Origin of the sequence: uncultured Ruegeria sp., from assembly GCF_947504215.1 — a bacterium.
GTDB lineage: Bacteria > Pseudomonadota > Alphaproteobacteria > Rhodobacterales > Rhodobacteraceae > Ruegeria.
Genome location: NZ_CANNGO010000019.1, coordinates 1 through 57,671 on the forward strand (window position 1 = coordinate 1; position 57,671 = coordinate 57,671).

The 57,671-nt window shown below is 54.2% G+C and carries 52 protein-coding genes and 3 pseudogenes (1 of these 55 running past the window's edge); 30 read left to right on the plus strand and 25 right to left on the minus strand.

What is annotated here, in order from left to right:
• Positions 1-575: nuclear transport factor 2 family protein (locus Q1B21_RS21000; protein ID WP_299892856.1), on the plus strand; the 575-nt coding region annotated here is incomplete at its 5' end.
• Positions 576-804: 229 nt separating this feature from the next.
• Here the strand turns inward: Q1B21_RS21000 and Q1B21_RS21005 are convergent.
• Positions 805-1,167, minus strand: coding sequence for a hypothetical protein (locus Q1B21_RS21005; protein WP_299892858.1), 363 nt, complete (start codon positions 1,165-1,167; stop codon positions 805-807).
• Positions 1,168-1,343: 176 nt separating this feature from the next.
• On the opposite strand from Q1B21_RS21005, the gene Q1B21_RS21010 reads away from it, so the two are divergent.
• Complete coding sequence (locus Q1B21_RS21010) at positions 1,344-1,841, plus strand: DUF6714 family protein (protein WP_299892861.1); 498 nt, start codon at positions 1,344-1,346, stop codon at positions 1,839-1,841.
• A gap of 411 nt (positions 1,842-2,252) precedes the next feature.
• Here Q1B21_RS21010 and Q1B21_RS21015 read toward each other — a convergent pair whose 3' ends face one another.
• From Q1B21_RS21015 to Q1B21_RS21030, 4 genes are all read right to left on the minus strand, one after another.
• Positions 2,253-2,768: a hypothetical protein gene (locus tag Q1B21_RS21015; RefSeq protein WP_299892863.1), complete on the minus strand. Its 516-nt coding sequence runs from the start codon at positions 2,766-2,768 to the stop codon at positions 2,253-2,255.
• 199 nt (positions 2,769-2,967) lie between these two features.
• Positions 2,968-4,296, minus strand: coding sequence for a HAMP domain-containing sensor histidine kinase (locus Q1B21_RS21020; RefSeq protein WP_299892865.1), 1,329 nt, complete (start codon positions 4,294-4,296; stop codon positions 2,968-2,970).
• Positions 4,296-4,955, minus strand: coding sequence for a response regulator transcription factor (locus Q1B21_RS21025; protein WP_298938158.1), 660 nt, complete (start codon positions 4,953-4,955; stop codon positions 4,296-4,298). The genes Q1B21_RS21020 and Q1B21_RS21025 overlap by 1 nt, the downstream gene beginning before the upstream one ends.
• A gap of 37 nt (positions 4,956-4,992) precedes the next feature.
• Entirely contained in the window at positions 4,993-5,553 is a 561-nt protein-coding gene (locus Q1B21_RS21030; protein ID WP_298938159.1) for a hypothetical protein, read from the minus strand.
• Between the two features lie 199 nt (positions 5,554-5,752).
• Here Q1B21_RS21030 and Q1B21_RS21035 point away from each other — a divergent pair, with 199 nt between their 5' ends.
• Complete coding sequence (locus Q1B21_RS21035; RefSeq protein ID WP_299892868.1) at positions 5,753-6,796, plus strand: hypothetical protein; 1,044 nt, start codon at positions 5,753-5,755, stop codon at positions 6,794-6,796.
• Between the two features lie 241 nt (positions 6,797-7,037).
• Here the strand turns inward: Q1B21_RS21035 and Q1B21_RS21040 are convergent, their stop codons facing one another.
• The gene (locus Q1B21_RS21040; protein ID WP_298938161.1) at positions 7,038-7,226 is read right to left on the minus strand and encodes a hypothetical protein; all 189 of its coding nucleotides are present in this window, start codon (positions 7,224-7,226) and stop codon (positions 7,038-7,040) included.
• A gap of 332 nt (positions 7,227-7,558) precedes the next feature.
• Between Q1B21_RS21040 and Q1B21_RS21045 the strand changes: the two genes are divergently transcribed.
• Entirely contained in the window at positions 7,559-7,948 is a 390-nt protein-coding gene (locus Q1B21_RS21045) for a hypothetical protein (protein WP_298938162.1), read from the plus strand.
• A 232-nt stretch (positions 7,949-8,180) separates the two neighbouring features.
• Here Q1B21_RS21045 and Q1B21_RS21050 read toward each other — a convergent pair.
• Positions 8,181-8,730 (minus strand): annotated as a pseudogene (locus Q1B21_RS21050) (IS6 family transposase).
• Between the two features lie 614 nt (positions 8,731-9,344).
• Between Q1B21_RS21050 and Q1B21_RS22395 the strand changes: the two are divergent.
• Entirely contained in the window at positions 9,345-9,893 is a 549-nt protein-coding gene (locus tag Q1B21_RS22395) for a cold shock domain-containing protein (protein ID WP_366525427.1), read from the plus strand.
• A gap of 403 nt (positions 9,894-10,296) precedes the next feature.
• Positions 10,297-12,168, plus strand: coding sequence for an adenylate/guanylate cyclase domain-containing protein (locus tag Q1B21_RS21055; RefSeq protein WP_299892870.1), 1,872 nt, complete (start codon positions 10,297-10,299; stop codon positions 12,166-12,168).
• Positions 12,169-12,441: 273 nt separating this feature from the next.
• Here Q1B21_RS21055 and Q1B21_RS21060 read toward each other — a convergent pair whose 3' ends face one another.
• Together Q1B21_RS21060 and Q1B21_RS21065 are read right to left on the minus strand one after the other, a co-directional pair.
• Positions 12,442-12,660, minus strand: a complete 219-nt coding sequence (locus Q1B21_RS21060; protein ID WP_299892871.1) for a GDCCVxC domain-containing (seleno)protein — start codon at positions 12,658-12,660, stop codon at positions 12,442-12,444.
• Between the two features lie 4 nt (positions 12,661-12,664).
• On the minus strand, positions 12,665-12,988 hold the full coding sequence (locus Q1B21_RS21065; protein ID WP_299892873.1) for a hypothetical protein: 324 nt from the start codon (positions 12,986-12,988) through the stop codon (positions 12,665-12,667).
• Between the two features lie 89 nt (positions 12,989-13,077).
• Here Q1B21_RS21065 and Q1B21_RS21070 point away from each other — a divergent pair, with 89 nt between their 5' ends.
• Positions 13,078-13,467: a MerR family transcriptional regulator gene (locus Q1B21_RS21070; protein ID WP_299892875.1), complete on the plus strand. Its 390-nt coding sequence runs from the start codon at positions 13,078-13,080 to the stop codon at positions 13,465-13,467.
• A 111-nt stretch (positions 13,468-13,578) separates the two neighbouring features.
• On the opposite strand, the gene Q1B21_RS21075 is transcribed toward Q1B21_RS21070, so the two are convergent.
• Positions 13,579-14,811, minus strand: a complete 1,233-nt coding sequence (locus tag Q1B21_RS21075) for a dienelactone hydrolase family protein (RefSeq protein WP_299892876.1) — start codon at positions 14,809-14,811, stop codon at positions 13,579-13,581.
• A gap of 326 nt (positions 14,812-15,137) precedes the next feature.
• The gene (locus Q1B21_RS22400; RefSeq protein ID WP_366525428.1) at positions 15,138-15,359 is read right to left on the minus strand and encodes an isochorismatase family protein; all 222 of its coding nucleotides are present in this window, start codon (positions 15,357-15,359) and stop codon (positions 15,138-15,140) included.
• A 167-nt stretch (positions 15,360-15,526) separates the two neighbouring features.
• On the opposite strand from Q1B21_RS22400, the gene Q1B21_RS21080 reads away from it, so the two are divergent.
• Entirely contained in the window at positions 15,527-16,714 is a 1,188-nt protein-coding gene (locus Q1B21_RS21080; protein WP_299892878.1) for a YbfB/YjiJ family MFS transporter, read from the plus strand.
• Positions 16,715-16,813: 99 nt separating this feature from the next.
• Here Q1B21_RS21080 and Q1B21_RS21085 read toward each other — a convergent pair whose 3' ends face one another.
• The 7 genes from Q1B21_RS21085 to Q1B21_RS21115 all read right to left on the minus strand — a co-directional run bounded on the left by Q1B21_RS21085 (position 16,814) and on the right by Q1B21_RS21115 (position 26,912).
• A complete protein-coding gene (locus Q1B21_RS21085) occupies positions 16,814-18,526 on the minus strand; it encodes an NAD-dependent malic enzyme (protein ID WP_366525429.1) in 1,713 nt (570 codons plus the stop codon).
• Positions 18,527-18,590: 64 nt separating this feature from the next.
• Positions 18,591-19,385, minus strand: coding sequence for an acetolactate decarboxylase (gene budA / locus Q1B21_RS21090; protein WP_299892880.1), 795 nt, complete (start codon positions 19,383-19,385; stop codon positions 18,591-18,593).
• 339 nt (positions 19,386-19,724) lie between these two features.
• On the minus strand, positions 19,725-21,500 hold the full coding sequence (locus Q1B21_RS21095; RefSeq protein WP_299892882.1) for a hypothetical protein: 1,776 nt from the start codon (positions 21,498-21,500) through the stop codon (positions 19,725-19,727).
• A 128-nt stretch (positions 21,501-21,628) separates the two neighbouring features.
• Positions 21,629-22,438, minus strand: a complete 810-nt coding sequence (locus tag Q1B21_RS21100) for a hypothetical protein (RefSeq protein ID WP_299892884.1) — start codon at positions 22,436-22,438, stop codon at positions 21,629-21,631.
• 392 nt (positions 22,439-22,830) lie between these two features.
• Positions 22,831-25,263 carry an FAD-dependent oxidoreductase gene (locus Q1B21_RS21105; protein ID WP_299892885.1) on the minus strand — a complete coding sequence of 811 codons (2,433 nt, stop codon included), beginning with the start codon at positions 25,261-25,263 and terminating at the stop codon, positions 22,831-22,833.
• 12 nt (positions 25,264-25,275) lie between these two features.
• Entirely contained in the window at positions 25,276-26,046 is a 771-nt protein-coding gene (locus tag Q1B21_RS21110; protein WP_299892886.1) for an Asp/Glu racemase, read from the minus strand.
• A complete protein-coding gene (locus tag Q1B21_RS21115) occupies positions 26,043-26,912 on the minus strand; it encodes a phytanoyl-CoA dioxygenase family protein (RefSeq protein ID WP_299892887.1) in 870 nt (289 codons plus the stop codon). Before Q1B21_RS21115 ends, Q1B21_RS21110 begins: the two co-directional genes overlap by 4 nt.
• A 213-nt stretch (positions 26,913-27,125) precedes the next feature.
• Here Q1B21_RS21115 and Q1B21_RS21120 point away from each other — a divergent pair, with 213 nt between their 5' ends.
• Together Q1B21_RS21120 and Q1B21_RS21125 are read left to right on the plus strand one after the other, a co-directional pair.
• Entirely contained in the window at positions 27,126-27,839 is a 714-nt protein-coding gene (locus tag Q1B21_RS21120) for a GntR family transcriptional regulator (RefSeq protein WP_299892933.1), read from the plus strand.
• 13 nt (positions 27,840-27,852) lie between these two features.
• Positions 27,853-29,031 carry a Xaa-Pro peptidase family protein gene (locus tag Q1B21_RS21125; protein ID WP_299892889.1) on the plus strand — a complete coding sequence of 393 codons (1,179 nt, stop codon included), beginning with the start codon at positions 27,853-27,855 and terminating at the stop codon, positions 29,029-29,031.
• A gap of 15 nt (positions 29,032-29,046) precedes the next feature.
• On the opposite strand, the gene Q1B21_RS21130 is transcribed toward Q1B21_RS21125, so the two are convergent.
• The gene (locus Q1B21_RS21130) at positions 29,047-29,496 is read right to left on the minus strand and encodes an Lrp/AsnC family transcriptional regulator (RefSeq protein ID WP_299892891.1); all 450 of its coding nucleotides are present in this window, start codon (positions 29,494-29,496) and stop codon (positions 29,047-29,049) included.
• A 252-nt stretch (positions 29,497-29,748) separates the two neighbouring features.
• Between Q1B21_RS21130 and Q1B21_RS21135 the strand changes: the two genes are divergently transcribed.
• From Q1B21_RS21135 to Q1B21_RS21155, 5 genes are all read left to right on the plus strand, one after another.
• A complete protein-coding gene (locus tag Q1B21_RS21135) occupies positions 29,749-30,585 on the plus strand; it encodes a transporter substrate-binding domain-containing protein (protein ID WP_299085425.1) in 837 nt (278 codons plus the stop codon).
• A gap of 81 nt (positions 30,586-30,666) precedes the next feature.
• The gene (gene ehuC, locus Q1B21_RS21140) at positions 30,667-31,332 is read left to right on the plus strand and encodes an ectoine/hydroxyectoine ABC transporter permease subunit EhuC (protein WP_120632256.1); all 666 of its coding nucleotides are present in this window, start codon (positions 30,667-30,669) and stop codon (positions 31,330-31,332) included.
• Between the two features lie 3 nt (positions 31,333-31,335).
• Positions 31,336-32,037: an ectoine/hydroxyectoine ABC transporter permease subunit EhuD gene (ehuD, locus tag Q1B21_RS21145; RefSeq protein ID WP_299892893.1), complete on the plus strand. Its 702-nt coding sequence runs from the start codon at positions 31,336-31,338 to the stop codon at positions 32,035-32,037.
• A gap of 3 nt (positions 32,038-32,040) precedes the next feature.
• Complete coding sequence (gene ehuA / locus Q1B21_RS21150; protein ID WP_299892894.1) at positions 32,041-32,856, plus strand: ectoine/hydroxyectoine ABC transporter ATP-binding protein EhuA; 816 nt, start codon at positions 32,041-32,043, stop codon at positions 32,854-32,856.
• Positions 32,857-32,887: 31 nt separating this feature from the next.
• Positions 32,888-33,676: an arylmalonate decarboxylase gene (locus Q1B21_RS21155; protein WP_299892896.1), complete on the plus strand. Its 789-nt coding sequence runs from the start codon at positions 32,888-32,890 to the stop codon at positions 33,674-33,676.
• Here Q1B21_RS21155 and Q1B21_RS21160 read toward each other — a convergent pair.
• Genes Q1B21_RS21160 through Q1B21_RS21170 form a run of 3 tightly spaced genes read right to left on the minus strand, consistent with a single transcriptional unit; the run spans position 33,673 to position 36,418 of the window.
• Positions 33,673-34,044 (minus strand): cupin domain-containing protein, encoded by a 372-nt coding sequence (locus Q1B21_RS21160; protein WP_299892897.1) that lies wholly within the window; start codon positions 34,042-34,044, stop codon positions 33,673-33,675. The two genes, Q1B21_RS21155 and Q1B21_RS21160, sit on opposite strands and share 4 nt — an antisense overlap.
• Before the next feature lie 32 nt (positions 34,045-34,076).
• Positions 34,077-35,270 carry a diaminopropionate ammonia-lyase gene (locus tag Q1B21_RS21165; RefSeq protein WP_299892899.1) on the minus strand — a complete coding sequence of 398 codons (1,194 nt, stop codon included), beginning with the start codon at positions 35,268-35,270 and terminating at the stop codon, positions 34,077-34,079.
• Positions 35,270-36,418, minus strand: coding sequence for an amidohydrolase (locus Q1B21_RS21170; RefSeq protein ID WP_299892901.1), 1,149 nt, complete (start codon positions 36,416-36,418; stop codon positions 35,270-35,272). Before Q1B21_RS21170 ends, Q1B21_RS21165 begins: the two co-directional genes overlap by 1 nt.
• Positions 36,419-36,715: 297 nt before the next feature.
• On the opposite strand from Q1B21_RS21170, the gene Q1B21_RS21175 reads away from it, so the two are divergent.
• From Q1B21_RS21175 to Q1B21_RS21185, 3 genes and pseudogenes are all read left to right on the plus strand, one after another.
• Complete coding sequence (locus tag Q1B21_RS21175) at positions 36,716-38,257, plus strand: pyridoxal-phosphate dependent enzyme (protein ID WP_299892903.1); 1,542 nt, start codon at positions 36,716-36,718, stop codon at positions 38,255-38,257.
• Entirely contained in the window at positions 38,247-40,586 is a 2,340-nt protein-coding gene (locus Q1B21_RS21180) for a molybdopterin-dependent oxidoreductase (RefSeq protein WP_299892905.1), read from the plus strand. Before Q1B21_RS21175 ends, Q1B21_RS21180 begins: the two co-directional genes overlap by 11 nt.
• Positions 40,587-41,049: 463 nt before the next feature.
• Positions 41,050-41,300: pseudogene (locus tag Q1B21_RS21185) on the plus strand (integrase); the annotation flags it as partial.
• Between the two features lie 242 nt (positions 41,301-41,542).
• On the opposite strand, the gene Q1B21_RS21195 reads toward Q1B21_RS21185, so the two are convergent.
• Positions 41,543-41,965 carry a hypothetical protein gene (locus tag Q1B21_RS21195; RefSeq protein ID WP_299892909.1) on the minus strand — a complete coding sequence of 141 codons (423 nt, stop codon included), beginning with the start codon at positions 41,963-41,965 and terminating at the stop codon, positions 41,543-41,545.
• Positions 41,966-42,338: 373 nt separating this feature from the next.
• On the opposite strand from Q1B21_RS21195, the pseudogene Q1B21_RS21200 reads away from it, so the two are divergent.
• A pseudogene (locus Q1B21_RS21200) lies at positions 42,339-42,706 on the plus strand (DDE-type integrase/transposase/recombinase); the annotation flags it as partial.
• A 672-nt stretch (positions 42,707-43,378) separates the two neighbouring features.
• Here the strand turns inward: Q1B21_RS21200 and Q1B21_RS21205 are convergent.
• Positions 43,379-44,266 (minus strand): phytanoyl-CoA dioxygenase family protein, encoded by an 888-nt coding sequence (locus Q1B21_RS21205; RefSeq protein ID WP_299892911.1) that lies wholly within the window; start codon positions 44,264-44,266, stop codon positions 43,379-43,381.
• A 489-nt stretch (positions 44,267-44,755) separates the two neighbouring features.
• On the opposite strand from Q1B21_RS21205, the gene Q1B21_RS21210 reads away from it, so the two are divergent.
• From Q1B21_RS21210 to Q1B21_RS21255, 10 genes are all read left to right on the plus strand, one after another.
• Positions 44,756-45,436 carry an IS6 family transposase gene (locus Q1B21_RS21210; protein ID WP_299892912.1) on the plus strand — a complete coding sequence of 227 codons (681 nt, stop codon included), beginning with the start codon at positions 44,756-44,758 and terminating at the stop codon, positions 45,434-45,436.
• Positions 45,437-45,566: 130 nt separating this feature from the next.
• Positions 45,567-46,043, plus strand: coding sequence for a zinc-binding dehydrogenase (locus Q1B21_RS21215; protein WP_299892934.1), 477 nt, complete (start codon positions 45,567-45,569; stop codon positions 46,041-46,043).
• Between the two features lie 819 nt (positions 46,044-46,862).
• Complete coding sequence (locus Q1B21_RS21220) at positions 46,863-48,437, plus strand: ABC transporter substrate-binding protein (protein ID WP_299892914.1); 1,575 nt, start codon at positions 46,863-46,865, stop codon at positions 48,435-48,437.
• Between the two features lie 55 nt (positions 48,438-48,492).
• Positions 48,493-50,046 (plus strand): ABC transporter substrate-binding protein, encoded by a 1,554-nt coding sequence (locus Q1B21_RS21225; RefSeq protein ID WP_299892916.1) that lies wholly within the window; start codon positions 48,493-48,495, stop codon positions 50,044-50,046.
• On the plus strand, positions 50,047-51,015 hold the full coding sequence (locus tag Q1B21_RS21230) for an ABC transporter permease (RefSeq protein WP_299082895.1): 969 nt from the start codon (positions 50,047-50,049) through the stop codon (positions 51,013-51,015).
• Positions 51,012-51,926, plus strand: a complete 915-nt coding sequence (locus Q1B21_RS21235) for an ABC transporter permease (RefSeq protein ID WP_299892918.1) — start codon at positions 51,012-51,014, stop codon at positions 51,924-51,926. The genes Q1B21_RS21230 and Q1B21_RS21235 overlap by 4 nt, the downstream gene beginning before the upstream one ends.
• Positions 51,923-53,611, plus strand: a complete 1,689-nt coding sequence (locus Q1B21_RS21240; RefSeq protein WP_299892919.1) for an ABC transporter ATP-binding protein — start codon at positions 51,923-51,925, stop codon at positions 53,609-53,611. Before Q1B21_RS21235 ends, Q1B21_RS21240 begins: the two co-directional genes overlap by 4 nt.
• A gap of 721 nt (positions 53,612-54,332) precedes the next feature.
• Positions 54,333-54,560 (plus strand): DDE-type integrase/transposase/recombinase, encoded by a 228-nt coding sequence (locus Q1B21_RS21245; RefSeq protein ID WP_299892936.1) that lies wholly within the window; start codon positions 54,333-54,335, stop codon positions 54,558-54,560.
• Between the two features lie 63 nt (positions 54,561-54,623).
• Complete coding sequence (locus Q1B21_RS21250) at positions 54,624-55,676, plus strand: TRAP transporter substrate-binding protein (RefSeq protein ID WP_299892921.1); 1,053 nt, start codon at positions 54,624-54,626, stop codon at positions 55,674-55,676.
• A gap of 137 nt (positions 55,677-55,813) precedes the next feature.
• Positions 55,814-56,356: a hypothetical protein gene (locus Q1B21_RS21255; RefSeq protein ID WP_299892923.1), complete on the plus strand. Its 543-nt coding sequence runs from the start codon at positions 55,814-55,816 to the stop codon at positions 56,354-56,356.
• 148 nt (positions 56,357-56,504) lie between these two features.
• Here Q1B21_RS21255 and Q1B21_RS21260 read toward each other — a convergent pair whose 3' ends face one another.
• Positions 56,505-57,362, minus strand: coding sequence for a LysR substrate-binding domain-containing protein (locus tag Q1B21_RS21260; protein ID WP_299892925.1), 858 nt, complete (start codon positions 57,360-57,362; stop codon positions 56,505-56,507).
• Positions 57,363-57,447: 85 nt separating this feature from the next.
• Here Q1B21_RS21260 and Q1B21_RS21265 point away from each other — a divergent pair, with 85 nt between their 5' ends.
• Positions 57,448-57,671, plus strand: the 5' portion of a protein-coding gene (locus Q1B21_RS21265; protein WP_299892927.1) for a permease. The gene runs 799 nt beyond the window's last position; the window shows 224 of its 1,023 coding nt (coding positions 1-224); its start codon is at positions 57,448-57,450; the stop codon falls past the right edge of the window.

Sequence of the window (57,671 nt, forward strand, 5' to 3'; positions counted from 1 at the left end):
GCCGCAATGCGGCTTCACCAAACCGGCCTTTCGCTGCGCTCGCAAGATCGTTCGCCATGCTAATTCACAGATTGCGGACACAGCTGACTTATTGCACTTACGCGACTATGATATTTCCATGGGCTCATCTTGAGAACCAATGGGTGAGCATGTTCGAACAAGAGACAACCGAAATGTTGTTTTCTGGTGCGCTGGAGAAAGCTTCTTCTTATGCCGTAGCGTGGAGTTCCAACGATCCGGCGCAAGTGGCCGCACATTTCGCGGAGAATGGGGCCGCACTGCTCGATTCCGGCAAGGCGATTCAAGGCCGGGGAGCGATAGCTTCGGACTACGCAACACCATTTTTCCGCGAATTTCCTGGTTCTTCAGTGTTGTTGCATGATTTTCGTTTATCAGGAAACCACACTCTCTTTACCGGTATGCTCGTCGGTCCCGGAGGGCGTGAAGATTCTCCTGTTCGCCCGTTGGGTTGGGAGGAGCGGACCCTCGACGACAATGGCTTGATACAGTTGTCGTTGGTTTGGTTCGACCGCGACGACAACGCCAAGCAGGGTGGTAGCGCTTTTTTGCAGTGAATGCTTTTAGCAAAGTCGGCATAGGAACGTCTGAGAAGCGCGGCAACGCTGATCTTCAGCAGACAATGACTGGTGCCCGATTTCGGCCTAGCTATACTGAATGAACTCGCATCCAATTTTGAGACAAGCAGTTCTTCCCGCTCAATGCGTACCAATTTGGGATCTAAGTGAAAATGCTGGTGAGGTCCAACGACATTCGTTACGAAGATAGCCACACGGTCTTTCGTCTCTACTTCGGTAGGCGCAAGTGTTTGGGTATACATTGTTCCTCGCAGGTGACGGGTTTTCCGACCCTTTCAAAGCGATACCCGGTGGCGTGGATGCATATGCGACCGCCGCGGCGGTCATTCAGTTCGATGGTCCAGACAAATTTGGAATAATCCGTTCCGTGGACCCGCACTGGCTTTCTGGGCCGGGTAATCCGGTCAAATGGCAAGGGTGTTATGGACGATTTCGGAAACGAAAAGGAGACGGACAGATCGGAAACGCCCTCGAAACACAGGTTAACCTGGCAAAGGGAAAAACTGAAATGCCCGTTGTCCTGCCTGATCCACTCCTCAATGTGATCAATATCGAGTTTTAGTTCACTCATCCAATCATCGTTGTCTGGGTCAGGTGAAATCAAATTTTGAGCATAGATGGAATTGTCATGGAACTCATGACTGACGTCCTGAAAGAGCCCCTGTCCGCTATCCATCGCAATCACTCTAATCCGAATTGTTGATGATCCCCTCGATTTCGGGGTTTCAGCCAGTTTAATATGTCACCATGCCAAAGGTAACGACAACAACGGAAGCTCTTGCAACCCAGATCATTGCTGCATTTGACGGCCTTGATCCTCCTGCTGATGATGAACTTATTCACCCCGAATGTATGGATGACGTGGATATTCTTGAATTCTACGGCGGGGTCAAATGGCATGAGATGACCGATCAAATGATCGTTTTCGGTTACACTGCGCCCACGGCTTTCAGCCCCAAAGCCTTTCAGTATTATTTGCCTGCGTATCTGCTTTGGGCTCTGCGGAATTCAGACAGTCCGGAATATGCCAGTGAAAGCATTCTGCTGGCACTCGACCCCGGCACATCGAAAGAAATGCTGCACGAGTTCAGGAAGTCCAAGTTCAACCAATTGACGCCTGCACAGAACGAGGCCGTGTTGAGGTTTTTGTACTATTTCAGCGACCATCCTGATCTTGGTGAGTTTGCGGAAGCCGCATTGATCAATTTCTGGATTGAACAAAGCGTGTTGTCACCGGGTCGATGATTATTACGTATTTGATGTGGCTCCTCGCAGCGCTTTTTGTCGCAACCTGTTTGCCGTTGGCATTGACTGAGGATGAGCAATGGCAACGTTTATGGGGGGGGATCCGCGCGGATGTTGGTTGCTGTCTTGCAGCTCCCCAGCAGCGGACACTGAAAGGCGTCTGTCGAAAATTGAACAACTCGAAACGAAGCAAAAAGTCGATTACACATCCAGAATGGCTTTTAGGTGGCCGAGTCAATGAATTGACCTAGCCACCTTGGGTTCAGAAACCTAGTTCCGTCGCACTGCTATCTAAGGGCGTCAGATTGGTGGTTTGTTGGGGTTATCTTTCCATTCTTCGAACTTAAGGGCTCCTCCGATGGCTTCCGCAAACGTATCGAGGTACTGACCCGCAGACGTGTCTTGAAGTTTCTATTCTGTGTCCTGTTTGATAGTTTCATTAGTGTCGTCAATGAGCGTGTTCGTATCGGCAAAGCCGTTGTCTTGAGCCGCGCGGACAGACTGGAAATGCGCCTCGCCATCTAAGTAGAAATCACCGCTGGCTTTTTGTGACTGAAGCAGTTTTCCACTCATATCGCCAGCTCCGGTGCCCAGATCCTGCATGGTCTCAAGCGAAGAAGAGTTTGTGGTATGATTGACAGCTTCGTCGCTGACGGTCGGCAATTTCTTGGAGCTCCCCCCAACTTGCGTCGCGTCCAATGGTGAGAGGTTAGCAATGAGGTTGACAACTTTTCCGACGACGGTTGTTGCAGTGTCCTCGCCTTGGCGTGCTGCGTCATGGGATATTTCAGATTGGCCTATTTGCTGATTATTTTGGGCAGCGCTGGCAAAGTGTTGACCCGGACCTGCCATTGCGGATCCTGCGGTCAGTGTGATCACCAATGCCGGTGCAACAATGATTTTTTTGATTTTGCTGAAGCGTTCCATTTTTTGATCTCCTTATCTTGCGGTCACATCTCCAACCTAGGAACGCTACGGCTTTGGGCATTGTGAGACGAGCTCACTATTTTGCTGATTTTCGTCAAATCGCTGCGATGCCCCCCGGCCGCCCCAATGGCCGGCTTTTACGCCGCCGTTGACAGGAACCGCGCCGAGGCGGCCAGCGGCATAAAACAGTAGGTTTTTCTCATCGGCTAATCTTCACTCCGCAAGCCAAGCCACCTAGGCTTTCGGACTTTCCGAGTTCTAGCTTCCCACCATAGGCGGCCAACAAATCAACGGAAATAGACAGGCCCAAACCAGTTCCCCTTACAGAAGTATCCAGCCGATTGCCGGAGCGAAGGACCTCAAGTCGGGCCTCTTCTGGGATTCCTGGCCCGTCGTCTTCAACAAAAATTTCGGTTCCACTAACAGTGCGCCTTGCTGTGATTTGGAATGTTGTTCGGCTCCACTTCAGGGCGTTGTCGAGGAGATTTCCGATTACTTCCTCGATGTCCTGAGGGTCCATTCGGACGCGAAGACCGGTCTCACAATCTGAAATAAGCGTTTTTCCCTCGCGTTCCGCCATGACCGAAAAGAGTCGGGACAATCGTTCGACCGAATTCGACAGATCTGTCTTGGAATGCGTAAGCTCTCCGGTGTTCGACGCGCGCATTCGCGCCAGAGAACGGCCAAGCTGGGCGTCAATTCGGGTGAGGGCGTCTTCCGCAGGCTCTGTATGTGCTCCGGCGTCTGAGAGGTCCGCCAGTTCGTTTCTTAAGATCGCCGTCGGTGTTTTGAGGGCATGTGCCAGATCTGCCGCCTGCCTTCGCGAACCGGTGACAATCTCGCGATTTCGATGCAGCAGTCTATTGAGATCTTCCACAAGAGGGGAAACCTCATCCGGATAGTCTTCGGGAACCAGATCATCGCCCTGATCCCAGCGATGAGCTACATCGGCGCGCAACTTCCTGAGGGGGCCGACTATGGCAGACATCAACAAAAGTGAACTGGCGACGCCGATCAAGCCGACCAAGCCGAAAACCGGAAGCAAGTTCCTTTGTGCGGCGCTGCGTTCATTGATCAGTTCACTTCTACTTTCGGCGACAGTTACGCCCCACTCCGTTCCGTCTTCGAACGTGATCTTTTGATAGACGCTGCGAATGGCCTCACGATCTGGACCTGTGGTATTCCAAATGGTTGTTTCGCCACTTGCAAGCGGAGGCTCGGCGATCTTTTCATCGAAAAGCGAAGCAGATGTATAGATGGCCCCCGTGGTGTCCGTTACTTGCCAATACCGTCCCGAGTAGGGCGTGCTATAGGCCGGATCGAACACCAATTGCCTTAAGGTTTCAGGGTCATCCGTGGTGGCGCTGAGACCAACGACGAGCTGCGTGTGCCGGTCTTGCAGCGCCCCGTCGAACTGTTCCAAGACACGTGTATTGATGTAAGAAAAAACCACCAATGTACCAACGCCTACGGACAAGGCACCCGAGGCGATACCTCCGAGTAAGGCCCGTTGGCGCAACGATAGCATTAGGCCGGATCAATCATATAGCCGCGCCCCCTGACGGTGGTGATCAAATCGGAGCCCAGTTTTTTGCGCAGGCGGGTAACAAATACAGCAATCGTGTTGGAATCTCTGTCGCCGTCATATTCGTAGATGTGTTCTGACAACTCAGTGCGTGACACCATACGACCAATGTTGTGCGCCAGATAGGTAAGAACTGCGATCTCCTGTGCAGTCAGATCGACAGGAATGCCACCAACACTCACCCGCCCGTTTCGTGTATCCAGTGAGACATCCCCCATTTCTATCACGGGGTTCAACTGGCCGCTCTGGCGTCGCAAGATTGCTCGAACGCGCGCAGCCAACTCAGGCATGTGAAACGGCTTGGTCATATAGTCATCCGCGCCGGCATCTAACCCGTCGACACGTTCACTCCAGCCATCTCTGGCAGTCAGGATCAAGACTGGGGTCTTAACACCTGCGCTGCGCCATTCACGCAGGACCGAGATACCGTCTCGCTCAGGCAGGCCAATGTCGAGGATGATCATGTCGTAAGGTTCAGTCGATCCCAGATGCAGAGCATCCGTACCATTGTTGGCCACGTCTACCACGCGGCCTTCCGCGCCCAACAGCTTCTTAACTTGCTCACAAAGCTGGGGTTCGTCTTCGGCAAGGAGTATTCGCATATCCAGAAACTACAGCTAAAGCGCGGTCAGCTTCACTCTATTTTTTTCCGCCGCCATTACCGCCTCCGTTACCGTTGCCGTTTCCGCCGCCGTTGCTGTTTCCGCCGCCGTTTCCGCCACCATTGCCACCGCCATTACCATTGCCGTTGCCGCCACCGTTTCCGCCGCCATTGCTACTGCCACCTGCATTGCTACGACCTGCACTGTTTCCACGGGTGGCAGAGGCACTCTGACCGTTATTGCTCTTGGATTTAGTTGAATTGCGGGCGGCCTCGGAAATCGCGCGCCCGACACTTGAACCGTTCGAGACGACTGTACCGGTTTGAGCATTCACGATCACGCTGACGATCTTTCCGCCCGGCTTTTTGACCAGAATACGATAGTAAATCTTGTCCGCTTTGAATGCACGTGCGTCGACTGGGGTCCCACCGAAAGCTTTTTCCACACCCTTAATAACACGGTTCAACCGGATTGCGGTGCCCGAAAACGTCGCCATGCGCAGTTCAGACTGATTGAGTTCGCGTGCGTCTGCAGCCGCTTGTCCTCCGGACAAGGCAGTCAGCAACGCTGCAACCAGAAAAAACACTTTGGCTGGCATAACACCCTCAAACACTTTCAGTGAAGACTATATGGCCGGACGTGAACCGATGATGAACAAGCAATTAGCCCTGCGTTCAAGCACCCTCAAGTTAAATGAAGCTCAGCGTTGTTGATTCGATCACGGATCAATCGGCCAAAACACGGCGCCCAAGTTCAGTTTATCGATAGCTGTTGCTGTGAGTTTTTAGGAGATTGAGATGAACATCACCAAGTGCGGACTGCTGAAATCCTCCACAATTGCGATTGCCCTTCTGGGTTCGGCGGCCATTATTGCCACTGTTGCTGCTCCTGATTTTGCCTATGCCAAGCAAGGCAATGGCAACGGCGGTGGAAATGGCAATGGAAACGGCGGTGGAAACGGTAACGGCAATAGCGGTGGAAACAGCAATGGGGCCAAAGGAAATGGCGGTGATCACGGCGCGGCTGCCAAAGGCGGTGGCGGAAGCAAGGTCGGGAAATCTGGATCGCAAAAAACAAAGTCTCGCTCTGCGGGGGCTGGTCAGAAGAAAGGCGGGGGGTTCTCACTGAAAGACCTATTCAGCGGGAATAGCAAAGCCAGGAAAACTGGTTCCCCTCGAACGACCGCTGCGACAACTCAGGGGGCGCAAAAACCAACCCACCAGACTGCGATCGTGGAGGAGTCGAAACGCCCCGTTTCCCGCGCCAAGGGTAACCGTATGGCTGCGCTGCTTGGCGCTCATCCATCTGAATTGGGCGCGTTGAATGCAGCCAATGCAAGCCCAACTGCACTGGCCAATGCCTCTCCTAATTCGCGGGTTGGCAGAATTGCCACCTACCGAGACACAGTGTTGGCCGGTGAACCCTTGCGTGAGGATCTGGTGGAACGGCTAGAGGTTTTAGCAGGGCTGGAACAACCAGATCGGACCTTGCAAGAAATCGAGGATGATTTGGAAGCTGCGTTGGGTGAGGTTCAAACCAACCGGGGTACGGTAGATGAGCTGGAGCAGGCTTTGGAAGACGCGGGTGGTACGGATCCAGATATCGAAGCGCAGCTCGAAGAGGCCCAAGCCGCTTTGGGCGCTTCAATCGACGACGCCCGGAGTTTGAGTGACGAGAGACAGGCCGCCATAGACTACAATGAAGCTGTCGAAGAGGCGGAAGAACTGAATGAGCTTGTCGAAGCGCAAGATTTGGCTGAACGTGAGGCCCTGGAAGCAGCTGCCAACAAGCCCGTCACCGACGCAGTTGAAGCGCAGGTCAAATCGCTTCTGGGGCTATGACCTGAAGCTCCTTGGCCAATTTTGGCCTCCACTCTTGGACGTACTGACAGCTGGGACGACCAAGAGCCTTTCGGATGTTGAGCGGGCTGGTCGACGTTTTCTTAGTGTTAGACACTAGCTTTTGGTGATCGTGCTAACCGACAAATAAACCCCGCCCCAGGAAAGGGCGGGATTCATATTACAATTCTGATGTTTAGGACGAATATCGAGAATTGTTCGGGGGGGGTCAACTGATTTGCCTTCAGACGTTTTGGTGAGCCTCAGATAGCCGCTTGTCTTTTACGATCTTTGTTAGTGCGTTATCGATAGGAGGGAAGCGACCGCTGCTCGAATTGATCATGGTTTGCAGACGCTCGTCGGCAGCTTTGCCGGAGGTCTGCATTGCAGCTGTTGTGCTGCGGTCTTTAGTCACAAAGGCAGGCTTGACCATCTTATTCCCCTCGTTTCCACCAAACGACTTACGTTTCGTTCGATTTGACCTGACCACAGTGCCCCAGCGTGGTTGAACGCACTAAGAATAAACTGTTCATGTTCGGTTAATGTTGTTTGCGAAATAAGAACACATGAATTGTCTGACCGCGCGACACTTCTATTGCCGCTTTCCAATTTGACGGTTTGGAAGGTCGTTAGGTGAGAATGTCGTGCCAAACGAACCAACCATCATAGCAGAAGACGCCAGTAGCAAGCCAGTCTCCGCCTAAGGGTTGGTCAAATCCGAACGGGGATCATAACTAGGATATGAAGCCAAAGGAGGCAAAAAAGATGAAAACGGTTTTGGGAATCGCGGCGGCGCTATTCATCATTCAGACCGCGCCGGTTGCGAGCGCGAGTTTTAATGCGCAGCCTCACAAGCTCAAACAAATTATCGAGTCACACACAACAATGCAGCCTGTTCTCGTGAAATCCAAGGCCGGACATTGCCCACCGGGCTTGGCCAAGAAAGCTGTTCCATGCGTTCCACCTGGCCAGGTCAAACGATACCGGGTTGGGGATTTCATCTACAATGGGTATGTTCGTATCGACGATCCCAACAGATATGGTCTGCGGCGAAACGGCTACTATGTGCGTGCCGGAGACTATGTTTATCAGGTGAACCGGCAGACGCACGAGGTGTTGAACCTGATAGGGGCAGTAGTCGATATACTCAACTGAGTACCTTCTCTACTCTTCAAATCTGGCGTGGTTAGCCGCCATTTGATCATACTACAAAACTCAAGAGAATGGGCACGTTCCAGACTTCGGATGCAGCGCTACATCCGGTGATGTGATTATCTGCCAACGTCGGGTTGTCATAATGGGAGGGCATGGCGGATCGGAGGATCAGTCATGAAAACGCTATTGCCAAATTGTTTGAGGCGGCATGACAAATGTTGTCAAGCCGCACTCAGGTCGTCATTTTAGAGATGTACACCTCCCAGAGGCTGAACGTATCGGAATGTGGTGTTGATACAAGTTTGCGGTGAGTTGATATCTGCGGGGACGGAATACTAATTTGATCTGGTCATGCACAGATAGAAACCTCTGTGCATGGCGATGTGATTTGAAACGCCCAAATATCTTCTTTCGTTTCCGGGTCGGTCTATGCGACACTTCGATTGCGTTGTTTAGGCCTTTGTGGGCACGATCGTCAGTCTTGGGAGCCAGGTTATCGACCGGTTGATGTGGCTGCGGATCGAAATCACGACTTCGTCCATGTGCCGCTTGTCGTTCGGTTGCGCTCGATCCCGCCGGATAAAGTCTGCGAAGTGTTGCCCGAAGAGATTCACCTATAGCCGGATCGCTTCCCAGCTTACAATCACGTCGCGCTCTGCCAACAGATCTTCAACATCTGCCGTGCTCAGTGCAAAGCGGTGGCACGCCCAGACTCCCCAAGCAATGATCTCACGCGGAAAGTGGAACCCTCTCAGCCGGGGCATGTTGGTCGGAATGTTCATGACCTGCAGATAGCTCGGACAAGTCAGGCAAGCAACTTGGCAATACCTTATGGCAGTTTCTGCAGAAGATATGTCTTTAGGCTGAGCAATCCCATAGATCCAACGAGGCTCTTCACAAGTCGAGAGGAATTATGAATAGAACGTTAACGAAGTGTTTCTCATCCGTTCAATGTTAGTTTTGCATGTTGAGAATTGCTCGCTTTGGCGACAAGGCTGCAAAACCGGAAAGTGGAAGGGCTAAGGAGGTCGGATGTTAGACTTTTTGCTGACTTTCAGTGCTGCTTCGACTTGGATCAGTGTTGGAATTCTTGCGAGCTTCAATTTTGCCTAGGTACAAGGACACTAAAATCGGTGTATGAACCATCAACCCCAGAAACTGCTATATTGAATGCTCTACTACTGCATGACAGCGATTCAGAGTATGGCGCCGCCATGTGGGCGGCATGTGTTCTGATGGCCCTCCACAAAGAGCAGACTTATTTGTTGTCCGAATATGCAAACACATGGGCCAGCAAATTTGAACTCTCTGGCCTCAGAGAGTAGCCACCCAACATTTTCACACAGCTTAATAGATTTGACAAATAAATTCCTCGTTTCCGAAAAAGGGTAAGCCTGTGAAACTTGTAACGTTAGAAGGTAATTTGGTTTTGGACGGATCAACAATAGGTGGGCATGCCACACTGCGGCATATTGAGGGAACTTTGAAATGGTTCTCGGCCAAGAAAGGATACGGTTTTGTAACCTGCAGTGTGACCGGCGAGGATGCATTAATACATCAGAACGCGCTGCATGATTTTGGCCAGACTTCAATCGCAAATGGGTGCACGCTCGAGGCATTGGCAAGTGTCAAACAGAGAGGACTTCAAATCGTTGAGATCTTGGGCATCCGGTCAGACGCGTCCTCGACAGTCCAGCACGACAAGCATATTGAACTCCAACCGATCAAACCGGCTTCAATATTGCCTGCAAGGGTCAGGTGGTTCTGCGAGGAAAAGTCCTACGGTTTCGTCAATGTCTTTGATGACACCAGAGACTGCTTTTTGCACGCGAACATACTTGATAAAGCTGGACTCGGATCGGTGGCTGTCGGAGAAGCACTTGGCGTCGAAGTGATCGATCGGCCCGGTGGCCGAGTTGTCGTCTCAGTTCGACCCTGGACCTGAGTCAGCTTCCGCTGGATAGTCGTTCAGAAGGATTAGTTATTCGCCTTCAAGTTGCGGATGGCGATAACTCCACCCAGGCAATCATCTATTGGGTATTGCCAAATTGCTTGCTTGGATGCACCGCCGCATCTTCGCCAAACCCCCACGTTGCCCCCAGCAAGACCGGCCCTTACCAGCCATTAATCGTAGGGTAGCGATGCTGCGGCGCAGCCCGTCGAACCTGCCGTTCGTCGAGCGCGCAAAATCAAAGGTCACGTGAATTGACAGGCAACGCAACAAACCAGTCGTTTCCGACCAATTCAGCCGTGACGGCTTTCTCTGGTGAGATGTAACCAGTCATCTCGAATCTGGATTAGATTCGCCTTTTTGGCTAACTTGTTGTTTGAGCTAGGGAGGTTTGGCATTGGAACGACGCCTCACGGCGATAGTTGCTGCAGACGTAGTGGGATATAGCCGCCTCATCCGAGAAGATGAAACAGGCACGCTGGAGTCCATTAAGGCACATCGCGAAGATCTGATAGAACCTATCGTTTCAGCCCGCAAAGGGCGCATCGTCAAATTGATGGGCGATGGTTTATTGATCGAATTTGCCAGCGCCGTTGAAGCGGTACAATGCGCGATAGAGTTTCAACATTTCATCGGGTTGAAAAACAAGGACGTCCTGGAAAAGAACCAGATACACTACCGTATCGGGATCAACGTTGGCGATATCGTCGTGGAGGATGATGACATCTACGGGGACGGTGTAAATGTCGCTTCGCGGCTAGAAGGTTTGGCTGTGCCCGATGGTATCTTTTTGACGACCAGTGTATTTGACCAGGTAAAGGACAAACTCGACCTCAACATCGAAGACCTTGGACTGCGCGAGGTCAAGAACATCGCAGAACCTATACGTGTTTTCAGCCTGTTGCTTGATGACAAAGCAACGGCTCTCGTTACCACTATTACCCGACCCGTAGAACCAGCACGTCGCTCATTGTTGGTCGCTGTTGTGGTCGCGGCTGCAGTCGTGATCGGGGGGATGGTCTTTTGGCAAACTTGGAACACTTCGAACCAATCGCCGGATCTCTCTACTGTCTCACCAACCGGCAAACCGTCTATTGCCGTACTGGCGTTTGACAATTTGAACAGCGACCCGGAACATGATTACCTCAGCGACAGCTTCAGCGAAAACATCATCACCGCGCTCTCCCGATTTGTCGACTTTTTCGTAATCTCCCGCAATTCGACATTTACCTACAAGGATCAACCGGTAAAGGTCCAACAAGTGGCCGAGGAACTGGGCGTTCGCTACGTTGTCGAGGGCAGTGTCCAAATATTGGGGGACAAGTTGCGGGTTACAGCGCAATTGATAGACGCAACAAATGGCAAGTATCTTTGGGCAGAAAACTACGACCGCAGCCTTGAAGATATATTTGCTGTTCAGGACGAAGTCACGCGAACGATCGCTCTAACCCTCAACGAAAACATCGATCTGGCTGAGTATGACCGGCTAGAACACCAACCCACTGACAACTTGAATGCATACGAGCTTTTTAAGCGCGCGCAGGAACAAGCGTTCACATTCACGAAAGAAGGCAACATTATTGCGATGGAGCTGAGCGAGAAGGCAATCGAGCTCGACCCTAATTTTGCCAGCGCATACATCGAACTCGCATGGGCCCATAACTTCGGCTACCGCTGGGGGTGGACTGAAATTACTTCTCGCGAAGAATCTTTGGCTCTCGCATTTGAAATGGCCAGAAAGGCGATAAAACTGGAGCCATTCAATTTCAAAGCGCATCAGGTTTTGGCAAGTGTTACAGTGCAAAGTGGCGATCTTGAGAAGGCCGCATCACTTTACGAGAAGGCGATATCGTTAAACCCGAACTCCGCTCAGGTACTGGCAGATTCCATTGATCCTCTGATTTACAGTGGAAAGGCAGCTGAAGCCGTTGACCGGATGAAGGCTGCAATACGCCTCAATCCACATCATCCAGACTGGTATCTGTGGAATTTGGGTTGGGCCCAGTACTTTGCAGAGGACTACGAGGGAGCTCTCGCTTCGATTGAGAAGATGAACGGCGTCCCGGATCGCCTCAGACGTACCCTTGCCCCTATATTGTTGCAGTTGGGGCGGGATGACGAGGCGCGCATAATGATGGGCGAGTTCCTAACAGACAATCCCGACTACGATATTGAAGAAGCAAAAACGGCACCATTCACCGACAAAGAGTTCCACAACCGCTGGTTAGACGATTTGCGAGCATTGGGAGTCCCGGAAAACGCGTCATAGCCGTTTGGGATAGCGTTCGTGTAACGGATAACTACGCCAAAACAGACGTTTGTAAGATTCGTAACAAACTCACTTTTAGACTCTTTGAAGACCTCCGGGAAGCCACAGCAACGCCCCTGCACTGTCAAAGAACTAACTACGCAGAACGGCCCAAACCGGACATTGAACACCCAAGCAAGATTCTGCGGTCGCAGCCTGCTTTGCGGTCATTCGCTGCAAGCGCATAATTTAACTGCTAACGAATTCACACATCGCGGGACAAAGCAGACTTTGTCATCCGCAGCAGCTATCGCCGTTCTGGATCGGCGGGCAAGGCACCGTTGCATAGGAGCAGTAGACACAACAATCCCCTTCCAACGGTTTCAAGACCGCTGTGCATGACTTGCATTCATAGAACCACTGGCAAGCATCCGTCGGCATTACTTCGGTTTCTCTGTGGCCGCATTTCGGGCAAGTCAGGGTGCTTTCAAGCACTACGGTTTGTTCTGTCATAGTCTCACATCTGCATTATCAGGTAATCATTGATCCGGGCCTCATAAAAGACGACGACCCAAGCCAAGCCTGTGATTGCCGTCGTCCCCGAAAGCCACCATTTCAACTTTGGTAGGGAACCTCGCTGATAAGATACAAGCCACGATATCGCGACAAGCACAGTCGAAATCGTCAATACGTAGTAGCTTGCCGCCGCGATCTTTCCGAAAATAGCCAACCAACTGCCCCCTAGTCCCAGCAACATCATTGTCATGGGCAATACACAGCAAGTCGCAACGCCAAGTGCTGACAGTGATCCGAGATAACTAACGCTAAGGTACTTCTGCATTTCATTCCCTTGATCAATTTTAGGTGTCGAAACGACAGCCATTGGTATAACTTCTGTAGTCGCTACAGGATCAAGACGGAAAAACTCACATGTTTGCGATTGGGGAAGCATCCCGGCAAAGCGGTGTCGGTATTGAAACGATCCGCTACTATGAGCGCGAAGGGATCGTGCCCAAACCAGAACGGGCACCGAATAATCGCCGGATGTACTCTGCGCACGATGTTGGAAGGCTTCGTTTCCTGAAAAAGTGCCGTGATTTGGGCTTTCCGCTAGCCGATACCAAGACGCTTCTCAGCCTGTCCGAAGGCGACGGAGAGGATTGCCGATCCGTAAAAGAGCTGGCTGAGCTTCATATCTTCAATGTGCGTGAAAAGATAAACGAGCTCAAGCGATTGGAAGCGGCGCTGAGCGAACTCACAGCCAACTGCGACAGCGGGAATGTCTCTTGCCCCATGCTCTCAAGACTGCGTACCGACTAGTGGAACTTTGGGCTCAGAGCGGACATCCGACGCTTTCGTTAAGGCTTGCAGTCTGTCCCGACACGATAAGCAGCGGCAGTGCGGACGAAGCGAACTTCCGATTTGCTCATTTCAATGTCGGCTTTCGATACGTGTTAGGTAATCGTCGACTATTTCTTCCCAGAGAGTTGGCTGGAACATCAACCAATGGCCTCTATTGTGGCCTGGAACAGACACGACATGAACTTCACTCTCAGCGCCCATCTCTTCCATTGCTGCAAGATTCGATAGCGAATGCTCAATGCTGTAAAACGCGTCGTCCTCGCCATAGACTGACAATACCTGACCATCAAAAGTGCCGATCCGCCGAAAGAGTATAGGATTGATTTCGGGGTCTCCAAAACGTTCTCCCATCCATCCTCCAACGAAGCTAATCACACCGGCAGCGTTTCCTGGATCGTCCCCGGCTTGCATGAGGGCAACAACGCCTCCGCGCGAGAAGCCTGAAAGAAGGACCGGTTCCAAACTCACATTGGGTCGCTGCTGCAACGCTCGCAGCGCAGCGTTTGCATCTACCAAAGCGCGTTCTGCCCCTGCCAACGATATTTGCGTGTCCGGCGAATATCCTTGCGACCGATCGTCAGCAAAGCCCTCATCGTACAAACCATCAGAGCCACCCCGACCACGGCGCTGAGGGAATGCAACGATCCAACCGTGGGCGTTCAGAACATCTGCAAGCCAATCGTTGGCAAAGAACCGATTAAAAGCTTGTGGATCAGTCCCGTAGCCCGTTGACCCGTGATGAACGAGAGCCAGCGGGAACGGTCCGCCACCAACAGGCGCATAGACCGCGACCGCAAGCTCAACTTTCGAACTGTCTTCTTGCAGTTCGGTTGCAAGGAATTCGCGCGTACCGAGCTCGAACCACTCGCTTGTCGGCGCTGCCAGGACAGCCGTGAGAGTTTGTCGCTCCAAAATGGCAAAACGATCCTCAGTCGGATAGATACCGCGCAACCGTCCGGTAGCTGAAATTGAGTATCGCGCAGCGAAGTCGCTATCGGTAAAAACCAGAGTGTCGCCGTCCGATCGCGCTTGGCTGCGGAACCAACTACCACTGCCATGATGGCCGCGCCCCACTGAATAGATGACACTGAATAGCCCGTCTTCGTCCTGGCTTTCCACGACGAGAATGTGACTTCTCCAAGTGTCCCATCTTCCCGTCCAAACCCCGAGGAAGGGGGAATTATCCTGGGCGGTGATTTCGATATCGTCGGGCAGGGGAGCATCACCCACGAGGATTGATTCCTGTGCCAATGACTGACTGGTCAGAATGAAAAGCGTGGCGGTGGCAAAGATGATGCGCATGGCTGGTTTCCGAATGTCGTGGCTTGATACGAGGCGATACCAATAGAGCACAGAACGTGGGCACGGACATATATTAAGTGTTCGAGTCACCGAAACTGACATTCGCCATCTTGCAGAAACTCGGGACTATGGGCTCCAAGCCGACATCGGATGCGGCGCGGCATCGGCGTGATAGAGGGTTTCCGGAGATGCGAGGACGGCCCATTCCTTCCGTTCGTCAGCTTGGTTTGCGCCGCAGTGCGGCTCTCCCAAAGCGGACATTGACGACCGAGCGCAGCATTCACAAGGTTTGTGTTTCTCGGGTCGTTCCCGGTCATAGTGGCACGCTATCGTAAGATATCGTTGATATACTCGCCCGCAATGACCGTCGACGACACACATAAGCTCGTCGAAACGCCACAAACGTACAGAGTTTCACTAGGATTCAGGTAACTCGGAAGTGTCGACTGACAAGCCGAAAGACGATAGCGACGAAGCAGAATGTTGTCTCCCAGACGAGCGACCTCTGAAGCAAACTCAACACCCGTCGATCCAAACTGGCAAGTCACTGATCAATTGAGCTCACATGGAGCAGACGAAAGCTGCGCGGCAACTTGTTGCAAATATTCAATCTGTTGTTTCTCAAATTTGACCGCATGGATCTGACTTGGATCTGTTGAGATTGCACAACCACCCGCAATGGGGCACGGTGACCGTTCAACCTGGAAGGATGTTCATGGCCGCCGCAAAACCTACCAACCCGTGGCTCATTTTGCTGGGCCTTGCGCTTGGTGTCAGCATATCCAACGCTTTTGGTCGCTTTGCATACGGACTAATCCTGCCATCAATGAAAAGTAGCCTTGGCTGGAGCCTCACTCAATCCGGGTGGCTCAATACGGCCAATTCGATTGGCTACATAGTGGGTTCGATTCTAACGCTTTTACTGATCCGGCATTTTTCTCCGTCGCGATTATTTGCAAGCGGAACTGTGGCGACCGCACTGTGCCTTTTGGCGACCGGGTTTGATGAGAGCCTCGTGTTTCAAACTGCTTGTCGTACTTTGGTTGGGTTGTTTGGTGCACTTTCCTTTGTGTCCGGCGGCGTACTGGCTGCATCGCTGTTCCAAACCAGCGCCCGAAAGAATGCGTTGGCCATCGCCTTATACTTTGGCGGTGGCGGTGGATTTGGTATCGCATTATGTGGCGCGATCCTTCCGAGTATGTTGGACGTATTCGGACCACAATATTGGGACTGGGCGTGGATCGGGGTCGGGTTGGCAGCCCTGGTCATTTGCCCATTTTCGGTTTGGGCTTCCACAAAATTGAACCAAACCGAGCATGACGCCGCACTGCCTTCCATCCCACCGGTGCGCAGAATGCTTGGCGAACTCGGCGGGTATGCGCTGTTTGGATTGGGTTACATTGTGTACGTCACTTTTATCTCGGTCTGGATGAAAGAGCAGCACTCCAGCGTCCTGTTGACCACCGCAACATGGATGGTTCTTGGCGTCAGTATTATGGCGTCTCCTTTTGTTTGGCGCGGGGTCTTGGCCCGCTTTTCATCCGGAACGCCGTTGGCGCTGATCCTTACCGGGGTTGCATTTGGATCAGCCCTGCCAATCCTGGTTCCATCCGGGTATGGATTGATTTTGTCGGCACTCGTGTTCGGACTGTCGGTCTTTATGCCACCCACTGCTGTCACCAGCTTTGTCCGTCAGAATGTGGATCAGCAGGATTGGGGCGCAACCGTTAGCTTTTTCACAGTCGTTTTCGCCATTTCACAGACGCTGGGACCTATCGGGGCTGGTATCATTGGCGACTTGACCGGAGAAATTGGAGATAGCCTTGTCGTGGCCTCTGCGGTCCTGCTGATGGGTGCCCTTTGTGCTGCGATGCAAAAGCCACTCAGGCGGGAGGCGGCGTAGCCGCCGTATTCAGAACCATGCTGGTTCATTCCCTACTTGGACGCCGTGGGCTCTGGATGCGCAATGAGAAACCTTCCGGTCACTCCAGCCTGATCTGCTTTAGGCAATCTCCTCATAGTGCGGAGTCCAGAACTTCGCATCTATCGCCGCTTTCAAATCGTCCCCTGTGGATTTAGGCGCAACCCCATCCAACTGCGCCTGTTGCCCAACGGCAAATGCGATTGCTTTGCTGACCTCGCGAATGTCCCCCACATCGGGCAGCAAGCTGGCTGCGCGATCGGACTTCGCAGGTGACAGCGTGGCGAGCGCCTCGGCGGCGGCCATGAACATTCCGTCGGTGACGCGACGCGCGCCTGCCGCCAGCACGCCCAACCCCATGCCGGGGAAAATGTAGGAGTTATTGCATTGCGCCACATGGTGCGTCTTACCGTTGTAGACAACAGGATCAAATGGGCTTCCGGTGGCGACCAGGGCATGACCATTTGACCAGCGGATAATATCCGCAGGCACAGCCTCAATTCGCGATGTCGGGTTTGACAGCGGCAATACAACAGGATGTTCTGTGTGAGCCGCCATCGCCCGAATGATCTCTTCAGAGAACAAGCCTGCCTGACCGCTGACACCCACCAATATGTTGGGTTCGGCGTTGTTAATCACATCCAGCAGTGAAATTTCACCATCGGACCAGCTCCCCACTTTGGTGAGAGGTTGGACAATTTGCGTTTGGAACGGCAGAAGGTCCGTCATCGCATCGGTTAACAACCCATTCCGGTCCACCATGTAGATGCGCGCGCGTGCCTCGGTCTCGGGTAATCCTTGGCGGATCATGAGCTGAACCAGTTGCTCAGCGATACCCACTCCTGCTGATCCCGCTCCAAGAAACGCGATGGTAGCGTCCTTTAGCGGAATGCCGGTGACATTTGAGGCAGCCAGCAAAGTGCCCGCCGTTACCGCCGCCGTGCCCTGAATATCATCATTGAATGTACAGAGCTGATCGCGATACCGCGCAAGCAGAGGTGCCGCATGTTGCTGTGCGAAATCCTCGAACTGCAGCAACACATTCGGCCACTTGCGCTTTACCGACTGCACAAAAAGATCGACGAATTCAAAGTACTCATCTCCGCTGACGCGCTCATTCCGCCAGCCGATATAGAGGGGATCTTCCAGCCGTTCCTGATTGTTGGTGCCGACGTCCAATACCACCGGGAGCGTTACAGACGGGCTTATTCCGCCTGCAGCGGTATAAAGCGAGAGCTTTCCGATCGGAATTCCCATGCCGCCCGCGCCTTGATCGCCCAAACCCAAAATCCGCTCTCCATCGGTGACGACTATAGCCTCGACAGAGGGCTGGGTGGCGTTCTCAAGTATGTCATCGATCCGGTCACGCTCGGGGTATGAAATGATCAATCCACGAGGGTGATCATATATCTCACTGAATTTTTTGCAGGCGTCACCCACAACGGGTGTGTAAATCATCGGCATCATCTCGGATAGATGCCGAACCAAAAGGGCGTAGAATAAAACTTCGTTGTCATCCTGCAGGCCACGCAGATAGACATGCTTGTCCAGCGGTGTCTGCTCACGTTCAAAGGCGGCATAGACACGGTCTACCTGGGTTTCGAGCGTTTCGATGTGTGGCGGAAGAAGACCCAGCAATCCAAGCTTTTCTCGTTCGTGTAGAGAAAAGGCAGCACCTTTGTTCAGGAGTGGGTTTGTCACGTATTGTAAATTTTCAGGGCCGGAATCGACCATAGGCTGACCTTTCGGATCGGCACGCATTGGTTGCACGCGTCTGCCCGATAAAGTCAGCATTATAGGACGGCAATTGCAACGGACTTAGAACACGATTGCATTTAACCATCTTGCATAGCGGTGCCTAGGTATCATTACTCTCTGCTTTTAGGATGCTGTTTGCCGAAGCGCCCGCAGACAGATTGGCGTCTGAAAATGATCTGGTTTCCGGAAGTTCAAGATGCAGAGAAGACGTATGATCAATTTCAATGCGACCGCTGGTCAGAGTATAGTCCAGGACGTGTCCTCCTTTGCTCAGGTCGGCAGAAATAAAGTGCAGGTGGTAGCCCGGGACGCCAATCCCGGCGGCATAATCCGGGCACCGAAAACCCAGAATTGTCCCGTCCACGTTGTTCAGTTCAAACTCAGCCTGCGTTTTTTCGACCTCCAGCAGAGGTTTGTATGGCTTCTCCTGCCGTAGAACGTTTCTGTACTTTACGTGTTTAATGTTGCCGGTAAATCGAACGGCATAGAACAGATTTCTTGCCTCCGCCAAAGCATCAAGCTGGGTCTCAAGAGCATCCTTTTCTGTTTCTCTGTCCAAAGATCGAAAAACCGCAGGTTCGAAATTGGTGACGGCAGCATAAGGTGTCAGAGCCTTGTCGCTTGCGACTGAAGCATTACCATCCCCATCGAGGCGATAGGCGACGCCATCCAACACAATCATTTCTCCGTCGAGCGCATTGAACGTGCCCAAGCCGAAGTTTCCATGTTCCAGCAGTTGTTTAATGGAAACAGTCCCGTCGTAAACGCCCTGCATGACCGCGCTCAGCAGGGAAGCCTGGTAATACTCATGCGCATGTTTTTCGGATTGGAAACCCTGTTCCCTGGAATGGCTGACCAAAGCCGTTACAAAAGTAAGCTCTTTATCTTTTTGCATGCTGTTTGACCAATCTGTCTGCCTGGGTCTATACATTTCCGGCTATTCGAAACTGTCATGCTTTCCAGTATCGCGCGCCTCTCGAGATCGGGCAACATAGGAGAGAGAAATTGATTGTTCACAGCTTCGTAGAAATCACCAAGTTGCAATTCATATTTTTCAGCAACCTTCCCAAACGCAATCTAGACGAGTCGTTCCAGCCCAGAGCGGACCTTCACCCAATTAACAAGATTCTAAGTGTGCAGCCCGAAAAGCAGACATCGAATACCGTGACATCTCGATCAGGGTCAGTGGTTACCGACGCCCGTTCAACAACAAAACCATAACGCAATATCGAGATCAAATTTCATCTAGGCGGGTCAGTTGTGCCCGCACGCGTTTAAGCATTGCCCAATCAAGTGGCATGAAAAGGCCTGTCGCCAATTTAGTCGAGGTCCCAAGAGCATGTAGTGTCTCATCTCTCACCTCGCCCCAACGGTCCTTTACATCAGCCGGCGACGCCAATTTCAATTCGGCGACGCGCGACATGACACATTCAGCCATCAAGGCCATATAAGAGGCTCTTTCCGCAGCGCTCGTCCGGCTTGAGGACCTCGTTTCAATGCTGTCCAACGCGTTTTCGGCGCGCACACGAAAACCTTTAAATTTTTCAGGCCTTGAATGTCGGCGCTCTTCTAGCTCGCGCTCCGCTCCAAAAAAGTGAACGCGATAGCGGTAGCTGACCGCGCGCGGAAGGCCTTCGACCTTGCTGGCTCGCCGATGAAGTGCCATCGCCTGAGAAATCGCAACCGCAGCGGCCTCTTCGGTTGAAAAGTGTGCTTCTAGCCGCAGGCCAAACGCTTGTGCATCCCATGCATCCGCCAAAGCAAGCGGAACATCAGTTCGAGCAGCAAGATTTGCGGCCGCCAAGTCAAGCGCGAAACTTCCCTCTTGAATGGCCTCTGCCATAGCCTCTCCAGAGAGAGATTGGTCTGTGGTCTTTAATAGGTACGCTATCCCACGCCGTATCAGTGCATGGTTTCGGCCGGGTTCATTCTCCCTAGGGGTGATGTCTTCGAGTAGGCCATACAAGTTTTCCGCTTCAGCGTAGCACTCCAGCGCTTCGTCAAGAAGCTCAGCGCCCTTGGGGCTGCCACTCATGAGTTCACTTATTTTGGCATCCCCTGAAGCCAACTGCATGAGCGCACGCTGCACGGCCTTCTTTTGCGCGGCATCCAGCGATCTGTTTTCCTCCGTTGGCGTTTCTGAAGTCGACCCACCGTCAAACTTATCTAGCTCCGTTAGCCAGTGCTGACCGTCCATCCAATCCAAATACAACCGGTTTGTCGCCGCGGATCCTATGGCGTCGGTCAAATTCTCACGAAGCGTTTCCCGCGCCGACGCCCCAAGTTCTTTGCGCGTGAATTTGGCCAGCGCAATCCGATGCGCGCTGTGCGCGATCTTTGCTGCAACATGTGTGTCCGCCGATACGAATGAAGTGATTGGCGACCAAATACGTTCAAGTGTTTGAACCTGTGTACGCAAATCAGAAACACTCTCTTTGTCAGTTTCCCCGAGACGGCTCATCGCATCTCGGAAAATACTAAAGGCTCGGATCTGGTTGCGTGGTACATCGTTGTGTTTCTGAGCTGTTTGAAAGACAGAATTCGCGCGCTCTAGCGACTCGACTGCAGTGGCCTGATCCTGTCTGTAGGCGCGAAGCCGCAACGACATACCCCGCGAATCCAAACACTCTGCAACTGCGGCGTCTTGGCCAAGCACCTCATTTAGCTTTCTTGCCCGCCTTATTTCTGTGTCAGCACTGGCGTATTCGCCCAAAAGGACATTAGCCTCAGCGACGATGTGTCTTGCTTCAGCTTCCAAATCTGACTTTTTGACTTCTTTTGAATGCTTGATGACGGATCGAAGAGCCTTGATAGCTGCATTTATGTGCTTCGGCGAGTTAGGCCAGTCAGCAAGTGCATCGTCCATTGCGCGCATGGCTGTCTCAAGCACCATACGGACGTTTTCCTTCACGTCAGCGTCGAACAGGATCTGTCCCACTGAGCCTTTTGCGACGTCGTGTGGAAGTACTGCCTTTGACAAGTCAATGCCACTCAGGTCTTGATCGGACAAGTCTGCGTGTCGAAAGTTGGCATCCCGCCAAAAGGTGATCGGGTCGTGCCCGACCATTCTGGCAAGCTTTCGCAAGTCAGACGTATCGGCCAACATGACTTGCTCAACCTTCTCTTGCCAACTTGCCACTACCAATCCTCTGACACGATGAGATCGGCGATCATGAGTTCTCCGTGCTTCTCCGACATGTCGGCAACTCGTAGGAAACCGGCCGACAGCAACTCTTCTTTGATAACTTGTTCCGCTGCAGCCAAATTGACATCTCGATTAGCACGCCTTGCAAACCACTTTTGTTTACCCGGTTCTTTTAGCTTCAGGTCTGAGATCTCGATGTCCTCGCGGAGGCATCTTACTTCAAGTCTAAGGGTTGGTTTGTCGCCGTCGGCGTTCCTTTCGGCCAACCGCTTTACTTTCAGCCGCGGTTTCTCTGCAGCATCCCAGGGCGATCCGCTGAGGTGTCCTGAACCGATGGCACAAACCTCCCACGCTGGATGCCCGTCGACGGTTGTAAAGTGCTGTTCGAGATGGCCCGCGACCTTCTCCGTCAACTCGCGTCGCTTAGTGATGGATCGGCGCGCTTCCGCTTCTAAGGACAGATCGGCACTGGCATTGAGTGCATTCTTCACTGACAACCCCGCTTTTCCGCGCGCCTCTCCAGTCACTTCGTGTGTAACCTGTTGCGTCTGTTCTTCCTGCACCGGCGATCGGCTGACAGACGCCCGGATGACGCGTAAAGGTTCACTATCCTGAGCCAAGAGAACAATCTCTGCCCGCTTAAGCGCCAGTCGAAAGCGAACCCGATCATTTTCATCTGCGCCGAACCTTCCTTCGCGGAAAACGACATCAGCGTGGACGGTCGCGGTGTCTGCATCGTCAAAACTCGCGATCCAACCGTCGAGGGAAATCACTTGTCGAAGTGCTCTGCCAGCGTTGGACATTCTTCACCCCCAAAAGTAGTTGCACATCAATGAACTTAGCATGACCAACATTGATCAATCTGTCACTCTTTAAGGTCAGGTAAAGGCCGGCCCTAACGTGCCGTTGGCCCAAACCAACGAACGCTGCACCAGCAGCCCTCTTTCCTGCCACTTGCGGCAAGTGCGAAATCATGAGCGGGTCGAATTCACGCAAGCCGCGCAAAAGCGACCTTGACCGTACTTAGTCTATTGGTCGCTTTCAATTGGCGGCAACGCTGCGAAACACTGCGGCGCAAAGCGGCCATTTGCTGCAGTTGCCGAGAGGGCCTCTCATTCAGTTGGGCGCGGACATTGATGTGTGTGTTACCATGTTTAGTCTGAGAACGTTCGTAGTCGCAGGATCAAGCGTTGAGTCATAAGTTTGACAGCTGGGGCTTGGAAAAAGGATGCAAACTGACGGTCGCCGGAACGGCCTGCCCCTCTACCATGACAGCAAACGCTCCGTGCGTGACCGTAGCCCTGTCTTCTGTGTTGATAAAACAGGTCCCGATGGCCGCACCTTGCGCATAGGCATAGGCACCACTCGCTATGTAACCTGCGACTTTTCCGTCTTTCAGCACAGGTTCGTTGTGGTGCAGCAGGGGGCCGGAATCTTGCAATTTGATGTGACACAGGAATGGGCCTTTGCCGTCAGCCTTGCGAATAACAAAAGCGTCACGCCCGATAAACGGGGTAGCCTTTTCGGGCTTACAGACAAACCCCAGACCAACTTGATGAGGTGCCTCGGTGTAAGACATATCATGGCCCCAGTGTAAAAAGCCTTTCTCGATCCGCAGAGCATTCAAGGCTTCGCCGCCCACCAGTCGCAAATCCAGCGGCGCACCTGCCGCGCAGAGAAGCTCAAACACATGTTCGGCAAAATCGGGTGTAATGAAAATCTCCCAACCCAACTCACCAGTGTAGGACAGACGCTGTGCAAAGACGGGTGCGTGGCCGATGTAAAAATGCTGTAGGCTGTTGAACGGGAAAGCTTCATTCGACAAATCAACATCACTGACCGCGGCCAACAGGTCGCGCACCTTGGGGCCAGCGACTGACAATACAGCATAGGCCGAAGTTGCGTCTTGCAGGCGTACGTCTTCGCTGTCGGATATGTGGCGTTGCAGATGATCGCGGTCGCGGCGGGTGTGCGAAATCGAGGACATGACCATGAAGCTGTCCTTTCCGTGGCGTGCTACGGTAACATCGCTTTCAATGCCGCCGCGTTCGTTCAGCATCAGCGTATAAGCCACGCGGCCAACAGGCACGTCGATATCATTGGTGCAGATGCGTTGCAGGAAGGACAATGTGTCCGTGCCCTCGACCATCAGTTTGCCCAGCATGGAATAATCGATCATCGCCACGCCTGTCCGGGCGGCCTTTTGTTCGGCTTGAGCGTGGTCGAACCAACTGGGGCGGTGGAAAGAGTAGTCGTATTCCGGCGTGACGCCCTCGGGCGCAAACCAGCCCGGGCGTTCCCACCCCTGTGCCTCGGCATAGACGGCACCTTTGGCTTTCATAGGGTGATAAAACGGCGTGCGGCGCAGGCCACGTGCGCTTTCGCGTTGGCGACCCGGCCAATGCATCGCGTAGGTCAGCACCAGCGTTTCCGGGCAGCGTTCTCGCAAGTAGGGGTCGCGGGCCTGCCAGTCTTCGATGCGGGCCGGGTCCATCTCGGCCAGATCCAGAGGAGGATGGCCGGCCATGATCCAGTCGGCCAGCGCCTTACCCGCACCGGGGCCAGATTGTATACCGGTCGAATTCACGCCAGCCAAAACGTAATACCCCTTGAGGTCAGGTGCCTCACCCAAGGTGAAGCGACCGTCGTGGGAATAGCTTTCGGGACCGTTGAAGAACGTCCGAATGCCCGTTTCCTGTAAAATGGGCACGCGGTTCATGCTGAGTTCCAGCACTTCCATCACATCGTCCTCGACAAAGGGCAGACTGTCGAATTCAAAGCTTTCGGGGATGCCGTCCTTTGCCCAAGCCTTGGCGTGGAAATGTGCAAAACCGAATAGCAGCTTGCCTGCGTCTTCCTTCCAGTAGGTGCCATCACAATAGGATCGCAGCACGGGCAGGTCGCTGGGCAGATCGGGGATCGGTTCGGTGACAAGGTAGTAGTGTTCACAAGCATGAAGCGGTACACTGACGCTGTTTTGCTGCGCCAGCTCGCGCGCCCACATACCACCGCAATTGACGACGACATCTGCCGAGATCGAGCCTGCGTGTGTGCGCACGCCAGTGACTTTGCCACCCTCTGTTAGTACCTCCTCGACCTTGATGCGTTCGCGGATCGTCGCGCCATGCATCCGCGCGCCCTTGGCAAGCGCTTGGGTCAGGTCAATCGGGTTGGCCGAGCCGTCAGATGGCATGTGAATACCACCCAAGACACCGTCGGCATTCATCAACGGCCAGCGTTCTAGGATCTCGTCGGTGCCCATGTAAGGCGCTTCAATCCCGAACAGGGAGGCGAAATCGGCTTTGCGTTTCAGTTCTGCGAGCCGCTCTTCGTTGACCGCAATTGAGATGGATCCGGATTGCCGAAAACCGGTGTTCTGGCCTGTTTCCGCTTCGATTTCTTGCATCAGTTCCACGCCATAGCTCGCAAAGGCCGTGGTTGCATGGCTGCCCTGCAATTGTCCGACAAGCCCTGCCGCGTGCCAAGTGGTGCCGCTGGTCAGGGCCTTGCGTTCCAGCAGGATGACGTCCTTCCAGCCTGCCTTTGCCAAGTGGTAGGCCACGGAACAGCCGTGAATTCCACCGCCGATTATCACCACTTGTGCGTGGCTGGGGAGAGGTTTGTCCATGGTAGTTCCTGCTTAGGTTAATTGTGTCGCGAACAGGCGACCGGTGTTCGTTAGGCCTGTCTTAAGGCCTGAAAGGCGCATCATGTGCCAGGCGAGCGCCTGATTGCTTGAAATGACGGGCTTGCCGAGGACCACCTCTGCTTGTGGAATTACCTGCAAAGCGCGCAAGCTGGTGCATGAGACAAAGACACCTTCGCAATCGTCCCGCGCCCCGATCTGTTCGACCGCCTGCAAGATACTGTCGTCGCTGATGCGGGCGACAGTGAAATCATCTGACTGACCGAAGGTCGCCACCGCCGTGGTCTCGTACCCGGCAGCTTGCAGGTTGGCCTGCATTTCCAGTGTGACATCAACAGGATAGGGCGTAACTAGGGCGATGCGTTTCAGTCCAAGCGCCGCCAATGCCGCTTTGCTGGCACTGATTGGATTGGTCGTCTTTGCTTGGGGATGAACCTCGCGGATAAGGCTGTCCACCCTGTCTTCTCCGATCATGGTTGCGCCCGAAGTGCAGGCATAGCCCAACACGTCAAATCCGAATTGCGCCGGTAATAGTGCTGCAGTTCGCGGAAGATCAATCGCCATTTGACGAAGCGCATCCGGGGACACTTCCATCGCGTTTGGAATGCGCGCGGCGTATAGAGCGACGTTCTTTTCCGCCCCCAAGATCTGCGCGAATTCGTGCTCGATGGTTTGGTCAGTTTGCAGGACAATCAGCCCCATACGTGCCCGTGTACCGAGGCCGTCATCGGTGCTGAATTCGAGCGTCTCGATCGTGTCAGTCATCCCGCATCCGCCCCTTCCTGCTGGGCAAAGAAGGACGTGCCTTTAGGCACGGCGGGCAGGGCCATGTCGTATGACGTACACCGCACACGTCCACTTGCCTCACCGCGCACCAATTCGTGTGTGAACCTGCTGGGCAGATGGTTGGGGCTCAGCTCGATCGCGTCCTCGGCATAATAGGTGGTGATGTACAGCGTGCGGGATGTGTCCGACAGGTTCGGCGCGGAACCGTGCAGCAGGTTCACGTGCATCAGGCAAACCGAACCCGCCTTGCCCGTACATTTCACGATTTTGTCGCGCTGTGCGTCGACAATTGCGTCGTCTACAGCGCCTGTGAACACGCCGTCATGCCAATGCGAATGGATTGGACCCTTGTGGGTGCCAGGCAGAACTTCGAGCGGCCCGTTTTCAAGCGTCACGTCGTCGATAAACAACAAGGCAGTGATCATGTCGTCATTCGTCATCGGCTCGAACGGGAAATCCTGATGCCATTTGACCTGTGTCGCGGTGCCCGGCAGTTTTGAGTTCACCTTGCCGTGGTGGAACCGGATACCGGGGCCGATTAGTTCGGCGCAGAAATCGACGGTGGCTGCGTTGCGCATAATCCCTGCGAAAACGCCTGACACCTCTTCGGGGGATTGCACGCGGCGCAGACCAGGCGTGTCGGCGTTATGGCCGGGCTGCAAATCGAAACGGGGACGACCATCAAGGGTCTCTCCGTAGTCGTCGTCATATGCGCGGCTTTCATCGACCCAAGTTGCAAACTCGGAGCGCAGATCAGCCAGCTCATCTGCGCTGACCGCATTTTCCAAGACGATCACACCGTCGCGCCAGAAGGTACTTTTCTGCTTTTGCGTCAATAATCCCACTTGAAGCTCTCCCGTGCAGTCTGGTATATACCAGTTAAATTTGATGCAAGTTAACTAGAAAGGTTCCGGACCTGTCAACACAAACAAAACACTTGATCAACTGGTATATACCATACACCATTTCGATGACCGGTGATTCGAGGAACCGCGGTTTTGTTAGACAAGCATAGAAGCAGAGACAGCCAAGACGATCCGTCGTCCCGTCCCCGCTTTTTGCAAATTGCTGGCGAAATCAGGCGGCAAATTGCAATCGGTAGATTGAAAGAACAAGAAATCCTCCCGTCTGAACGTAGCCTGTCAGAGCAATACGACGTCAGCCGGATGACAGCCCGCCGGGCACTCGAGGCGTTGGAAACCGAAGGGCTGGTTTACAGTGCGGATAGGCGCGGACGCTTCGTTTCGCCCCAGCGGCTAAAATACAACGTCAGCAACATGGTTAGCTTTGTCAGCACTGCGCAGACTAATGATGTCGACCTTAGGATTGAAGTCGTCGAGACGGCTGCGACCGTTGCAGACAGAAGATTGGCTGAGCTATTCGAACTGCCCAAAGGCAGTCCGATCATCGCCTACACTCGCCTTTTTTACACAGGTGACCATCCGATCTTTATCGAGACCGAGTACCTGCCTGCAGACCGTTTCCCCGATTTTCTGCAACATGATCTGTGCCAGTCGACCACACAGATTCTTGAGAAATACTATGACGCATCTGCCAGCACCGGAGATATCATGATCCGTATGCGCGGTGTGCAAACAGACGAGGCACAGCTTTTGAGTATTTCCGCCAGCCACACGGTGATCGAGCTGGAACAGGTAATCCGCGACGCGGCCCGCGTGCCGTTTTGCTTTGGGCGTCAGGTATGGCGCGGCGAGATGGCTGAGTTTTCGGCCCACGCGATTGTCAGCCCACAAAGCTTTGACAAGGAATGAAGGACACCACAACATGCCATTGAACGCCACAGCGCCTGAGCGTGGATTTAACGACGCCGAATTCAGCGCCCGCACCGCCAAGGCGCAAGCGGCGATGGAGGTGTCGGGCCTAGCGGGCATGTTGCTGATGAGCGAGCAGGATGTCCGTTACTTCACGGGTTTCCATACGCTGTTCTGGCAAAGTCCGACGCGCCCTTGGTTTGTGTTCGTCCCCGCCAGCGGCAAACCTGTTGCCGTGATCCCTGAAATCGGGGCCGAACTGATGCGCCGCGGTTGGATCGATGACATCCGCACCTGGAGCGCCCCGACCCCGCAAGATGACGGAATCAGCCTGTTGCTTGACCTTCTTGGGCCGCTGGCAAAAGAGAGTGCCAAGATCGGCGTAATGAAGGGCCACGAGACCAAGTTGCAAATGCCGCTGGGAGATTGGGAACGGCTGATGGCTGGACTACCGGGGCTTGAGATTACCGATGTAACCGGGTTGGTGCAGGGGCTGCGTAAGGTCAAATCCCCGGCCGAGATCGGAAAGCTGGGGCACATTTGTGCGATTGGCTCTGCCGCATTTGGCAAGGTGCCAGAGGTTATTCACGAAGGGATGCCATTGGAAGAGGTGTTCCGCCAGTTCCGCCTGACCGCGATCGGTTATGGTGCAGACGACGCACCTTATGTTGTCGGTGCCGCCGATCAAGGTGGCTATGCCGACGTGATCTCGCCCCCATCGCGTCGACCCTTGCAGCATGGCGATGTGCTGATGCTGGATACAGGCTGCACATGGGACGGATATTTCTGCGACTTTGATCGCAATTGGGCCATCAGCCACGCGAGTGACGACGCCAGGCGGGCCTATGACGTGCTGTGGCGCGCCACGCAAGCTGGGATCGAAGCTGCAAAACCAGGTAATACCTGCCTTGATCTGTTCATTGCGATGTCGACGGTCATTGCTGAAATGGACAGTTCTGGCGGCGATATCGGGCGGCTGGGGCATGGGCTGGGAATGCAACTAACCGAGCAGCCCTCGCACGCAGCTTTCGACGAGACTGAGCTGAAAGAGAATATGGTGTTGACCATCGAGCCATCGCTTAGCTATGGCGACGGGCTCATGATGGTGCACGAAGAGAACATCGTGGTGGGCGGGGACGGGGCAAGTCTACTTACGTCGCGCGCAGCAACGGATTTGCCGGTCGTTACTTAGGCACGAACCGCAGCGCTAAATGATATCCAATGACACCTTTACGCGATCCATGACGATCGAAGACGTGAATTTGCTGACGTTCGACTCGTCGAAAAAGTACTCTTGGGTAAATTCCTCGTACTCGGCAATGTCCTGCACGATCACGACCAGAATGAAATCGGCTTCTCCTGTCGCATAATAGCACTGCTGGACCGCCGGAGCAGTTCGCATGCGGCGCTTGAAATCATCCAAATGCCTGCGGCTTTCGCGTTCGAGCATCACCTGGACAATCACCGTCATTCCCCGACCCAACTTGACCGAAGAAAGAACCGCAATCTCCCTTTCGATCACGCCGGTTTCACGCAACTTCTTTAGACGTTTTTGAACTGCTGGCGGTGACAACCCGATCTCAATACCAAGAGCTTCCGCTGTTAAGCGGGCATCGCTTTGAACAAGTTTCAGAATTTCGAGGTCTTTTTCATCCATGCGTCGATTTAGTTCGGCACTTACTCGTTACGCAACACATTTAATCGCTAGAACGGGTATTTTGACGAAATCCCTCCCTCATCGCCAATAAAATAAAGCGTATTAGTCGGGGGGCAAATCCAAAAAACCGTGTGTGGTCACCGACAATGCAGTTGAAGGAATGCCCTTGCTGTAAGGCGCACGCACACTCCCAACGGACGCTACGCTTTTGGCGCACGTCCGACACAACAATGGCAAGGAGGAACATAGTCCATGAAAGTCAAGAAAACCCTGATCGCAGCGAGCATAGCAATCGCAGCCACAGCAACAACAGCTTTGGCGGGCCCATTGCAGGATCGCATCGACGCCGGCGAAACAATCCGCATTGGTTTTGCAAACATTCCGCTTTGGGGATACCCGGATGAGGATGGCAATGCGGATGGCTTCACAAATGACATCGCCATCCAGACGCTTGCCAAAATGGGTCTCACAAACGTCGAAGCCGTTGTAACCGATTGGGGCGGGTTGATTCCAGGCCTGAAGGCCGAGCGTTTCGATCTCATTACAGGTGGCATGTACATCCTGAATTCGCGTTGTGAGAATGTTTCGTTCTCCGAGCCGGTAGCAAAGTCCGGCGATGGTGTTCTTGTTCCTGCGGGCAATCCTAACAACATCAACAATTACACCGACATTCTCGAAGGTGGCTTCACGATGGTGACCGGTGCAGGCTACAATACCGTCGAGGCCGCACAGCGCGTCGGAATCGATGGTGATACCCTGATGCAGGTGCCCGGCCCGACAGAAATGGTTGCGGCACTTAAGGCCGGCCGCGCCGATGCGGCAATCCTGACCTATTTTGAAGCGTCGCACCTAGCCGAAGATCACGATGAAATTGAGCTAGGAGACGTCTCACTTATGCCCATCTGGAGCCAGAACTTTGCTGGCATTGGTTTCCGTCATGAAGATCAGGACTTCCTTGCCAGCTTCAATGAGGCTCTCGCTGGCTATCTTGGCACGGACGAAATGATGGCGGTCGTCGCTGAGCATGAATACACAGTGGATCACCTTCCAGGTGACACGACAGCGGAATGGGCATGCGCCAACCGCTAATTTCTGTTCGCAGACGGACGGAGTGGCAGGCCTCAGCGGGCCTGCCACAATTCTTGACACCACCAGATCTAGGCACTCCCAATGAGCTTATTTGAATTTCTGAGCCAATACTGGCCGCTCTTGATGTCAGGCACGGGCGTGACTGTCGCCCAATTCCTGCTTGGCGCGATCCTAACCGTGGGTCTGGCACTTGTGTTCGGCTTGATGAAAATGTCATCGAACAGGGCGATCAAAGGGTCCGCTGTTGTCTACATCGAGATTTTTCGCGGCACTTCGCTATTGGTGCAGCTCTACTGGATTTTCTTCGTACTTCCGTTGTTCGGAGTAACGCTTGAGAAATTCACAGCCGGTTGGGTGGCTATCGGATTAAACGCAGGGGCCTATGGGGCAGAACTTGTGCGTGGCGGCATCATGGCCGTACCCAAAGGCCAATGGGAAGCGGCAACCGCCATCAACATGAGCGCAGCCCGCCGAATGTGGCGCATCATACTTCCTCAAGCATTGGTGAACATGCTTCCAGCATGGGGTAACCTGATGGTTGAAATCCTGAAAGGGACGGCCTTGGTTTCGCTGATCTCTGTCGCGGACCTGATGTTTCAAGCCAAACAAATCAACGCTAGCACATATTTATCGGCGCAGATATTTGGCACTGCATTGGTCATCTACTATATTCTGGCACGCTTTTTGCTGACCCCGTTCATGCGTTGGCTTGAGGGCTTCATGGCCCGCAAGTTGGGGAGGGCGTAAACCATGTTTGACTGGCTATTCACAGACGATTGGTTCCCAAAGTTTGACTGGCGCTGGGATTACGCTTGGGAAATCCTGCCGCGCCTGATTGAGGCAACAGGCAACACTTTGATCGCCGCCGCTGCGGGCTATCTTATCGCGCTTGTGCTCGGCTTGGCTTTTGCCCTTGCGCAGAGGAGCCAGAACAGGATTCTGACCTTTTTCGTGCGCGAGTTCGTCGAATTTATCCGCTCAACCCCGCTTCTGCTGCAAATCTTCTTTATCTTTTACGTGGGTCCGCAGTTCGGCATTACGCTTAGCCCGTGGGTGTCGGGTATGATCGCCATCGGTTTGCACTATTCCTGCTATCTGTCCGAGGTCTACCGAGGAGGGATTGACAGTGTGCCAAAAGGTCAATGGGAAGCGGCGACCGCTTTGAACATGACCACAGCGCAGACCTACAAACGATTGATCATCCCGCAGGCGATCCCACCGGCCATTCCGGGCTTAGGCAATTACCTTGTCGGGATTTTCAAAGACACGCCCATGTTGTCGGTGATCGGCGTTGCCGAGCTGATCCATACGGCAAACGCAATCGGCTCAGAAACATGGCGCTACCTGGAAGCATACACCATCGTCGGTGTTATTTTTCTTGCGCTCTCACTGCCTGCCGCAGGCCTTATCCGCGCATTCGAGGGATTCGTGCGCCGTAAACTAGGAATGTAAGAAATGGATGATTTGTCAGGTTTCCCACTCAAAATCGTGGGAGAGAATAGTCCGATGGTGAGCTTCAAGAGGGTGCGCAAAGCTTATGGGTCACTGGTAGTTCTGGATGACCTTGATCTGGACGTTGCAGCCGGTGAAATGGTGTCGGTTATTGGACCGTCTGGGTCGGGCAAGACAACCGTTTTACGCATGCTGATGACGCTGGAAAAGATCAACGGCGGGGTCATCTATGTTGATGGCAAGCCGCTAACCCATATGGCGCAGGGTGATAAACTGGTGCCGGCAAGTGAGAAGCATTTGCGGGCCCGGCGCAGCGACATCGGTATGTGCTTCCAGCACTTCAACTTATTCCCGCATATGACCGCGATCCAGAACTGCATGGAAGGGCCAGTCCAGGTCCTTGGCTTGTCCAAGGGTGAAGCGCGCGACCGTGGTGAGGAACTGTTGGAGCTTGTGGGTATGGCCGACAAGAAAGACCAGCACCCATCGCGGCTGTCTGGCGGTCAGCAGCAACGTGTCGCGATTGCGCGCGCCTTGGCGATGCGCCCAAAAGTGATGCTGTTTGACGAGGTGACTTCAGCACTCGACCCTGAAGTTATCGGCGAAGTGACAAATGTCATTCGCAAACTGGTGTCAGAGCATAACCTGACGATGTTGATGGTGACGCACCAGATGGGTTTTGCCCGCGACATCTCTGATCGTGTTTGTTTCTTTTACGGCGGCAAGATTGAAGAGCAAGGACCTCCGGCCGAGTTGTTCGGAAACCCGAGACGCGAGCGCACACAACAATTCCTGAGCGCGGTCAAAGAAGCCGTCTGATCTTCTGTTGCCACTTTCGGAGGAAGTTCCAATGTTCAAATCCGGTGATCAGGTCACTTCAAAGGCCTGGAAGCCAATTCTGGACAACGGTCGCCATGATCGTGCCCAGATTGGATTTATCCTGATGTCGACAGATCTTGCCAGTGAGCAGGACTTTTTCGACATGGCACCGCCGGGTGTTGGCATTCACATCACCCGGCTGAAGACCGATGACTACACCACCCGTGAAACACTTGCGCAGCACATTGAACACATGGCCGACGCCGCATCTCGGCTGCAGCCAAATATGAAGCCCGAAGTAATCAGCTATGGTTGCACAAGCGGGTCCATCGTCAATGGCGAACAACCCGTTTTTGATGCAATCGTTCGAGGCGCGCCCTGGGCACAGCCCATGTGTATTGTCACAGGTGTCGTTGATGCCTTGCGGGCTGTGGGCGCGCGCAAACTAGTGGTTGGCACACCCTATCTGGACGAAATCAACACCGCCGAGGCAGAGTTCCTTGTTCAAAAAGGATTTGATATCGTTGATATTCAGGGCCTCAATCTGGAAACGGGGATTGAGTTTGGACAGGTCTCCCCCGCTTATTGGAAAGAATTTGCAATTCAGATTGATCAGGCTGATGCCGACGCGGTCTTTCTTTCCTGCGGTGGTATCCGCGCCCTGGAAGTGGCTGAAGAGATCGAGCAAATTATCGGCAAGCCCGTTATCACTTCCAATCAGGCCCAATTCTGGAGTTGCCTGCGGCGGGCGGGGATTCCTGACAAGCTATCTGGCTTTGGTCAGCTGTTCCAACACCCCGGCACAGAGCTTTTGCCCTAGTAGCCATCTGCCTTGTGCCCGAAGAACACTTTGGTGATGTCTTCGCTTACGTCCCAAGTCACTCTTTTGCCGTCATAAACGAACACAGTGTCACCCGGGCCGAGGTCAATAGTTTTGCCAGTGTCGTGCTGAATGAGGCGGCATCGTCCGAACAAAACGGTCATCAGTTCATCCCCTTGTTCAGTGCATTCAAACGCTCCTTTGGTACAGCGCCAGATCCCACATCGGGTTGTATGCCCCGGACCGCCAACATCAATGCGGCCATAGATTTTTGGCGCACCATGGGTGATCACATAGTCGCTTTCCGGGGCGTCGAATGGCCAGTATTCAAGTGGCCCAACATCATCTCCGGGTTTGTATTTTGACATTTATGTGCCTCCGCGGGTCTGAATTTACTCGATCACGCGGCCTCATGGCCTTCCATAATCATGTTGAATATTGCCTGATCAGTCACGCCTTCCGACCCGATCAACAATACACGTGACGTCGATGCCAAACCAAGTTTTTCAGCAAGTGATGTATCCGCCATCGCAGCGATCAAGGCAGCCAGTCCCGCAACGGCGCTTTCCCCTGCTTCGATTGCCGTATCGTTGCCAGGCGGTTTGGCCAACAATCGTACTGCCGGGGCAACCAGCGCCTCGGGGATCGTCAGATAATCGGTAGCTTCCTCTGAGAGGATTTCCCACGCCAGACCCGATGGTTCGCCACAGGACAACCCGGCCATCAGTGTTTCCTCTGCAATGTCAACTTTGGTCGCCGCACCGATCTTTGCGCTTTCAAACAGGCAAGCGGCAAGCTCGGGCTCAACAATGATCGGCCGAGGGGAGGCTTCGCCCCAATACTGCCGCAGTGCCGCAATCACCCCGGCTGCCAGCCCACCAACACCGCCCTGCAAAAACACATGGGTCGGCGCCTGATCCAGCGCATCGCAGACTTCCTGAACCATGACGCCATAACCGCACATCACGTCGCGCGGGGGCAACGAATAGCCAGGCCAGGAAGTGTCAGAGACTACGAACCAACCGTTGTCTTCGGCTTCCGTCTTCGCAAGCAGGACCGACTCGTCATAGCCCCCTTCAATCCGAACCACCTCAGCCCCCAGATCGCGCATGGCAGCGGCGCGACCTTCGCTGACTTCAGCATGAACATAGATGCGGCAGCGCACGCCAAAGCGTTTGCAGCCCCAGGCAAGCGATCGTCCATGGTTGCCATCGGTCGCAGACACAAGCGTAATCGCCGCGCATTCTTCGGCGTATGTCCCGTGTCTGATATCGGCAAGGGACACATCCTTGCCGAAGCGCTTGGAAATCTCGCGCTGCAGAACCCTCAGAGCTGCATAGGACCCACCCAATGCCTTGAAGCTGCCAAGCCCAAAGCGTGGGCCTTCGTCTTTGTAAAGGATCTCACCGACGCCGATCGCGGCCGCGATCGCGGAAAGAGAGACCAGCGGGGTTGGTGCATAGCCATCCCATGCAGTAATTTCCCGGTTAGCGGTCGCGAAACTCTCAGCTGTAAGGACGCGATGCGCGGCATCTCCATTGGTCAGCTTTGCGGCGACATGCCGAATGGGCGCTTTGGGAAGTACATTAGTCATCACGTGGTCTTTCGTTTTGGCAGGCGGTCCTTCACAAGCTGCGCCCAAAGAGCAGCACCAATAGGAAGGAGTGCATCGTTGAAATCATAGTCCGCAGCGTGCAGCGGTTGGCTAAAAGGTGGCTTGGTGCCATTTCCAAGAAGCAGGAAACATCCTGGAACCGCCGCGCAGAAATGGGCGAAGTCTTCGGAAAAACTCATGGGAGGTCGATCGCCGATCACCTTCAGGCCAGCGTTTCTTGCGGTCTGAACCACGGCCTCGGTCGGCTCCTGAGAATTGATGGTTTCGATGAATTCCGTGTTGAATGTCGTATCGGCGCGCGCACCATGGGCGGCTGCAACGCCATCGGCGATTTGACGCATGAAGCGTTCGACGTCTTTCCGGTCTTGTGGCAATCGGGTTCGAACGTCGCCTTTCAAAATCGCGGTACCCGGCAAGACGTTGCGTTGTCCGTCTGTGAGGAACTCGGTCACAGACACGACGGCCCCGGTACTGGGTGCCAGTTTCCGCGAAACGATGGTTTGCAACGCCTGTACCATTTCGGCGCCAACCGTAATCGCATCGACACCGACCTGCGGCATGGAGGCATGCCCCCCTTGGCCTGTGATTTCGATTTCAAACAGGCTCTCACTCGCGCAGATTTGGCCTGCGCGGGTTGACACCTCGCCCAATGGCGCGCCGGGCAGGTTGTGAATGGCGTAGACTTCGTCCAGTGGAAACTGTTCCAGGATGCCGTCATCAATCATCGCCCGTGCGCCCAGCCCATGTTCTTCGTTAGGTTGGAAGATAAAGACAACCTTACCGTCAAAATCAGGGTTTCTGGTCAATAGTTCAGCAGCCCCCAAAAGCATCGTGATATGTCCGTCGTGGCCACAAGCATGCATCACACCGGCGTTTTGCGAAACATAGTCATGAGTGCTGATTTCCTGGATCGGAAGAGCATCCAGGTCAGCGCGCAGGCCGATGGTGCGATTGCCGCGGCCAGATTGCAAAACGCCGATAACTCCGCTGCCTTCGTGCACTTCAACGCCGAGCGCGCACAGACAGCGGACGACCTTGGCCTTGGTGCGCACTTCGTCAAAGCCGACCTCAGGATCACGATGAAAGGACCGTCGCAGGTCAGTTAAACTGTTCTGAAAGGCACTCATCTTCGTCTCTTTTTTGTTTCCGCGCAATACTAGGCTGTATGAGCGGAAGTTATTATCAAAAGATCGCTTACCGGTGATGAAATTCTTCGCAGTTTTTCGATTTCGCAACGCTTTCCAGAAGCTGGCCTGCGGGTCCCTGTGATTCTGCCTTTGGCGTTTATTTGAGGCGGTCGGAAAGTGGTGTCGGACGGTGCAAAACGAGGGGATGCCGCCGGAATAAACTGCAAAATCATACTATGCGTGCAAGCCTCGAATTCTGCGCGATCGCAATCAATTTCGTCACGCTCAGGCGACAAATTGCGCTTTTTTCTCTTGAATCACGGCTACCCTGACGAGGGCTATTCCAACAAGACAGGGGAAGACGAGATGATTCCAGGGCTGGAAACCACGATCACGCATCAAGAGAGCTATGATCGCAATGTTGAAAGCTTGCACAGCCTTGGGCTTGTACTGCCGCGGATATCCGATTTGGCTGATCCTCCTGGAAGACTTGCTGGAAAAATGGCTGAAATCACAGACGCGGATCCGGATTCACCAGATGCACGCAACCTCTTCCGTGTGCACTGGCATAATGGGGCAGACCGCCGCAGTCTGGTGTCGGTGCCAGAGCACATCGTCCTCCCAGACACTCTGACAGGTGTGAAAGCGAAGATCGTTGTCGCCTTGGGCAATCGGTTCCCGATGATCAACACGCATAAAGTTCTGGCGGCGTATGGCTGCCTAATCCCGCGCTTGATGTCGGGCGCTTTTGACGCCACCCGGCACCGGGCTGTCTGGCCCTCGACCGGCAACTACTGCCGTGGAGGTGTTGCGATTGCCACCCTGCTGGGCTGCCGGTCGGTGGCCGTTCTACCTGAAGGGATGAGCCAGGAACGGTTTCATTGGCTAAACCGCTGGTTGGCCGACCCAAACGATATTTACCGCACGCCCGGAACAGAAAGTAACGTCAAGGAGATTTATGATGCATGCCACGAATTGGCAAAAGACGCTGAGAACCTGATCCTCAACCAATTTGGCGAATACGGGAACTATGTCATTCACCGTGCTGTGACGGGACCGGCTCTGCAGCGAATTTTCGATCACGTGAATGCAGATGGCACGAAGACCGCGCGTGCCTTTATCGCCGCGACCGGCTCCGCCGGAACACTGGCGGCGGGGGACCATCTGAAGCAGGCGCTTGGCACCCAGACGGGCGTGATCGAGGCGCTGCAATGCCCAACGTTGCTGTATAACGGATACGGAGAGCACAACATCCAAGGCATCGGCGACAAACATGTCCCCCTGATCCACAACGTGATGGCGTCTGATTTTGTTATCGGGGTGTCTGATGCCACTTGTGATGATCTGAACCTTGTTTTCAACACGCCAGCAGGCCGCGCCTATCTGTCTCAGCATCGGGGTTTGGCCCAGGAACGGATTGCGCAGCTGGGTGATCTTGGCCTGTCGTCCATCGCGAACATCATCGGGGCGATCAAGTACGCCAAGTTCAACGATCTTGGCGCGGATGATGTGGTGTTGACTGTCGCGACAGATGGCGCGGATATGTATCACACCGAGATGGCCGCTGCCGAGGATCGGCACTTTGGCGGGCGCCTTAGCGAGGTGCAGGCGGCAGAGGCATTTGGTCAACATATTCTCGGCGCCAGCATCGACCACATGCAAGAGCTTGGCCGTTTTGACCGCGAACGCATTTTCAACCTTGCCTACTATACTTGGGTCGAGCAGCAGGGCACCTCGCTGGAAGCCTTCGACCGCCGCCGCGACCCGTCGTTCTGGGACGGGTTGATGGAACTGGTGCCGGTTTGGGACGGTATGATTGACCGGTTCAATGCCGCGTAAGACATCTGTCGAAGACATGCCGTTGACCGCCGCGCATTGGGGCGTTCACCGGGCAGAGGTAAAGGAAGGCAAGCTTTGCGCCCTGCATCCGTTTGAGCAAGACCCTAATCCTTCTCCGATCGCCAGTGGCTATCTGGGTGTGTTGGATGATGCCCTGCGGATCGATGCGCCAATGGTGCGCAAGAGCTGGCTTGAAAACGGGCCCGGCAGCGCGACCCACAAGCGCGGCCACGAACCATTTGTTCAGGTCACGTGGGATGAGGCAGAGACGCTTGTCGCCGATGAGCTGAAGCGCGTCAAATCAGCGTATGGGAATGAAGCGATCTATGGCGGTTCGTACGGGTGGTCAGGCGCGGGCCGGTTTCACCACGCGCAAAGTCAGCTCCACAGGTTTCTGAATTGCATAGGTGGCTACACAAAGTCCGTGAACACATATTCCCTAGCAGCTGGCGAGGTGATCCTATCGCACATTCTGGGCGATCCGGCGACGCTCATCCATAATCCGCCAAGCTGGCAGTCAGTGGTTGAAAGCAGTGAGTTGCTGGTAGCTTTCGGAGGAATGCCCCTGCGCAACAGCCAGATCAGCTCCGGTGGAACCGGCGCGCATCGTGCGCGTACCGCGCTTTCAGAGGCCCAGAACAACGGTGTATCCTTTGTCAACATCTCGCCCATCCGCAGTGATGTGGCCGCTGACCTGAACGCGGAGTGGATAGCTGTGCGACCAGGTAGTGATGTGGCACTGATGCTGGCCATTGCCCATGAGTTGCTTAAGAACAGCTGGCATGACCGGGCTTTTCTCGACCGCTATACAACTGGTTTTGACACCTTTGCCCGATATGTGACCGGTCAATCAGATGGAGTCGTGAAATCTGCAGCGTGGGCGGCTGATATCGCGCATGTTCCGACCCAAAAAATCAAGGATCTTGCCTCGCGTATGGCAAAGTCGCGCACTCTTATCTCGGTGAGTTGGTCATTGACCCGGCAAGAGAATGGCGAACAACCGTTTTGGATGGCCACGACGCTGGCCGCCATGTTGGGTCAGATTGGTTTGCCCGGTGCCGGCATCGCCTTTGGTTACTGCGCCTCCAATTCCATCGGGATGGAGCGGAGACCCGTAAAATTCGCCTCGCTTGCTCAGGGCCCCAACCCGGTCAAAAGCTTCATTCCAGTGGCCCGGATCAGTGATATGTTGTTGAACCCCGGCGGCACATTCCAGTTCAACGGTCAGACGCACAGATATCCGGAAATCAAACTCGTTTACTGGGCGGGTGGCAATCCGTTTCATCATCACCAGGACCTGACGAAACTGGAACGGGCCTGGCAACGGCCCGATACGATCATTGCCCACGAGTGGTGTTGGAACGCACTGGCTAAGCGGTCGGATATCGTCCTGCCATGTACAACGCAGTTGGAACGCCGAGACCTCATGATTACACCGCGCGATCCTTATGTTGTTGCGATGGAGGCAGTCGTTCCGCCCTATGCGCAAGCGCGCGACGACTACACCATTCTGTCGAATATTAGCCGACGCCTCGGTGCAGAACAGTCTTTTACAGAAGGTCGAAGTTGCGAAGACTGGCTGCGTTGGCTCTATGAGGAAAGCCGTGAAAAGGCTGCGACATTTGACATCACGCTGCCGGATTACGAGGAGTTTTCCGCCAAGGGGTGGCACTACATAGCTCCGAACCAACCGGGCAGCGGTGCCTTAGCCGAATATCGTAGGGATCCTGAGGCAGCACCACTCAGAACTTCATCCCGGCGGATCGAGATTTTTAGCAAGAATATCATTGGTTTTGGCAGCGTCGATGTTCTGCCGCACCCGGCGTGGTATCCGCCGAGCGAGTGGCTTGGAAACGCTGCCGGTCCGCACACCTTTCACCTGATATCAGGGCAACCTGCAGAAAAGCTGCACTCTCAATTGGATCATGGACCCGAAAGCAGGGCGGCGAAGGTAATGGGTCGGACCCCTGTTAACCTCAATCCGTCGGATGCGAAGGCGCTTGGAATTGTCGATGGTGATCTACTTCGGGTATTTAATGATCGCGGTGCATGTTTGGCGAACGCGCGACTCGATGTGTCATTAATGCAAGGCTGTGTGGCGATAAGTACCGGAGCATGGCTTGATGTCGAACGGCAGGCAGATGGAACACTGATTTGCCGCAACGGCAACCCCAATACCCTTACCCGCGACCAAGGCACCTCAGAACTCGCGCAGGGGCCCACCGCGCACAGTTGCTTAGTTGGTATCGAGAAGTTCTTGGGCCAAACAGGACCAACTAAAGCTTACTCACCACCAGAAATTGAACGGGGTAAGGCAGGAAAAACATAAAATTTTCCTTTTGTTTGAAAGCGCGCAAGTGAAGCATTGGATCAGCAAGTTGCGCTAGCCATCCAACGCACCCAAGTCTGGTTGTTGGCCAACGCGCACAGGTCGTAAACACACTGCCTCAGCATTCTCAGGGAGTTCGGATTTACTCTGGCTTTGAGGTAGGTGCGGCCGAAGTAATCTGCCATCCACAAACATAAGATGGACCCTACATCGTCAGGCAAGGCCAGTTTTTGAGGAATTCCACCAGAGCCTGAGTCGACGAATTGAAAGTCTACCTCGAGTTATAAACTCCGAGGGCCGATTTATCAGTTTCGCAGAACCGGACATTGGCTGCGCTACAGAGAGAATTGCAAAATGGGCATACAGCTAACCTCAGAGGCAACGCAGCATCCTGTCATATTCTGCATCAGTCAAAACGTCGAGTTGTCGTTATGGGAGGGCATGGCGGGTCGGTGGATCAGTCATGAAAGCACCAGACTTACCTTCCATTCGGGCATTGCGCCCTGCTTGGAACAAAGGACGTATCGTCGGCCAAAAGCGACCGCTCAAGCCGAAGCATGTCTGGGCAATCCGCGTTCGCCTGGAACTCGCCGAGAACCATCGCGACCTCGCACTGTTCAACATGACGATCGACAGCAAGCTGCGGGGTTGCGACTTGTGAAGATGAAGGTCGTCGACGTCATTGCATCAGGTCAGATTAAGGAACGCGCGTCCGCCGCGGCAACGCTTGGCGGGATCGAGGTCGCTCAAATGATCCGAAAGGGCCAGCTCAAGCCAGGAATCTGTCCTTTCAAGAAATTCGCTGAACTGGCTGCCTAATTTCGGTGTGATAGAAAGAACAACTGCCCGCGTTCAGAACTTTGCAACAAAGCCCATTCAGGTTGTTTACAAACCCACAATGGCACATTGAGGTCAGCGGGATGCCTACACCTTCAGAACCAATAAAACCGTCTCGGTTAATGTTCGTCTTCAATCGGGGATTCGCGAACGCGGTACTCGACAAAGCGGGAAGCGCGCATTTTGATGGGGTGGCTCACACGCGCCCGGTATAGCGGTTTAAAGCCGGTAGGCAGGTGGTCGTCGCCCTTGTTTTCAATCGGACGCAGCTCCACAAGCGAACCGAGTGGCTGCCCAAGTTCCTTATGTTTGTTCTTGCCTTTGTCGTGAAATGCGCTGGTTTGGACAATGTCGAACTCTTTGCTTTGACGGTTCAACATGCCAAAGGTCATTCCTACGCCGCCATCTTTTACAATTCGATCCCAAGTCGGGTGGCTTTGCCAATCGTGTTTGGTGCCGTCGCTGTTCTTTTTTGTCCCTATCCAAGTAGCCACCGGGGCTTTCGTAGGAAAATTCGTAGTAATCTCTGACCCGATCTCCAAAAAGAAGAATACGACCTTTAGTCGATGTTTTCATCCTACCCCTCAAACCAAAACATACTGCAAAATCGACTTGTACCAAATTGGCCCCTCATGCGGACCGAACCTACGCACCACGTGTTAATGATGGTAAGCATGCACGTTTTTTAAAAAATATAGCTGTTGATCAGATTGGGGCCGTTGCATTAGTTGCATAGTACCAGCCTATGGCTGCGCGGATGCGCTGGACTATGCTGCGCAGAAGAAGCAGCTGATGAACCGGATCTCCTTGGAACACTTGGTCGTTCGTGACGGATGTGGCAAAAACTTGAGCCTCATCATCGTCGTCAACTTTCTCCTTATCAAAGTCACTTTTACAGCCAAGCGTCGGGAGCCTTCAGGACGTCGGAACAAACCTGCCGCTACGAAATTCTTCCTCGAATGCTTGAATGCAATGGTCCTCCACGAAAGATCGTCATCGACAAGAGCAGTGCGAACACGGCTGGCATCAAAGCCATAAACAAGATGCTGAAAGGCTTTGGCTGCCCGATCCCAATCGAGATGGTCAGGCGGAAGTATCTGAATAACATCGCGGAACAGGACCATCGCTTCATCAAGAGACGCACTCGACCGATGCTAGGGTTCAAGGCCTTCGCTTCAGCGGCGGCAACACTGGACGGAATCGAAGTGGCGCACATGATCCGCAAAGGTCAACCCACGCCCAGAATCTGTCCGTTTCGTCAATTTGCAGAACTGGCGGCATAGGCCGCGGGTTCGGTGCAAACTCTTTGCTCAGTCAGAAACTTCGCAACAGATCCCGGCATAGCCTTCCATCGAGGCACGGCTGATAATGATCGCTACATCTGTGTCGCCAGTGAGCAGCCTCATCTGACTGTTCCAAGTTGATTGTTAGTGCATCATTGGGCTGTGATCCATCGAGATGATGGTTTCGGGCGCAGTCGGGCGGTAGTCCAGAGCACTAAGCAGTTGTTTGGTGTTTGGCGAACACATAGGCAATCATCGGCGGAGATTTGTCTTGATCAGATTTATGCAGCGGCTTCCAGTTTGCGTGGTCAGCTACGAAGCTGTAGCTCTATGGAAGGAACAATGTTTGAACTTCTCACTTCCGAATGATTATCACTTTCGTGAAGTGATCATTTGTTAACGGACTTCCCAGGCAGATCGTGTCCGGTGACATCTGGGCTTGACTGCCGCACTCGCCAAAAGCCCGCTCAATCCGATCCAACATGCATTTCTGGTCGAATTCAAGCCGCAGACACCCACAAGTTTTCATTGTTTCGGAATTTTCCTGAGATCTCAATAAAATAGCGGGTATTCTATAGAACCCCACCGGCGATGGATCATCAATCGTGCATGACAAGCGGTGTGCGATACTTTGTATTGCCAGGTAGAAACATGTCACATGTATTGCGCGCCCTATTCCACAGGCGAAGATCCAAACACGGCGTAGATGTTTCCGTATTTGTCTTCTGCTCGCTCTGGCATATCCTCGCGATGGTTGATACCCGAGTAGTGGCATATCAAAGACTTCCGCATCATCCCTGGCTGATTTGCCTGTGTCCCGCGATGCATCAATCTTCCATGCCAAATCAGAACATCACCGCGCTTGGCGATGAACTTTGCCGAAGGCTGAGCTCGGCGCTCGATCTCGTTCTCCACCGCAGGAACAACAAATTTTTCCGACTTATTGGGCCAATTGCTCCAGTCTTTCAGCTCTTCTGCGGTCATGTAGTTGCGTACTTTTTCACCACGCAGCAAAGGCCATTTGTGCGATCCGGGGATATACTCGAAGGGCCCAGCATCCGGGTGAATATCATCCAGTGCAATCCAGACCGCAGCATACCAGGAATTTACAAATGACGGGTTTAAGTAGTCATCCTGATGCCAATCTCTCTCGGTGCTGACCCAACCCGTCAATGCGAGATGCAACAACATATCTTCACCGATCAAGTGCTTCATATGATCCATCAAAGGCGAATAGAGGGCTAACTCCCGCAATTCAGGTACGTGCTCGTACGGTGTTGGCGAAACCCACCCACCCGGTTGATCGAGCTTCTCACGGCGCGCAATATAGGCGTCTATCAGATTGTCGGGTAAAAAACCGGGCAATATGTTCACTCCCGAGTTCCGCCATTCTTTTTGGTGCTCCGTAAGATCACTAGTATTCGTATCAGGCCGGTCTAGAGCGGGTATCAGCAACGGATCCGGCATGTCTGAAAGTTCCGTGAACGAAGGATGTTTGGCGACCAGCCCGTAGTTGCGTGGATTCTTAGAGCTCTGTGGTTTTTTCCAAAATTTTTTCATTCAAAATTGCTCGTTCTTCAGAGTTGAATTTGCTGCAGTGGAACATCTAATAAGCGAGTTATTGAAAGTAAACTGCTTGCTTGGATGACAGACGCTGCATATGTCGGTCTGGGTGTATTGTCGCAAACTCGTAGTAAGCCAAAGAGTATCATATCGCCTGGAGACAGTTATCCAACGTGCGCCGCCAACGGCGCGAAGCCATCGCCCTCCAGTTCGAACTGGTTTTTTGGCTCTGTCGCAAACTTTACCCGCGCATTGCACCGCCGGGTGGAATGATCCAATGGGTGGTTGTACTTTGACAATGTTTTGGAATGCCCAATGATCGACTTCAAAGGTGCGCACTACCCACGATCGCTGATCCTGTTCGCTCGAAATATCTCAACAACATGATCGAACAAGACTACCGTTTCATCAAAGGATCTGTTGCAAACTTTTGACTGTTGACGCTCATAAGTGCTTCGAGTGAATGGAAATCGAAAGTCTGTTTTTATGATCTCTTTCAAAGGCGCGCAGTATCCGAAAGATGTGATCCTCTTCGCAGTGTTCTTCTATGTCCGATACGGTGTGTCATATCGCGATCTAGAAGAGATCATGCATGAGCGAGGCGTTGCAGTGGATCACACGACGCTTAACCGCTGGGTGACGCGGTATGCAGGCGCGATCGCTGAGGCTGCGCGTCGCCGCAAAAGATCCTGCGACCGTTCTTGGAGAATGGACGAGACTTACATCAAGGCGAAAGGCGCGTGGGTTTACCTCTATCGAGCTGTCGACAAGCACGGCAAGACGCTTGACTTCATGCTTTCGCAGCGTCGAAACAAACCCGCCGCCACCAAATTCTTCGCCCGGATGCTGGAGGTCAACGGCCTTCCAAGAAAGATTGTCATCGACAAAAGCGGAGCTAACACGGCTGGCATCAACGCCACAAATAAGATGCTGAAAGGCTTTGGCTGCCCGATCCCCTTTGAAATGGTCAGGCGGAAATACTTGAACAACATAGTGGAACAGGATCACCGTTTCATCAAAAGACGAACCCGTCCGATGCTCGGCTTCAAGACTTTTGCTTCGGCTTCGGCGACTCTCGCAGGCATCAAAGTCGCGCACATGATCCGTAAAGGCCAGTTCACACCAGGGCTCTGCCCGTTTCGTCAATTCTCCGAGTTGGCAATCTGAACCTGAAGCCATCGCAGTTCTGTTTGGGTGACCTAAAACTTTGCAACGAAACCCGATGGATGGGCCCGTCGCGGGGAAGACCCTCCTGGTGCAGGGTGGCGCGGGTGCTGTTGGAAACTAAGCGATCCAGATCGCAAAACTGAAAGGCGCGAAAGTCATTGCAACCGTCAGCTCGCCGGAGAAGGGAAAGCCCGCGACGCAAGTCGGGGCAGATCAGATCATCAACTATCGCGACGAAGATGTGGTGGAGCGGGTCCGGGAGATCACATCGGGAGCAGGTGTGGACCACGTGGTCGAGGTCAACTTTGGTGCCAGTGCAATGCAATTGCCAGGTTTGATCAAGAACGGGGGATTTGTTGCGGCATATTGCTCAAATGCGTTCGAAGGAAAGTTTCCGATGGTTGGAGCCGTCATCCAACAGGTGCGACTTGGTTTCTTCATCGTCTTCATGTTGCCGCGTGACGTGTTGGACAAAGCCATCGCCGAGCTGGGCGGAATGTTGGAGGCAGATCAGATCAGTGCGCCAATCCACGCAAGATTTCCCTTAGACCAAATCGCGCAAGCGCATGATGCGGTTGATGAAAAACCACCACCGGAAATGTTGTGATCGTATTTTGACGATGTTCGAAGCGGCCCAATCCGGACCTTGGACTGACACTCAAGATGCTTCGATCGCAGCCCGCTTAGCGATCGTTCGCTGCGTTAGCAAAATGAAGGAGTTGGCGAACTAGCATTCTGCGGACGAAGGTGACATTCGCTGCATGACGCCTGAACTGGCCGGGAAGGCCACAGAGTAGCCGTTCGCTGCAGTTACGGCACAGGACCTCAGCGACGGCGGCAATGCGCAGATAGTGACCTTTGCAAAGCCAAGCGCTTTGACGCCGGTTACGTTAGGTCACAGCCCTCAAAATGCTGCGGTGCAGTCCGTGTTTCCGGATATTCGTCGCGCTTGCGAAGCCATTGGATAGGTGAATTCACGCAACGCGGACAATCTGCCGTTGGTGTGTTCTGCTCGAACAACCGCTTTGTGAGCTTTGCAAGACTAAAACGCCTTGGAAGGATCGCAAAATCTCGCAGCGAGTATAAGGCAATGTGGGAATCGCTTATAGTGCGGACACTTATCTAGATTCTGAGAATCGCGGTTCTCCTCGAAGCTACGTAGATTTATTTATCGGTACGGGAAGCATGATTTTTGTGGTTTGTTTTGGGTTCGCTAGAGTAATAGGTTCTTGAAGCGCTGTTTTTGGGGAGAGTTGCTGTTCTCTAAAAGTCCCGGGTCGCTTGCGTTTGACAACTAGGCAACCCGTTGAATGATTGACATGCATTCACAGTTGGTATGCTATCAACAACCATACCGTTCACAGAATTTTGCGGCAAAGTATCGTGAATTCAATGCAGCTAAACGACTGCAATATGGGAGAAAATAATGAAAAAACAAATGCTCGCGCTTGCGCTGTTGATGACTACGACGTCGTTGGCCAATGCAGAAACCTTGCGTTGGGCGCGCTCGGGGGATGCTTTGACGCTTGACCCGCATTCGCAAAACGAAGGGCCCACGCATACCGTGCGCCACCAGATGTATGAACCTCTGATTATCCGCGATACGTCCGGCGCCTTCGAACCCGCACTGGCCACGGATTGGGCTCCCAACGAGAGTGATCCGAATGTCTGGGTGTTCAATCTGCGTCAAGGTGTGAAGTTCCATGACGGCGCCGATTTCACTGCGGAAGACGTGGTTTTCAGCATCAATCGCGCTAAACAGCCGAACTCGGACATGAAAGAGCTGATCAATTCGATCGTCGAGGTGCGCGCGGTCGATGACCATACGGTCGAGATCGTAACCGATGGTCCGAACCCGATCCTGCCTGCGAACCTGACGGATCTGTTCATCATGGACAAAGGATGGACCGAGGTGAACAACGCAGTTGACGTTCAGGATTTTGAGGGTGGCGAGATCACCTTTGCGACGACTAATGTGAACGGCACCGGCCCCTACAAACTGGTTAGCCGTGAGCCCGACGTTAAAACTGTGATGGAGCGGAACGAGGATTATTGGGGTCGTGATCAGTTCCCGATGGCGATCAGCGAAATCATCTATACACCGATCCAGAACGATGCCACCCGCGTTGCTGCGATGCTGTCGGGTGAGGTGAATTTCCTTCAGGATATGCCGGTGCAGGATCTGGACCGGGTGAATGCCGTGGATGGGCTGGTCGTCAAACAAGCGCCGCAGAACCGGGTAATCTTTTTTGGCATGAACCAGGGCGGGGACGATATCGAAGCGGATAACGTCGACGGCAAGAACCCGCTGGCCGATGTGCGCGTGCGTCAGGCGATGTCGCAGGCGATCAACCGGGATGCCATCAAACAGGTGGTCATGCGCGGGCAGTCGCAACCTGCCGGGATGATCGCACCACCCTTCGTCAACGGCTGGACGGCCGAGATGGACGGTGAAAGCAGCACGGATGTTGAAGGCGCGAAAGCTTTGTTGGCCGAGGCGGGCTATCCTGACGGTTTCTCGATCCGGCTGGATTGCCCCAATGACCGCTACATCAACGACGAAGGCATCTGTCAGGCCGCGGTCGGGATGCTGGGTCAGATCGGTATTACGGTGAATCTTGATGCCAAGCCCAAGGCGCAGCATTTCCCGCTGATCACAGATGGCAAGACCGATTTCTACATGCTGGGCTGGGGTGTTCCGACCTATGATTCGGAATACATCTTCAACTTCCTGGTTCATGGCCGCGAAAGCGATATCGGCACTTGGAACGGCACCGGCTTCGACAATGATGACCTGGATGCCAAGATCAAATCGCTGGCCTCGAACACAGACCTGATTGCCCGCGATCAAGCCATCGCCGAGATCTGGCGTGTGGTACAGGACGAACAGCTGTACATCCCGATCCACCATCAGGTGCTGAACTGGGGCATGGCCGAAAATCTGGACATCAATGTTGATCCCGAGGATCAGCCAATGGTCAAGCATTTCGGCCTGAACTAACCCAAGTCGCCAGGCCCTGGCCTGCGGGGCCTGGCACCAAAAAGTGGGAGCTATCATGAAACGTCTGACCACTGCCGCGTTGTTGAGCGCGCTTGCCCTACCCGTCGCAGCAGAAGAGTTCACATTTGCCGTCACAACTGACCCGCAAACGATGGACCCGCATGCGGTCAATTCTGCGCCTGTTCTGGGGTTTCTGAACAACATCTACGAAGGGCTTGTCCGTCGGGGCAAGGATATGACCATCGAACCGGCACTGGCCACCAGTTGGGAGACCATTGATGGCGGTGCAGGCTGGCGATTCAAACTGCGCGAAGGTGTGACGTTTCACGACGGGGCCGAATTCAATGCTGATGACGTGATCTTTTCGTATCAGCGGGCCTCGGACGAAAGCTCGGACACGCGCAGCTGGTTTGCTCCGGTCAGCGAGGTGGTGAAGGTTGACGACTATACCGTCGATGTGATGACCACCGCGCCGAATCCGATCTTCCCGGACAGCATTGCCAACTGGATGATCATGGACAGCGGCTGGGCCGAGGCAAATGAGGCCGCGCTTCCTGACAAAGAGGCGGGAAACTACGCCACCCTTAATGCAAATGGTACCGGAGCGTTCCGCGTCACCGCGCGCGAGCCGGGTTTGCGCACAGTGTTAGAGCCTTTCGACAGCTGGTGGGATGAGGCAGAGCACAACCTGACCCGTGCCGAACTGGTTCCGATTCAGAACCCGGCAACCGCGCTGGCGGCGTTGTTGTCCGGTGATGTGGATTTCATCAACCCGGTCCCCATTCAGGACGTCGCCCGGCTGCAAGGCAATCCAGATGTAAAAGTCATTCAGGGGATTGAAGCGCGGGTTATCATGCTGGGCTTTGACCTGAAAGAAGGCGCAAGCGAGGCCGGCCAGGGTGGTTCCGACGTGTTCCGTGATCCGCGAACCCGCGAGGCGGTGGCCAAGGCAGTCAACGTTCCGGCCATCTTGCAAACCATCATGCGCGGCAATGCCGAAGTGGCCAGCCAGTTGGTCAGCCCAGCGATGCGCGGCTATTCGGCAGCCAGTGCAGACCCTTACGCCTACGACCCCGACGGAGCCAAGGCGCTGCTGACCGAGGCCGGGGCGGAAGGGGCAGAGGTCAGCTTCAAGTGTTCGAACAATCGCTATCTGAACGACGAAGCCGTCTGCCAGGCGATCACCGCCATGCTGACGCAGGCCGGATTGAACGTGACACTGGATGCAATGCCGGTACAGAACTACTGGCCGGAACTGCGGGCCGATAACTTCGATATGTATCTGCTGGGTTGGTCGCCCGGAACGTTTGACGCTGAACATCCCGTGCGCTTTCTCGCTTCGACCCCCAATGAGGAAAAGAAGCTGGGTTCGTGGAATTTCGGCGGATATTCCAACACGCGCGTGGATGAATTGTTGCCGATGATCCAGTCCGAGATTGATGAGGCCAAACGTCAGGCGATGCTGGATGAGGTCGCAGGTATCCTGCAAGACGAGGTGGCATATGTGCCCCTTTACGTTCAGCCGCTCGTCTGGGGGGCACGCAGCAATATCGAGTTGACACAACGGCCCGACAATTTCTTCCTTCTGCGCTGGGTGTCGGTCAACTAAATGCTGTCATACATCATCAGGCGCGTGGCCCAGTCGGCGCTGGTTCTGTTCGTCGTGGGCCTTGTCGCCTTTTCCATGTTCCGCTTTGTCGGTGACCCGATTGACAACATGTTGGGGCAGGAACGGACCATGGAAGACGTGGAACGTCTGCGCGGCCAGCTGGGCCTCGATCAGCCGTTCCCGGTACAATATGTGAAATTCCTGCAAGAGGCAGTGCAGGGCAATTTCGGTGTCAGCTTCCGTCAGGGACGTCCGGTGGCCGAGATTCTGGCCGAACGCGCCCCCGCCACGCTGGAATTGGCGATGGTGTCGGCTGTGTTCGCCATTGTGCTGGGCATCGCTCTGGGCGTTTTCACCGCCATCCGAAGGGGCGGATTCGCGGCGAACTTCATCATGTCGGCCTCGCTGATCGGGGTGTCCCTGCCGACGTTCCTGATCGGCATTCTGTTGATCTACATCTTCTCGGTCGAATTGGGATGGCTGCCCAGTTTCGGGCGGGGTGAGGTCGTGGATCTGGGTTGGTGGAACACCGGTTTCCTGACGGCCAGCGGGCTTAAAGCCTTGATCCTACCCTCGATCACGCTGGGACTGTACCAAATGACCCTGATCATGCGGCTGGTGCGTTCTGAGATGCTGGAGGTACTGCGGCAAGACTATATCCGCTTTGCCCGCGCCCGCGGTCTAAGTGACCGAACCATCAACTTCCGCCATGCGCTGAAAAACACCATGGTCCCCGTCATCACCATTATCGGTCTGCAACTGGGGGCTATCATCGCCTTCGCCATCATCACCGAGACGGTGTTCCAGTGGCCGGGTCTTGGCCTTCTGTTCATCAACGCAATCCAGTTCGTGGATATTCCTGTTATGGCAGCTTACCTGATGATGATTTCGGTCATCTTCGTCACCATCAACCTTGCGGTCGACATCCTCTATGCCTTTATCGACCCGCGCCTGAGGGTCAGCGCATGAACCGTGTAAGACGCATTCTGGACAGCGACCAGTTTTACGCCTTTCGCCGGTCGCCAGTGGCTATGGTCTCGGCCACGGTAGCGTTGGTTTTGATTCTCGCCACCATCCTGGCACCGCTGATTGCGCCGACGAACCCATTCGACCCCTCAAGTCTCAACCTGATGAACGGTTTCACCCCACCGATGGCGCCGAACGCCTTTACCGGTGAAAGCTTTCTGATGGGCACAGACGATCAGGGGCGTGATGTGTTCTCGACAATCCTCTACGGAATGCGGATCTCACTGTTCGTTGGGGTGGCGGCTGTTCTGTTCGCGATGGTTCTGGGGATCACTCTGGGCCTTCTGTCAGGGTATTTCGGCGGCTGGACGGAAACGATCATCATGCGCACAGCCGATGTGCAGCTGACCTTCCCGTCGATCCTTCTGGCCATGCTGATCTTTGGCATTGCCAAGGGGATCACGCCCATTGAGTACCGTGACCAGATGGCGATCTGGGTGTTGATCCTTGCCATCGGTCTGTCTGATTGGGTGCAGTTCGCCCGGGTTGTCCGGGGTGCAACGCTGGTCGAGAAGAACAAGGATTACGTCGCCGCCGCGCGCATCATCGGGCAAAGCCCGCTGACCATCATGTTGCGCCACATCCTGCCCAATGTGCTGTCGCCGGTGCTGGTGATTGCCACCATCTCGCTGGCGCTGGCGATCATTGCTGAGGCGACGCTTAGCTTTCTGGGTGTTGGCGCGCCGCCGACACAGCCCTCGCTGGGGACACTCATCCGCATCGGTCAGGGCTTCCTGTTCTCGGGCGAGTGGTGGATTCTGTTCTTCCCAGCCTGCACCCTGCTGGCGCTGGCGCTGAGTGTGAACCTGCTGGGCGACTGGCTGCGCGACGTACTGAACCCGAGGCTGAAATGACCGATCCCGTTTTGTCGATCCGCAATCTGACGGTAGAAATCCCCACCCGCCACGGCATCTTCAAGCCAGTGGAACATGTGACCTATGACCTGCACCCCGGTGAAATCCGGGGGGTTGTTGGGGAAAGCGGCGCGGGTAAGTCCATGACCGGCAATGCCGTGATCGGCCTGCTAGACCCCCCGGCCCATGTGTCCGAGGGGGAGGTCTGGCTGAACGGCCGCCGCATCGACGAACTGGACGCCGAGGACAAGCGCAGGATTCGTGGCAAAGAGATCGGGATGATCTTCCAGGACCCGCTGACCTCTCTGAACCCGCTGTTTACTGTCGGTGAGCAGTTGGTCGAGACGATCCAGTTGCACCTTGGCCTGGCTGCGTCAGAGGCGAGGAAACGCGCCATTGCGCTGTTGGACCGGGTATCGATTCCGGACCCGGCAGATCGGTTCAATCAGTACCCCCACCAGTTTTCCGGCGGGATGCGCCAAAGGGTCGTGATCGCGTTGGCCCTGTGTACCGAACCCAGTGTGCTGATTGCAGATGAGCCCACCACGGCGCTGGACGTATCCGTTCAGGCGCAGGTGCTGGATCTGATCAAAGAGCTTGCCAAAGAGCGCCAGGTCGGTGTCATCCTTGTGACGCATGACATGGGCGTAATTGCCGACACCACTGATACGGTCACCGTGATGTATTCCGGCCACGTGGTCGAAAGCGGAACCACCGATCAAATCCTCGGTGCGCCCACGCATGACTATACCAAATCCCTGATCGCCGCCGTGCCGCGCCCGCATACCAAGGTCGAACGCTTCCCAATGGTCAGCTATGGTGAACGTGAAAGAACCTTCAAGATCGACGATCTAGCGGCGCATTGGGACAAGACCAACTTGTCCAAAACTGGCAAGCTGCTGGAAGTCGAGAACATCACCAAGACCTTCTTGCAGAAAGGCGGGCTGCTGCCGTCGCAACGTCAGTATTTCACAGCCGTCGATCAGGTGAGTTTCGATATTCGCGACGGCGAGGTTTTTGGCCTAGTCGGCGAAAGCGGGTCCGGGAAATCCACTGTCGCGCGGATGATCGGCACGCTCTACCCGTTGGATAGTGGTCGCGTGATCTTTGATGGCGAGGACGTTACGGCGATGGGCACGGATGCTCTGCAAGCCTATCGCCGGCAGATTCAAATGATCTTTCAGGATCCGTTTTCAAGCCTCAATCCCCGTATGAGGGTCGGGGATCTTGTGGCCGAGCCGATCCATCACCACCAAATTCTTTCAAAGGCCCAAATCGGCCCGCGCGTACGCGAGTTATTGGACTGGGTTGGTTTGGCAAAGGACGCGTGGCGCAAATACCCCCATGAGTTCTCTGGGGGGCAGCGCCAACGTATATGCATCGCCCGCGCACTTGCAACGCAGCCGCGGTTTTTGATCTGCGACGAACCAACAAGTGCGCTGGACGTCTCGATTCAGGCGCAAATCCTGAACATCCTCAAAGATCTGCAGGATCACCTCGGCTTGACAATGCTCTTCATCAGTCACGATCTTCCGGTCGTACGTCAGATGTGTGACCGGGTCGGCGTGATGCGCCAGGGAAAGCTGGTTGAGGTGCAGGAAACGGACTCGTTGTTCGCAACTCCAGAGCATCCGTACACAAGGGAACTTTTGGATTTGATGCCCCGGTTAAAGCAGTTGGCGTAATCTTACCGACTTAGTCTTGCATCGGTTTTTTCAGAAGAAATCATTTGAGAGGTGAAGTCGCAAGCAATCAACGGTAGTTAAAACACAGACACTTTCCTGATACGGTTCCGTCGCAAAGCATCGGGTTGATCCTGTAAACCTAAGACTGTCTCAGGTTCCGATTACAAAACTGGGGTACTCTGGCGAAACCGACGGACTCTGCGCGTGAGTTGACCTTCGGGATTCATGTTCGCAAACTCAATTCCGCCCGACGTGGCCACTTCTGAAGCCAGGGCTTTCGCACTCAACCTACCGAACCCCAACGTAGCAACCCTTTCTTCTGCTGTCTCCGCGAATGACCGCTATGCAGGCTACGAATGCAGAGTATAGACCGAATACCGCAAGCCAGCTAAGAGCTGCATTGGATTTCGGCTTTCAGCGCTTTACCCTTGTTTGTGTATCGCGCAGAATCCTGGGGTCGTGGGCTCGCAGCCGACTTTAGATCGATCGGAACATGTTGCAGGACAGGTCGAACTCCCTCAGCAAGGAACGGCCCATAGCCGACATTCACTTGTCCATTCGAGCGCTGCGGTGCGGCCCGTCAGAGCCGACTTTCGCTGCAAGCGCAAAATCAGGAACGCGACGAACTGGGAGTCCGCGGGACAAAGTTGCAGTTTGATCTTGAACGAATACGTGTAAGTTCACGGATAATGGAGGCAGCTTTGATCCACATTTCGAAAGCATCCGGCACATCGACAAAAAGTCGCGGAACAACCTGATCGAGAGCGATCATGCAGCTAGGAAGCGGCTGCTTGAGTATCGTCAGAGCTTTCAGTCCTTAAAATCAGCCAAAGCGACACTGAGCGGGATCGAGACGATAAGAACAATCAAACGCGGTCACATCCAGGACAGAAATCCAGGCATCGGCTGCGAGATCCAGTTCATCAGCCAGCTCTTCGAAACAGCATGATCCAATGCGCCGCATCGACAATCGCGGACCATAAAATCTAACGCAACAGTCCCGGAGGACAACATGACAAAGATGACCAAACTGGCCCTAGCTGCCTTACCCTTTGTGGCCATGAGCGGGCCGAGCCTTGCGCAGGATGTCACAATCACCCTGCAATCGGCTTTTCCGACCAGCCTTCCGGTCATCAACACAATCCGGCAGTTCGAAGCAGAGGTCGAGGCAGCCTCCGGCGGGACGATCCAGATCGAGCTGGCGGAACCTGGCGCGATTGTCCCACCGTTCGACATTCAACAGGCGGTCTCTGACGGCGAGATCGAAGCGGGCTATACCGCTGCGGCCTACCTTCATGGGTCCTTGCCCGTTGCGTCGTTTTTCACGTCGATGCCGTTCGGGCCGCAGGCGCTCGACTATATGGCTTGGTTCTACGAAGGCGGCGGGCTCGAGCTCAATCAGCGCATGTATGACGATGCGGGCTTTGACCTCGTGACTATGCCACTAACCTTCACCGGCATGGAATCGGGCGGCTGGTTCAACTCACCCATCGAAGGAACCAGCGATTTTGCCGGACTCAAGCTGCGCTGGTCGGGGCTGGCCTCGGAAGTGCTGGGAAGCCTAGGTGCGGATACCGTGCTTATCGCAGGCGGAGAGATCTTTCCATCGCTTGAAAGTGGCGTCATCGACGGGACGGAGTTCAGCTTTCCCCAGGTGGATCTTGCGCTGGGTTTTCCGGACGTGGCTTCTTTCTATTATTTCCCCGGCTGGCACCAACCCTCGACGATGATTGAGTTGGTCATCAACCGCGACGTTTGGGACGGCCTGACAGACAACCAGCGCACGATTATCGACATGGCGGCCAGAACCAACGCGATGCGTTCGGTCCTGCGGATGGAATACTCACAAGCCGCCGCCGTCGCGCAAATGGCGGAACAGGGCGTGGACGTCCGCCTTTACAGCCCCGAGACCCTGGACAGCCTCCGGGTAGCCTGGGACGGGCTTGTCTCCGAGATGGCCGCGGCTGACCCCTTTGTGGCAGAGGTCTGGGACAGCTTGCAGGCTGCGCGAACGCAAGAAGACGCCTGGGACGCGTTAACCGAAACACCCATGCAGCGCCCATGATCGGCAGTCCCAGCGCGATCCTTGGGCCTCTGCGCCCGGGGGGCTGAGATGAGCCTCTTGCACAACATGAGCCGGGCCACAAAGGGCTCATAACCGCCATTCTCTGCAACGTGCCTGAGCTTGAAGTAGAGCTCAAATTGACCAAATCAGATGACTGCTCCATCATACCGCTCATAGATGCAGAAATAAGGCGTTGCCGGAAATTGCTCAATTCAAATTCTATCAAGAAATGGCTCACTCGGGCATTCGAGGTTGTCTATTACTTGTCGGGTGAAGGCAGTTGGAAACTTCTTGCTCATGAACAGCAAATATTGATGGCGGCAATTGAGAACCTTGTTCCCGATGAACGCGAAGTGTTGCATCAGCAGCTTCACCAGGACTTTTTTGTCGAGAGAACCAACAAGATGATCAGCGTTTTGCGGTTCTACGAAGAACATGAAGACCTGCGTGTTCAAGGATTAGATTTCGAAGACAGGTGGCTTCGGGTTCATATACTGGTCAACGGCAAGAAACAGATTTCCAACGTCAATATCTATCGAGGGCTAGTGTTCAGTGTGGAAACACGTTCTCCAAGAAAGGCCTACAAAGGCACGGAGATCCGTGTCGTCAAAGTTGTCGATGGCAATGGAGCAGACTCGTTTACAAGAGCGATTGATCGGCAAGAGCACGGAACTGGCTGAACCTTTTGTTGCATATGCCTTTGGTTGCAAAGTCTTCCCAGCTGACCTTGCAGCCGCCGGAAGCGGCTCCATGTCCTGGTGAAATCGTCAGATGACCGGTTTGAGTCCGACCTGCCCATTCGACAGAGCGCAGCGAAGGTCGGCTTTTTTATGGGTTGGCCATAAATGCGGCTCGGATCGCGGCCTTCATAGCGCCCTGAGGCCCTTGTACTTTCGGCTTGCCGGATGCCATCACCAGCTTGGAGGTGGGCGTGTTTCCGAGGTCCAATGCATCGTTCACCACCGATAGACCGCCGTGCAGCGAGGAGCGACCGAGCAAACCCACTGCGATCCCGGCTTCTACTGCTGCAATCACACCAGAGACGCTTTGGCTGGAGTAGACAACGCGATATGGCTTTCCACGGGCTTGCAATGAAATGACCGCCGCGTCGCGCCACCAGCACGCATGATCGAACAAGGCCACTGGAAGGCTTTCATCGGCCCGAAAGTGCCGGTGCGCCGACGACACCCAACATGTCGGGTCTTCATAAACTACCTCCTCGTGACTGGACGGGTTTTCGACCTCATAGACCGCAAGGTCCAGCGACCCCTTATCGAGGGCTTCTGGAAAACTCGTGCTCAAGGCGCAGGTGACATCCAGTTCGACTTTCGGATGTTGACGGGCAAAGGTCGCAATGATCGCCGCAAGCCTGGCGCGCCCGTGATCGTCGGGTATGCCCAAACGCAGTTTGCCGCTTACCGTGTTCTGTGAAATCTCTCGTAGTGCCGCGTCGAGACGCGCCGTCACCTCCTGCGCGACTGGAAATAGCTTTCGTCCCGTGTCGCTCAGGACCACGCCGCGACCATGCCTGTCAAAGACCGGCTGACCCAGGATCGCTTCGAGGCGCTTGATCTGAAGACTTGTTGCAGATTGCGACCGATGGATGCGGGCAGCACCGTCCGTGACGCTTCCGGCATCAGCCACAGCGACGAAGGTTCGCAGAAGATCGCTATCCAGGTTTTCCATCTGTTTTTTCAATACCGGAAATTGAAACTATGCGTTTCACAGATGCCTTGTGCTGCACTATTTTTCAAGGTCAGAGGAGTATCCCATGTCAGATCAGACAGTTGTCAATCGACCATCCAACCGGAAACCCCTGGTGTGGGGCGTGTCTTTGCTGCTGCTGGCAGGCGTCTGTCTTGCCTGGCCGGAACACGCCGCAAACGCAGTAAAGTTTGTCCTATGGGGCCTGATTGTCGTGGCCCCCATCGTCATTCCGGGCATCGTGCTTGCAGCCTGGATCATCGCAAGCGGCGCGGATACCCACATCGCTGG

Excerpts from the sequence above, each read along its gene's own strand:
- Q1B21_RS21005 (WP_299892858.1), bottom strand. The coding sequence starts at position 1,167 with ATGAGTGAACTAAAACTCGATATTGATCACATTGAGGAGTGGATCAGG.
- Q1B21_RS21010 (WP_299892861.1), top strand. The coding sequence starts at position 1,344 with ATGCCAAAGGTAACGACAACAACGGAAGCTCTTGCAACCCAGATCATT.
- Q1B21_RS21015 (WP_299892863.1), bottom strand. The coding sequence starts at position 2,768 with ATGGAACGCTTCAGCAAAATCAAAAAAATCATTGTTGCACCGGCATTG.
- Q1B21_RS21020 (WP_299892865.1), bottom strand. The coding sequence starts at position 4,296 with ATGCTATCGTTGCGCCAACGGGCCTTACTCGGAGGTATCGCCTCGGGT.
- Q1B21_RS21025 (WP_298938158.1), bottom strand. The coding sequence starts at position 4,955 with ATGCGAATACTCCTTGCCGAAGACGAACCCCAGCTTTGTGAGCAAGTT.
- Q1B21_RS21030 (WP_298938159.1), bottom strand. The coding sequence starts at position 5,553 with ATGCCAGCCAAAGTGTTTTTTCTGGTTGCAGCGTTGCTGACTGCCTTG.
- Q1B21_RS21035 (WP_299892868.1), top strand. The coding sequence starts at position 5,753 with ATGAACATCACCAAGTGCGGACTGCTGAAATCCTCCACAATTGCGATT.
- Q1B21_RS21040 (WP_298938161.1), bottom strand. The coding sequence starts at position 7,226 with ATGGTCAAGCCTGCCTTTGTGACTAAAGACCGCAGCACAACAGCTGCA.
- Q1B21_RS21045 (WP_298938162.1), top strand. The coding sequence starts at position 7,559 with ATGAAAACGGTTTTGGGAATCGCGGCGGCGCTATTCATCATTCAGACC.
- Q1B21_RS21060 (WP_299892871.1), bottom strand. The coding sequence starts at position 12,660 with ATGACAGAACAAACCGTAGTGCTTGAAAGCACCCTGACTTGCCCGAAA.
- Q1B21_RS21065 (WP_299892873.1), bottom strand. The coding sequence starts at position 12,988 with ATGCAGAAGTACCTTAGCGTTAGTTATCTCGGATCACTGTCAGCACTT.
- Q1B21_RS21070 (WP_299892875.1), top strand. The coding sequence starts at position 13,078 with ATGTTTGCGATTGGGGAAGCATCCCGGCAAAGCGGTGTCGGTATTGAA.
- Q1B21_RS21075 (WP_299892876.1), bottom strand. The coding sequence starts at position 14,811 with ATGCGCATCATCTTTGCCACCGCCACGCTTTTCATTCTGACCAGTCAG.
- Q1B21_RS21080 (WP_299892878.1), top strand. The coding sequence starts at position 15,527 with ATGGCCGCCGCAAAACCTACCAACCCGTGGCTCATTTTGCTGGGCCTT.
- Q1B21_RS21085 (WP_366525429.1), bottom strand. The coding sequence starts at position 18,526 with ATGCTGACTTTATCGGGCAGACGCGTGCAACCAATGCGTGCCGATCCG.
- budA (WP_299892880.1), bottom strand. The coding sequence starts at position 19,385 with ATGCAAAAAGATAAAGAGCTTACTTTTGTAACGGCTTTGGTCAGCCAT.
- Q1B21_RS21100 (WP_299892884.1), bottom strand. The coding sequence starts at position 22,438 with ATGTCCAACGCTGGCAGAGCACTTCGACAAGTGATTTCCCTCGACGGT.
- Q1B21_RS21105 (WP_299892885.1), bottom strand. The coding sequence starts at position 25,263 with ATGGACAAACCTCTCCCCAGCCACGCACAAGTGGTGATAATCGGCGGT.
- Q1B21_RS21110 (WP_299892886.1), bottom strand. The coding sequence starts at position 26,046 with ATGACTGACACGATCGAGACGCTCGAATTCAGCACCGATGACGGCCTC.
- Q1B21_RS21125 (WP_299892889.1), top strand. The coding sequence starts at position 27,853 with ATGCCATTGAACGCCACAGCGCCTGAGCGTGGATTTAACGACGCCGAA.
- Q1B21_RS21130 (WP_299892891.1), bottom strand. The coding sequence starts at position 29,496 with ATGGATGAAAAAGACCTCGAAATTCTGAAACTTGTTCAAAGCGATGCC.
- Q1B21_RS21135 (WP_299085425.1), top strand. The coding sequence starts at position 29,749 with ATGAAAGTCAAGAAAACCCTGATCGCAGCGAGCATAGCAATCGCAGCC.
- ehuC (WP_120632256.1), top strand. The coding sequence starts at position 30,667 with ATGAGCTTATTTGAATTTCTGAGCCAATACTGGCCGCTCTTGATGTCA.
- ehuD (WP_299892893.1), top strand. The coding sequence starts at position 31,336 with ATGTTTGACTGGCTATTCACAGACGATTGGTTCCCAAAGTTTGACTGG.
- ehuA (WP_299892894.1), top strand. The coding sequence starts at position 32,041 with ATGGATGATTTGTCAGGTTTCCCACTCAAAATCGTGGGAGAGAATAGT.
- Q1B21_RS21155 (WP_299892896.1), top strand. The coding sequence starts at position 32,888 with ATGTTCAAATCCGGTGATCAGGTCACTTCAAAGGCCTGGAAGCCAATT.
- Q1B21_RS21160 (WP_299892897.1), bottom strand. The coding sequence starts at position 34,044 with ATGTCAAAATACAAACCCGGAGATGATGTTGGGCCACTTGAATACTGG.
- Q1B21_RS21165 (WP_299892899.1), bottom strand. The coding sequence starts at position 35,270 with ATGACTAATGTACTTCCCAAAGCGCCCATTCGGCATGTCGCCGCAAAG.
- Q1B21_RS21170 (WP_299892901.1), bottom strand. The coding sequence starts at position 36,418 with ATGAGTGCCTTTCAGAACAGTTTAACTGACCTGCGACGGTCCTTTCAT.
- Q1B21_RS21180 (WP_299892905.1), top strand. The coding sequence starts at position 38,247 with ATGCCGCGTAAGACATCTGTCGAAGACATGCCGTTGACCGCCGCGCAT.
- Q1B21_RS21205 (WP_299892911.1), bottom strand. The coding sequence starts at position 44,266 with ATGAAAAAATTTTGGAAAAAACCACAGAGCTCTAAGAATCCACGCAAC.
- Q1B21_RS21210 (WP_299892912.1), top strand. The coding sequence starts at position 44,756 with ATGATCTCTTTCAAAGGCGCGCAGTATCCGAAAGATGTGATCCTCTTC.
- Q1B21_RS21220 (WP_299892914.1), top strand. The coding sequence starts at position 46,863 with ATGAAAAAACAAATGCTCGCGCTTGCGCTGTTGATGACTACGACGTCG.
- Q1B21_RS21225 (WP_299892916.1), top strand. The coding sequence starts at position 48,493 with ATGAAACGTCTGACCACTGCCGCGTTGTTGAGCGCGCTTGCCCTACCC.
- Q1B21_RS21230 (WP_299082895.1), top strand. The coding sequence starts at position 50,047 with ATGCTGTCATACATCATCAGGCGCGTGGCCCAGTCGGCGCTGGTTCTG.
- Q1B21_RS21235 (WP_299892918.1), top strand. The coding sequence starts at position 51,012 with ATGAACCGTGTAAGACGCATTCTGGACAGCGACCAGTTTTACGCCTTT.
- Q1B21_RS21240 (WP_299892919.1), top strand. The coding sequence starts at position 51,923 with ATGACCGATCCCGTTTTGTCGATCCGCAATCTGACGGTAGAAATCCCC.
- Q1B21_RS21250 (WP_299892921.1), top strand. The coding sequence starts at position 54,624 with ATGACAAAGATGACCAAACTGGCCCTAGCTGCCTTACCCTTTGTGGCC.
- Q1B21_RS21260 (WP_299892925.1), bottom strand. The coding sequence starts at position 57,362 with ATGGAAAACCTGGATAGCGATCTTCTGCGAACCTTCGTCGCTGTGGCT.